Source organism: Bradyrhizobium sp. RD5-C2 (genome assembly GCF_019972155.1).
Classification (GTDB): Bacteria; Pseudomonadota; Alphaproteobacteria; order Rhizobiales; family Xanthobacteraceae; genus Bradyrhizobium.
Window position 1 is genome coordinate 394735 of sequence record NZ_BOVL01000005.1, and the last position, 56145, is coordinate 450879.

Below are 56145 nucleotides of genomic sequence, written 5' to 3' on the forward strand. Positions count from 1 at the left end.
ACGGCATCAAGGTCAACGATCCGAAGACCAACCTGCCCAAGCTGCGCTCCCGCGTCGGCATGGTGTTCCAGCACTTCGAGCTGTTCCCGCATCTGCGCATCATCGACAATCTCCGCCTCGCGCAGGAGAAGGTGCTCGGGCGCAAGCATGACGATGCCACCGCCAAGGGCATGAAGCTCCTGGAGCGCGTCGGGCTGACGGACCACGCCAAGAAGTTTCCCGCCGAATTGTCCGGCGGTCAGCAGCAGCGCGTCGCGATTGCCCGCGCGCTGGCGATGGACCCGATCGCGATGCTGTTCGACGAGCCGACCTCGGCGCTCGACCCGGAGATGATCAGCGAGGTGCTCGATGTCATGGTCGACCTCGCCCGCGAGGGCATGACCATGATGGTGGTGACCCACGAGATGGGCTTTGCCAACAAGGTCGCCGACCGCGTCATCTTCATGGACCGCGGCGAGATCGTCGAGGACGCCAAGAAGGCCGATTTCTTCGGCACGCCGCGCAGCGACCGCGCGCAGAAGTTCCTGTCGAAGATCTTGCAGCATTAGGGCTGAGGCGCCAGCCTCCCCCATCGTCATTCCGGGGCGCCTCGCAGAGGCGAGCCCGGAATCCATAACCACCATCGTGAGTATGGATTCCGGGCTCGCGCCAAGTGGCGCTCCCCGGAATGACGTCCGGTGAGGGTTTTCCCCCGTTAACAATTTGCGTATACGAAGGCCTGAAAACCCGTCCTTCGTCCGCAGGAGAACTCGCGTGGAAAAGATCGCTTACGTCAACGGCTCGTTCGTGCCGCATTCGGAGGCCAAGGTCTCGGTGTTCGACCGCGGATTCCTGTTCGCCGACGGCATCTACGAGGTGGCGGCGGTGCTCGAGGGCAAGCTGATCGACAACGCCTCGCATCTGGCGCGGCTGAAGCGCTCGGTCGGCGAGATCCAGCTTGCGCTCCCCGAGACGCTGGAGCGGATCGAGGAGATCCAGAAGGAACTGGTCAAGCGCAACGACCTCGTCAACGGCATGGTCTATCTCGAGGTCACCCGCGGCGCCGACAAGGGGCGCGACTTCGCCTTCCCGAAGGCCGACGTCAAGCCGACCCTTGTGATGTTCACCTCGGAAAAGGACATCATCAACGCGCCGTCGGCCAAGACCGGCATCAACGTCATCACGGTGCCCGACATCCGCTGGGAGCGGCGCGACATCAAGAGCGTGGCGCTCTTGGCACAGGTGCTGGCCAAGCAGGCTGCCGCCGCGGCCGGCGCCGGCGAAGCCTGGATGATCGAGGACGGCAAGGTCACCGAGGGCGGCTCGTCCTCGTCCTTCATCGTCACCCAGGACGACGTCATCGTGACCCGGCAGAACGGCAACGAGATCCTGCCCGGCTGCACCCGCAAGGCGGTGGTCAAGCTCGCCGAGGAACGTCAGCTGCGCATCGAGGAGCGCGCCTTCACGGTTGAGGAAGCGCTTGCCGCCAAGGAAGCCTTCATCACCAGCGCCTCGGTGTTCGTGCAGGGCGTGGTCGCGATCGACGGCAAGCAGGTCGGCAGCGGCAAGGTCGGCCCGATCACCGACCGCCTGCGCGAAATCTATGTCGAGTTCGCCCGCGCGACGGCGGTTTGAACTATCCCCATTCGCGCTGTCATCGCCCGGCTCGACCGGGCGATCCAGTATTCCAGAGACCGCGGCGCTTGAGCCGAGGGGCAGCGGCGTACTGGATGCCCCGCATGAAGCGGGGCATGACAGTGGAGTGTATGGCGGACAGTATCGCCCTCACGCTGCGACCTTCACCTTCACCGGATGCACCGCGCGGAAGCCGATCGCGATCCGGTTCCAGGCGTTGATCGCGCCGATCAGCGTGGTCAGGTTGACCAGCTCGCTGTCGGTGAACTGCGCGCGCACCGCCTCGTAGTCGGCGTCGGGCGCATGCGTCTCTGCAACCAGCGTCAGCGCTTCGGTCCAGGCCAGCGCCGCGCGCTCGCGCTCGCTGTAGAGCGGCGACTCGCGCCAGGCGTTGAGTAGATAGAGCCGCTGCTCGGTCTCGCCATGCTTGCGGGCGTTCTCGGTGTGCATGTTGATGCAGTAGGCGCAGCCGTTGATCTGCGAGGCGCGGGTCTTGACCAGCTCGATTAGCGACTGCTCGAGGCCGCTCGCCGTGATCTGGCCTTCGACCGCAACCAGCGCTTTGATCGTCTCGGGGGCGGCCTGGTAGAAATTCATGCGGGGTTTCATGGTCGTTCTCCTTGGTTATGGGTTCAGCAAAAAGAGCTAGTGCGCACCGCCGCCGCCCGCGAGCTGGCCCGGCTTCTTCAGGAACAGCGCCGCCACCAGCGCGACGATCAGCGCCACGCCGAGCAGATAGAAGGTGTCGCTGAAGGCGAGGATGTAGGCCTGCTTCTGCACGACATTGCCGATCGCAGCGATTGCGCGGTGGGCGGCGGCGGCCGGATCGGCAACGCCGTGGTTCAGGAAATACTGGGTCAATCCCTCAATCCGCGTTCGGGTTGCCTGTTCCAGCATCGAGACCGACTGCATCAGCACGTTGGAGTGATACTGCTCGCGCTTGGTCAGCAGCGTCTGCAGCGCGGCGATGCCGATGGCGCCGCCGAGGTTGCGCATCATGTTGAACAACGCCGACGCCGATCCGGCATTCTCCGCCTCAATTCCGGCCGTCGCAACCGCCGACAGCGGCGCGAATGCCAGCGCCTGACCGACGGCGCGGACGACGTTCGGCCAAAGCAGCTGATCGGCCGCATAGTCGTTGGTCATGTAGATGTTCATGAAGTTGGAACCGGCGAACAGCGCAAATCCGATGCCGATGACGATGCGCGGGTCGAAGCGCTGCATCAGCCGCGGCACCAGCGGGATCAGCACGAGCTGCGGCAGGCCGGTCCAGGCTAGCACCATGCCGATCTGCTCGGCGTTGTAGCCCTGGATGCGCGACAGATATTGCGGCAAGATGAACACCGAGCCGTACAGCGCGATGCCGAGCAGGAAGTTGGCCAGCATGCCAAAGCCGAAATTGCGGCGGGCGAGCAGGCGCAGATTGAGCAGCGGCTTCTCGACGGTGAACTCGACGATCAGGAAGGCGACCAGCGCCACGGCTGCGATCACCGACAGGCGGACGATGAAGGGCGAGCCGAACCAGTCGTCCTTGTTGCCCTCTTCCAGCACGGTCTGCAGCGCGGCAAGCCCGATCGCCATGGTGATGATGCCGAGCCAGTCGCCCTGGCGGATCAGCGACAGCTTCATCGGGCTCGGATCGAGCGAGACGTACAGCATCGCGATCATCACGGCGCCGGGCACCAGATTGACATAGAAGATGTACTGCCAGCCCCAGTTCTCGGTGAGATAGCCGCCGATGGTCGGGCCGATCGCCGGCGCGAAGGTCGCCGACAGCGCGAACAGCGCCAGCCCGATCGGCTGCTTTGCCTTCGGCAGCAGCGTGATGATCAGCGTGAATGCCATCGGGATCAGCACGCCGCCGGTGAAGCCCTGCACGGCGCGCAGCGCGATCATCTGCGGCAGGTCCTGCGCCAGCGCGCAGGCGCCCGAGAACACCAGGAACAGGAACGCATTGGTGAGCAAATAGATGCGCACCGAGAACACCTGCGCGAGCCAGCCGGACAGCGGGATCACCACGATCTCGGCGATCAAATAGGAGGTCGAGATCCAGCCGCCGTCATCGATGCCGGCGCCAATGCCGCCTTGAATGTCGGCAAGCGAGGCGTTGACGATCTGGATGTTGAGCACCGCCATGAACGCGCCGAGCGTGGCGCCGACCACCGCGATCCAGGTCTTGGTCGGGATCGCGGGTGCGGCGGATGCTGCGGAGGCAGGGAGGTTCGCAGCGTCGGCTGCATTAGCGGTGGGCTGGAGCGCGGTCATCGGGGTGGTCCTTGCTTGCCCGCACAACATGGATTAGGCGGCCGGTTTCGATAATCCGGGAAAGACGGAAAGGATTGTCCGGCGACGGTTGATAATCGACGGCCGTTGCCGTTAAGGGAGCCCTTCCGCCGGTGATCGCGGCACGAAGGAGAGGCGCAGCAAAACGCGATCGACCACCGAGTGGGTGATCGATCGCGCGTAGCAGGACGTTGGTCGTTGAACGCTAGCCTCCGCTCGCCCGCGTCGCCGACGCAAGCCGCCGCTTCTCTTCCCGCTCGGCCAGCACGGTCGCCTTGGTGTTGACGGTCGGGATTGCCGACATGCCCGGCCGCAGCAGGCCGGTGAGGCTGTGATCGTCGAGCACGATCTTCACCGGCACGCGCTGCACGATCTTGGTGAAGTTACCGGTGGCATTGTCGGGCGGCAGCAGCGCGAATTCGAGGCCGCTGGCCGGCGACAGGCTGTCGACATGGCCCTTCAGCGTGGTGCCGTGAAAACTGTCGACGGTGAGTTCGACCGGCTGGCCGTTCCGCACATGGGTCAGCTGCGTCTCCTTGAAATTGGCGACCACATAGACCGCATCGAGCGGCACCACGGCCATCAGCTGGGTGCCGGCCTGCACGTATTGGCCGACGCGGAGCGTGCGGGCGCCGACCGTGCCGTCGACCGGCGCGGTGATCCGCGCGTAGGACAGGTTCAGCTCGGCCTGCTGCTCGACCGCGCGGGCCCCGTCGGCCTGCGCGACAGCCTGGGCGCGCTGCGTGGTCAGCACGTCGACCTTGCGCTGCGCCGCCGACAGCGCCGACTTGGCGTGCTGCAGCTGCGCCGTATTGCTGCGCAGCGCGGCGTCAGTCTGCTGCGCGCGTTGAATGGTGCCGGAACCGGACTTCATCAGCCCGTCGTAGCGGCTCTGCTCTTCCTGGGCGAATTTCAGATTGGCTTCGGCGGCTTCGACATCGGCGGTGCTCTGGTCGATGATCGGCTGTTGCAGCTCGAGCTGGGCATCGAGGTTGCGCACCGAGGCATCGGCGGCGTCGACGTCGGCCTTGGCCTGGCCGAGCGCGGTGCGGTAGTCGCGGTCGTCGATCTCGGCCAGCAGCTGGCCGGCCTTCACCGGCTGGTTGTCGGTCACCAGCACGCGGGCGATGTAGCCCGACACTTTCGGGGCGATGATCGTGGAGTCCGCCTTCACATAGGCGTCGTCGGTGGATTCGAGGTAGCGGCCGGTGGTGAGGTAGTCGTAGCCGAAGTCGCTGGCCACGGCGACGCCGAGCACGGCGGCGAGCCCGAGCGCCACCCGCTTGACCGTCCGCCGCGATGGGCGGAGGCCGATTTTGGCTGATTCTTCAGGGATATAGGTCGTAGTCGACATGATTGTCTCCTGGCCGAACATTCGCGTCCTTCCAGAAAGGGCGCCGGATACGGCCCTTAGATGCAATGTCCTCCCCGCTGTGATAATCCCGATAAAACTGGAAGCATTATCAAGCCAGCGCTGATAATCCGGACCTTGTTACATGGATCGCCTGACCAGTTTGACCGCCTTCGTCCGGGTCGTGGATTCCGGCGGCTTTTCCGCCGCCGGCCGCAAGCTCAACATGTCCACCACCATGGTGAGCAACCACGTCCAGTCGCTGGAGGACCGGCTCGGCGCCCGGCTGCTCAACCGCACCACGCGCAAGGTCAGCCTCACCGAGGTCGGCCAGGCCTATTACGACCGCTGCATCCAGATCCTCGCCGACATCGAGCAGGCCGACGAGGTCGCGGGCGCGCAGCAATCGGTGCCGCGCGGCACGCTGCGCATCTTCACCAACACCCATCTGGTCCAGTTCCTGTCGTCGACGGTGACCGGGTTCCTCGCCGCCTATCCCGAGGTCAAGGTCGACCTGATGATCGGCGAACGCTCGGCCGACCTGCTCGACGAAAATTTCGATCTCGCCGTGCAGATGATCCCGCCGCGCGATTCCGCGCTGATCGTGCGCCGCATCGCCACCTGGCGGCACGTGTTGTGCTGTTCGCATGATTACGTCGAGGCGCACGGCAAGCCGGAGCTGCTCGCCGACCTCGCGACCCGCAACTGCGTTCGCCATATCAACTACCCGTTCGGCGACGAGTGGCATTTCGTCGACCGCAAGGGCGCGCCGGCAGCGGTGAAGGTGACGGGCAATCTCGTCTCCAACAGCGGCGAGACGCTGAAGCTCGCGGCGCTCGCCGGCGTCGGCGTGTTCCTCGCGGCGGGCTTCCTGGTCCGGGATGAACTCGAAGCGGGGAAGCTGGTTCGGCTACTGCCCGAATACCGGCCGGTCGAGCTGACGATGAACGCGATCTACCCGCACCGCCATCACCTCTCGGCGAAGGTGCGCGTCTTCATCGATCTCCTGGTGCATCACGCCACCGAGCAGCAGAAGCTGATCAATCCGTATTCGTGAGGCAGCGCGCAGGGTGGGCACGCTTGCGCGTTGCTAACGCCGCGCTGCCAATTCTATTCCCGTCATCCTGAGGTGCGAGCTCTTGCGAGCCTCGAAGGATGAATCGGCCCGGCTGCTGGCCGTCCATCCTTCGAGGCTCGCTCCGCTCGCACCTCAGGATGACGGGACCGGCAGCGCGTAGCGATTCTGCCACTTGTCATGACCGCCCGGCACTCCACGCATGGCGTTCGCGTGTATGAGAGGAACAGCTCATCTACCCGCCCGGGGCCTGCCATGCCGCTTCGCGTCCTGACTTCCATCCTGTTCGCGATCGCAGCAAATGTGCTGCTGCAGGCTCCGGCGCGCGCAGGCTATCCCGACCACATCGTGAAAATCGTGGTGCCGTTCGCGCCGGGCGGCGGCACGGATGTCGTCGCGCGCACGCTGGCGCAGGAGATGCAGAAGGATCTCGGCGTCACCGTCATTATCGAGAACAAGCCGGGGGCGGGCACCATCATCGGCACGCAAAGCGTCGCGGCCAGCCCGGCCGACGGCTACACGCTGCTGATGGCGACCTTCGCTAACGCCGTCAACCCGAGCCTCTACAGCAAGCTCCCCTACGACGCGCATAAGGACTTCGCGCCTGTGGCGCTGGTGGCACGCTCGTTCAATGTCGTCGTGGTCAATCCTGCTTCGCCGATCAAGTCGATCGCCGATCTGATCGCGGCTGCGAAGGCCGATCCGGAAAAACTGTCCTACGGCACCTATGGCACCGGCACCTCGGCGCATCTGGCCGGCGAATTGTTCAAGCATATGGCTGCTGTCAATCTGACCACCGTGCCCTACAAGGGCGCGGCGCCTGCGATCACGGACCTGATGGGCGGCCAGATCCAGGTGATGTTCACGACGGTGGCAAGCTGTGCGTCGCTGGTCGAGGCCGGTCAGCTGCGCGCGATCGGGGTGACCTCGGCTGAGCGCTCGGCATCGTTCCCGCAATTGCCGACGGTGTCCGAAGCCGGTGTGCCGGGCTATTCAGCGGAATCCTGGTACGGCCTTTACGCACCTGCGAACACGCCGCCCGACATCGTCGATCGCCTCAACAAGTCGGCGGCCAGGGCCGTGCAGGCGGAGGCCTTCAGGAAGCTCAGCGTCAATGAGGGTCTCGTGATGGTGGCATCCCCCCCGGCCGAGCTCGACCGCTACTTCACGGCTGAGGAGGCGCGCTGGCGCAAGGTGATCCAAGACGCGGGCATCAAGGCGGAGTAGGCTGCCTGCCCGGCACGGCGATCACATCTTTTTGCATCGCCATGCCGCAACCGTGATTCTAGACGCAACGAATGGTTCCTGGGGTCGTTGATGACGGGACGCCGGCAACACCGCCGGTTTGGATCAACCCTCGGGCTGGGGAGTGAGCCATGTGGATTCTGTTGCTGCTGCCGTTTATCGGCTTGCTATGGGTGCCGTTCTATAATTTCCTCGAGCCGTCGCTGTTCGGTTTTCCCTTCTTCTACTGGTACCAGCTCGCCTGGGTACCGATCTCCTCGCTGCTGATCTGGCTGGTCTATCGCAGCCGGCGGCCTGACGCCGACGAGCAGCGGTGAGGGGACAGCCATGACCGATCATATCGCCTGGGTGGCGCTCTCCGTCTTCATCTTCTTCTTCGCCCTCGTCACCGTGATGGGCTTCTTCGCGGCGCGCTGGAAATCCGGCCCGGTCAACGAGCATCTCGATGAATGGGGTCTCGGCGGCCGCCAGTTCGGCACCTGGATCACCTGGTTCCTGGTTGGCGGCGATTTCTACACCGCCTACACCGTGATCGCGGTGCCGGCGCTGGTGTATGCGGTCGGCGCCTACGGCTTCTTCGCGCTGCCCTACACCATCATCGTCTATCCCTTCGTATTCGCCGTCATGCCGGTGCTGTGGAAAAAGGCGCATGCCAACGGCTACGTCACCGCTGCGGATGTCGTGCACGGCGCCTATGGCTCGCGCAGCCTCGAGCTCGCGGTGGCGCTGACCGGCCTGGTCGCGACTATGCCCTATATCGCGTTGCAGCTGATCGGCATGGAGGTCGTGATCAAGGCGATGGGCCTGACCGGCGAACTGCCGATCATCGCCGCCTTCGTGATCCTTGCGCTGTATACCTATAGCTCCGGCCTGCGCGCGCCGGCGCTGATTGCGTTCGTCAAGGACATCATGATCTACATCGTGGTGCTGACGGCCGTGGTCGTGGTGCCCTCGAAGCTCGGCGGCTATGGCGCGGTGTTCTCGGCCGCCAACGACGCCTTCACGGCGAAGGGCGGCGCCACCGGACTGACGCTGAAGCCCGGGCAGTATCTGCCCTACGCGACGCTGGCGCTCGGTTCGGCGCTCGCCGCCTTCATGTATCCGCACACGCTGACCGGCATCTTCGCCTCGAAGTCGGCGGATACGATCCGCAAGAATGCGATCCTGCTGCCGGCCTATACGCTGCTGCTCGGCCTGATCGCGCTGCTCGGCTACATGGCCTATGCCGCTGGCATCAAGGTGACGTCGCCGAACGACGTGGTGCCGATGCTGTTCAAGACGCTGTTCCCGGAATGGTTCGCGGGCTTCGCGTTCTCCGCGATCGCGATCGGAGCGCTGGTGCCGGCGGCGGTGATGAGCATCGGCGCGGCCAATCTGTTCACCCGCAATGTCTGGAAGTCCTACGTCAATCCGGACATCTCGCATGCCGGTGAGGCGTCGGTGGCGAAGATCACGTCGCTGGTGGTGAAGGTCGGTGCGCTTGCCTTCATCCTGTTCCTGCCGACGCAATATGCGCTCGACCTGCAACTGCTCGGCGGCCTCTGGATCGTGCAGACGCTGCCGGCGTTGGTGTTCGGCCTGTTCACCCTCTGGTTCCGCGCCGAAGCGCTGTTGCTCGGCTGGGCGGTCGGCATCGGCTGGGGCACGTACACGGCGTGGAGCAACGGGCTGAAGCCGCTCGCCAGCATCTCGCTCGGCGATGCCACCTACACCTTCTATGTCGGTCTCGGCGCGCTCTTGCTCAACATCGTGGTGGCCGTGATTGCGACCGTCGTGGTCGGTCTGATCTCACCCGCCAAGCGCGGCGCGGCGGCCTGAGCCGTCGTTGGTATCTGACGGGGCGGAGGTGAGAAGCGCGGTCAGCCGCGCCACCTCCGCCCTGGTCTTCTCGATCGCGGCGTCCTTGACCGGCCCATAGCCGCGGATCTCCATCGGCGCTTTTGCGATCGCTGTGAGATCGGGCAGCCGCGCGGCATCGAGCTTGCCGAGCATCGTCTCGATCAGCGCCTCGTACCAGCCGATCAGCTCGCGCTCGGCGCGACGCTCCGCGGTGTAGCCGAATACGTCGAACGGCGTGCCGCGCAGTCTCTTGAGCCGCGCCAGCAAGCGGAATGGCGTCTGGATCCACTGGCCGAACGCGCGCTTGCGTGGCCGGCCGCGTGCATCCAGCCCTGCCGGCAGCAACGGCGGCGCGAGATGGTACTGCACCGTGAAGTCACCATCGAATTCGCGCTTGAGGGTCTCGAGGAAGCCGGTCTGCATATGCAGCCGCGCCACCTCGTACTCATCTTTGTAGGCCATCAGCTTGAACAGTGAGCGGGCGACGGCGTCGGTCAACGTCTCGTTTCCGAGCGCGGCTTCGGCGTGACGGACGCGGTCGACCGTGGCGCGATAGCGCGCGGCATAGGCCGAATCCTGATAATCCCGCAGAAAATCGGCGCGCCGCGCGATCATCTGCTCCAGCGTCTCGGGCGTGTCGCGATCGGCGTTCTCGCCCTTCGGCAAAAACTCCGGATCGGCGAACGCAATCCGGCCCCAGGCCAGCGCCTGCTTGTTGCGCTCGGTGGCGACGCCGTTCAATTCGATCGCGCGGGTCAGCGCGTCCAGCGACACCGGCACCAGGCCCTGCTGCCAGGCGAAGCCGAGCATCATGATGTTGGCGTAGACGCTGTCGCCGAGCAGCCGCTCGGCCAATGCATTGGCGTCGATCGCGGTGAGGTTGCCTGCCCCGATCACCCGCTCGATGGCGCGCAGGCGAACCGGCGAGGCGAGGTCGGCGTCGCGGAAGCGCACCACGTCGCCGGTCGGCATCTCCGCGAGGTTGACCGCGGCGCGCATCCCCTTGCGGTAGGTGCCGGACGCCTTGGCCGACGAGCTCACCACGAGATCGCAGCCGATCAGCGCGTCCGCCGCGCCCTGGTCGATCCGCACCTGGTGCAGCGCCTCGGGCAGAGCCGCGAGCCGCAGATAGCTCAGCACCGGGCCGAATTTCTGCGCGAAGCCGGTGAAGTCGAGCACCGAGACGCCGCGGCCCTCGAGATGTGCGGCCATCGCGATCAGCGCGCCGACCGTGATGACGCCGGTGCCGCCGACGCCGGTCACCAGCAAATCGTAGGGCTTGTCCAGCGGCGCGAACTCCGGCGCCGGCAGTGCGGCGGCGCGCGCCAACGGATCGATCGCGCTTGCGCCCTTCGCCCGGCGCTTCCCGCCCTCGATGGTGACGAAGCTCGGGCAGAAGCCGTTGAGGCAGGAAAAATCCTTGTTGCAGGTCGAGAGGTTGATCTTGCGCTTGCGGCCGAACGGCGTCTCCTTCGGCTCGACGCTGAGGCAGTTGGATTCCACCGAGCAGTCGCCGCAGCCTTCGCAGACGAGGTCGTTGACGTAGGCGAAACGCGCGGGATCCTTGATCGTGCCGCGCTTGCGCCGCCGCCGCTTCTCGGTGGCGCAGGTCTGCTGATAGATCAGCACGGTGACGCCGGATATCTCGCGCAGCTCGCGCTGGACGGCGTCCATCTCCTCGCGCGGGTGGATGGTGACGCCCACGGGCAGATCGGCCGGCGAGAACTGCGCGGGCTCATCCGAGACCAGCGCGATCCGCGCGACGCCTTCGGCGCGGACAGAATGCGCGATCGCTTGCACGCTGACTGGGCCGTCGACCGGCTGGCCTCCGGTCATCGCCACGGCATCGTTGAACAGGATCTTGTAGGTGATGTTGGCGTTGGCTGCGATCGCCTGGCGGATCGCCATCGAGCCGGAGTGATAGTAGGTGCCTTCGCCGAGATTCTGGAACACATGGCTGTTGCCGGTGAATTTCGACGAGGCCGCCCAGTTGACGCCTTCGCCGCCCATCTGGATCAGCGACGATGTCTCGCGATCCATCCAGCTCGCCATGAAGTGGCAGCCGATGCCGGCCAGCGCCTTGGATCCTTCGGGCACCTTGGTGGAGGTGTTGTGCGGGCAGCCCGAGCAGAAATATGGCGTCCGCGTCGCGCCGGGGACGGCGATCGTGCGATCCTGCTCCGGCCTGAGCGCGGCGACGCGGCGGGCGAGCTGCAATTCCGGAAACATCGGATCGAGCCGCCGTGCCAGCACATCTGCGAGCATCAGCGGCGACAATTCGCCGGTCCAGGAGATCAGCCGCGCGCCGGTTTCGTCGTGCTTGCCGACCATCCGCTCCGGCTTGGAGCCGGGATAGTCGTAGAAATATTCCTTGAACTGGCTCTCGATGATGCCGCGCTTCTCCTCGACCACGAGAATCTCGCGCTTGCCCTTCACGAACTCCATCGCATCATGCAGCGCCAGCGGCCACACCATGCCGACCTTGTAGATGTCGATGCCGAAGCGGCGGCATGCGGCTTCATCCAGCCCGACCAGCCGCAGCGCTTCCATCAGATCGAGATGCGCCTTGCCTGTCGTAACGATGCCGTAGGTCGCATCCCTGATGTCGTAGATGCGGCGGTCGATCGGATTGGCTTTTGCAAACGCGTAGACCGCGTGCTTCTTCGCCTCCAGCCGCTCCTCGATCTGCGGGCCCGGCAGATCCGGCCAGCGATAATGCAGTCCGCCCGGCGGCGGCACGAAATCCGGCTGTGCGAACACCCGCGGCGGCTGCAGCTCGACCGAAGCGCCGGATTCCACGATCTCCGAGATCGCCTTGAAGCCGACCCACATGCCGGAGAACCGACTGAGCGCGTAGCCATATTCGCCGAATGCGAGATATTCGCCGACATCGGCCGGATGCAGCGTCGGCATGAACCAGCTCATGAAGGCGACGTCGGATTGATGCGGCATCGAGGACGAGACGCAGCCATGGTCGTCGCCGGCCACGACCAGCACGCCGCCATGCGGCGAGGAGCCATAGGCATTGCCGTGCTTGAGCGCATCGCCCGAGCGATCGACGCCGGGGCCCTTGCCGTACCACAAGCCGAACACGCCATCGACTTCGCGATCCCGTTGGGTCTCGACCTGCTGCGAGCCGAGCACGGCGGTCGCGGCGAGGTCCTCGTTCACGGCGGGCAGGAATTCGATGCGGCTCTCCTTCAGCCGCTCGCCGATCTTCCACAGTTCGAGATCGACGCCGCCGAGCGGCGAGCCGCGATAGCCCGAGATGAAGCCCGCGGTGTTGAGGCCGCTCGCACGGTCGCGCCTGATCTGATCGAGCGCAATGCGCACGATCGCCTGCGTGCCGGTGAGGAAGACGCGGCCTCGTTCCCTGCTGTAGCGCTCGGACAGCTGGTAGGCGTCGAGCAGCGGCATCTGGCCCATGACTGACCCCTCCGGGAATCGCAATGTCTGACCAGACAAGGCTACGCCCGAGGGGGTGGTAGGTCTTACCTATCTGTTCGGCTAACGGACCACAATCGGTATATGATTGCTGAAAAGTCCGTAATTTGGTAAAATCTACCACACTGGAGTCGCGTAATGGTCGAAGAGCAGGACGAAAAAATCCTCGCCGAACTGCAAAAGGACGGCCGCGCCACCAACCAGCAGCTTGCGGAAACCGTCGGGATGTCGACCTCGGCGTGCTGGCGGCGGGTCCGCGCGCTGGAGGAGGCCGGCGTCATCTCCGGCTATTCGGCGCTGGTGGCGCGTGAGCGCGCAGGCTTTGCGACCTCGGCGATCCTGCACGTCTCGCTGGAGCGGCACGACACGAAATTCGTCGACGAGTTCGTCGCACGGGTGACGCAGCGCCGCGAGGTGCTGGAATGCTTCGCGACAACAGGCGATGCCGATTATCATCTGCGCGTCGTTGTGCGCGACATGGACGCCTACAACAGATTCCTCGACGAGTTCATGTTCCGCATTCCCGGCATCCGGCACGTGCGCACCAACGTGGTCCTGAAGGAGATCAAGACCGGCGTGGTGCTTCCGTTTTAGTTTGTCGTTCGAGGTACGCGCGTCTCTCTCTCCCACGTCATTCCGGGGCGTGCGAAGCACGAGCCCGGAATCCATTTCTCCGCGCGTTATGCGGCTTGATGGATTCCGGGCTCTCGCTTCGCGAGCCCCGGAATGACGAGGGAGGACGCTACGCTTCCGCCGCTTTGGGCCGCATCAGCAGCATGAACACCATGACATGGCTGACCAGTAGCAGCGGCACGTAGAGCGCCGGGATATAGATGCCGGCGCCGAACAGGCCGGGATCCGCGTTCCTCGTCGCGCCCATGAAGTAGGCGTTGAGGAGATCCAGCGTGCCCCAGATGTTGAAGAACCAGACGATCGGAATCGCCACCGGCCAGCGCCACGACAGTGCCGCCATCGCGAGCAGCGCGAGCGCTGCGGCGATCAGATCGCCCCAGCCGACCGCGCTGGCAAACACCGGGTTCACCTCCGGCGACACGAAGCCTGTGACCATGAAGTTCATGCCGAGAAACCGGAAGGCATGAAAGGCCGCAAGCAGCCGGAGCGCCTCATGGCGCGGCCAGGTGCGGAGCGCCGGCCAGACATAGGTCGCGGCCACCACTGCACTCGCCAGAAATGCTCCCGCGACGCTGAGCAGGAATGGAATGTTGAGACTGACTGGCACGGCCGGCATCCTCTGTTTGTCGATCCGGAGGGAGAGGTCGAACCCGTCGATCGGGTTCGACCTCGGCGGGCTCACGGCTTGGCGAGCAGCAGGCGCAGCGGCAGCAGCGGGCCGACCGCGATGTAGTCGTGGTCCATGATGTCGAGCTTGGACAACGGCAGCCCTTCCATGATCGCCTGGGCCTCGGATGTGTCCTTGGCGTCGAGCAGGAAGACGACGCCGCGCCCGTCGGATCGCGAATACCATTCGCGAACCTTGCCGCTGAGATAGAGCTGCACGGTCTGCCGGATTTCATCCGGCATCACGGCCATCACCTGTTCGCGGGTGACGCCGGCCTTGACGGTCAGGATGACCATCACGCCGGTGGTGATGGGGGAGGGGGGCTGTGCCTGTGTTTGGGCTTGGGCAAGAGAGGGAGCGGTCATGGAGGTTAAGCCTGTCGAAGTGAGGGTGAGGGCCAGGAGGGTGTGACGGATTGTTTTCATCGGTCGCAGGTCTCCGTTCACGACTGCCGTCGTGATGTCGGGTGGAGCAGTACGCGTCGCGCTGCCTGTGCCTCCGATGTAGGGCCGCTTCCCGCGCGCGACTATTCGCGATAATGTTGACGGGCTATGAAGCAGAACTTCACAGTCAGGCAGGGCGCGCTCGACGGCGTCGAGGCATTCCTGGCCGTCGCCCAGCACCGCAGCTTTCGTCGTGCGGCGACCGAGCTCGCGGTGACGCCGTCGGCGATCAGCCAGGCGGTGCGCGCGCTCGAGGCGCGGCTCGGCGCCGTGCTGTTCATCCGCACCACCCGCAGCGTCGGCCTCACCGAGGCCGGCGAACGCTTCCTGGCGCGCGCCAGGCCCGCGTTCGAGGAGCTGGTCGCGGCAAGCGGCGCGGCGCGCGAGCTCGGGCAGAAGCCGGCGGGGCTGTTGCGTCTCACCGTGCCGCGCTCGGTGGTGCCGATCCTGCTGGAGCCGCTGATCGCGTCATTCTGCAAGGCCTATCCCGAGATCGAGGTCGAGCTCGCCGCCAGCGAGGAGCTGGTCGACCTCGCGGCCGGCGGTTTCGATGCCGGCATCAGGATGGGCCAGTTCATCAACCCGGACATGGTCGCGGTGCGTCTGACCAAACCGTTCCCGTTCGCCGTCGTCGGCAGCCCGGACTATCTCGCGCGCCGTGGCCGGCCCAAACGTCCGGAGGATCTGCGCGAACACACGTGCCTCAGGTTGCGGCGATCGAATGGCGGGCTGGCGCCGTGGTCGCTCAACGACAACGGCCGTTCGATCGAGCTTGCCGTCTCCGGCTCCTTCATCGGCCATGATTTCCCGACGCTGGTCGGCGCGGCCATCGAAGGTGTCGGATTGGCGCAAGTGCCCGCACCGCTGATATCAGGCGCCGTGAAGGAGAAAAAACTCGTGCGCGTGCTGGAGCCGTTTGCGACGACGACACCCGGCGTATTTCTCTACTATCCCGGCCACCGCCAGATCATGCCGAAGCTGCGCGCCTTCATCGATCACGTGAAGAGCAGGTCGGCGGCGGCGCGGTGAGCTCGGTCCGGAATGACGGCGAGGCCTACGCGCGCTTCTGCGGCTGCCAGTCCGGCACCGTCTTGACCATGTGCCAGACCAGCAGGTCGAGGGCGCGGGTCATGCCGTCGCGCGACCTGGTATTGGTGAACGCGGACCAGCAGAAGTCTCCATCGGTCCGGACCGTGATCGTTGTCGTTCCGTCGAGCAGGCCGCTGTGCCACCAATTGTTGTTCGCGGTGATGAACAGGCCCTTGGCATAGCGGGGGTTGACGGCGCTGGGCGTGCTCATGACGCGGAGGCTGTCGTCGGTGAGCAGCTGTTCGGTGTCCTTGAAGCCGTCGATATGGACGAACAGCGTCGTCAGATCGCTCGGCGTCGCAATCCAGCCGCCGTGCGAATCCATCCGGGCGACGTTCATCCGGTACGGATCGCCGCCGGTCTGGCTGTAATATTTGACCTCGTTGCTGGCCCGCTCGCGCAGCGTATTGCCGGCAATCTGCATGTCGGTGATGCCGCATCGCTTCAGGACCGCGTCCTTGATGTACTGCTCGTAGCTCCGGCCGCTGAGCTTCTCGATCACGCGCCCGAGGATGCAATAGCCGAAATTCGAATAGGCGTAGGACTGGCCCGGCGGATTGGTGAGCGGCATGTGCTCCAGCGTCCAGTTGATCAGCTCGCGATGCTTCATGTCCTGGTTCATGAACATCGGGTCGCGGGACTGGTTGCCCCAGGTCCCGGTGGTGTGGGTCAACAGGTGCTCGATCGTGATCTGCTCGACAGGCGAGCGGGATGAGCCTACCGGCATCAGGCTCTGCAAGGTTGGCGTCGTCGGGTAGTCCTGACCGAGAATGGAGCTTTCACCGAACACGTAATCGCCGAGCCGCAATTTGCCGGCTTCGACGAGGGTGAAGATTCCGGTCGAGGTCACCGGCTTCGAGATGCTCGCGATGCGGAAGCGGTGCTGCGGGGTCAGTGCTTCGCCGCTCTCCCGATCCGCAATGCCGAACGCCTCCACATAAGCCGGCTTTCCTTTGATCGAAACCGCGATGGAAAGACCGGGGACGTCGTACTCCGTCATGAAGTCGGCGGCGAGGCCCGCCATCTGCTTGCGTTGCTCCGATGTCGGAAGCTCGGCGGGTGGGTCGGCAAGCGCCAGCGATGGCCTGCAGGCGATTCCTGCGGCTGCTAGCAGCGAGCCCTGAAGCAACGTTCGGCGCGAAAGCGGCATGGTTGGCTTGCCTGGTGAGTGCGAGCGGCCCGCACGGTATTGCGGTTCTCTTGTCTCTGTCACGTTACGAAAGTGGCTGTGTGATGATGTCACGATGGCCCGACGGCCAATGTCGCGAGAATGCGGATGTGTGTCTCACGATCCGCTCAACAAACTCGCTGTCGTCCCGGCGCAGGCCGGGACCCATAACCACCGTTGGTCATTGTATCACGATGCTGGAACGACGAGTCCCCACACAACGTCTGCTGCGGAGTATGGGTCCCGGCCTTCGCCGGGACGACACTGAGGATGAGGCGCGCGCAGGCTCAGACCACCAGCCCTCACACCTTCTCCTTCACGAACCTGTTCCGCAATGTCCCGATCCCTGTGATGTCGATCTCCACCACGTCGCCGTCCTTCAGGTCGGGCGAGGCGCCGTCGGTGCCCATCCAGATCACGTCGCCGGGCGACAGCGTGAAGTATTTCGAAAGCTCGACGAGGAAGGGCACGATGCCGAAGATCATTTCGTTGGTGCGAAAGCGGCCGGTCTCCTTGCCGTTGACGCGGATCGCGGTCTCCATGCGGTCGAGATCGACATCGGTCTCGATCCACGGGCCCATCGGCTTGAAGGTATCGGCGTTCTTGGCGCGCCACAGCCCGCGGTCGGCCTTCTGCCAGTTGCGCTCGGAGACGTCGTTGCCGATCGTGTATCCGAACACGCAGTCCATCGCATTGGCTTCGGTGAGGTGCCTGGCTTTCTTGCCGATCACGACGACAAGTTCGCCCTCGTAATGGATCTTCTCGGTTGCGCTCGCCGGGATGATGACATCCTCGTCATGGGCGATCAGCGCGTTCTGCGCGCGGTAGCCGATCTCGGGACGATCGGGAACGTTCGGCACGGTGCCGGCCTTGTCGGCGGCCTCCTTGAGATGCTTCAGATAGTTCAGCCCGACGCAGTAGAAAGTGCGCGGGATCAGCGGCAGCTCGATCTTGACGTCCTTCAGGGCGTGGGTCTTCGCCGTCTTGCTCCATTCGCCAAAGGGATCACCGTTCACGGTGATGACGGTGTCGCCCTCGACGAGGCCCCAGGAAGTCGTACCCGCGGTCGTGCCCGCGGCGGTGAATTTCAGCCAGCGCATGATGATGTCCCTTCTATTCCGCGGCCCGCGCGCGGGTCTTCCAGGCGCCCGCCGCCGGGCGCTTCAGCCCGAGATTTTCCCGCAGCGTGGTGCCGGCGTAGTCCTTGTGGAACAGGCCGCGCTTCTGCAACTCGGGCACCACGTGATCGACGAAGTCGGCGTAGGAGCCCGGCACATAGCTCGCCGCGATGACGAAGCCGTCGCAGCCGCGGCCTTCGAACATTTCCTCCAGCCGGTCGGCGATCTCCTTCGGGCCGCCGACCATCGCGTCCTGCACCTGGCCGCGGCCGGAGAAGGTGATGAAGTCGCGGGTCGAGGGATTGGCCTTGCCCGAGGTGCGCAGCACGCCGTCGCGGATGCCGAGCATGCCTTGCATGCCTTGCAACTCCTCAGTGGTTAGCGGCTCGTCGATCGGTTTGGCGCCGAAATCGAAGTTGAGGCCTTCGGCGAGCAGCGACAGCGCGTCGATCTCGAGCGGCAGCTTCTGGATCACGGCCATCCGGTCCTCGGCCTCGGCCTTGGTCGCGCCGGTGACCGGCGTGATCAGGTTGCAGAGGAACATCTGGTCGGGATCGCGGCCGGCCTTGGCGGCTTCGCCCCGGATCGCGTCATAGCCTTGCTTGGCATTGGCGAGGTTGCGGGCCGCGGTGAAGATCACCTCGCCCCAACGCCCGGCAAAGCGCTGGCCGCGGCCGGATGCGCCGGCCTGGATCACGACGGGATGGCCCTGCGCCGAGCGCGGCACCGTGAACGGGCCTCGCGAGGTAAAGAACGCGCCCTTGTGATCGAGCCGCTTCACCTTGGCCGGATCGGCGAACCGGCCGCTTGTCTTGTCGATCACCAGCGCGCCGTCTTCCCAGGCGTCCCAATGGCCGAGCACCACCTCCATGAACTCGTCGGCGCGGTCGTAGCGCGGATCGTGGTCGAGATGCTGCGCCTTGCCCATGTTGAGCGCTTCGCCGTCATTGACCGACGTCACCACGTTCCAGGCCGCGCGGCCGTTGGTCATCAGATCGAGCGTGGCGAAGCGGCGGGCGACGTCGAACGGCTCGAAATAGGTGGTGGAGGCGGTCGAGGCGAGGCCGAGCCTGGTGGTGACCATGCCCATCGTGGTCAGCACCACGATCGGGTCCATCTTCACGCAGCGGATGCCGTATTCGACGGTGTGGGCGTGATCGTTGCCGTAGCGGTCCGGCATCGCGAGGCGATCGTCGAAGAACGCCATGTGGAACTTGCCGCGCTCCAGGATGCGCGCGATCTCCTGATAGTAGTCCGCCGACATCGAATCGTCGCGCGACTCCGGGTGACGCCAGGAGCTCGGCAGATTGGTGCAGTTCTGCGCCTGCAAAAAGCCGACCAGCGCGATTTGCCGTGTCATGTCGTTCTCCTGTACCTGAATGCGTCAGCGAAGATCGAGGTCGTCGGTGAGCTTGTAACCGGCCGCGAGCGCCTTGAGCTTGTCCCAGGTCGCATCCTCGATCTCGATGCCGTTCTTGCGCCGTTCGACTTCGCGCAGATGTTCGACTTCGCCGGGATAGAACACGCCGCGGCTCCCTTCCGAGAGCGGCGTCGATTTCAGGTAGCGGGCGAAATCGGCGACCTCCTTCTTGAAGTCTTGCAAGGGGCGGAACGCCGCGACATTGAACACTGCCATGAAGCAGCCGTCGTTGTGCCGGCCGGTCGGCTCGACGCCGAAGCCGAGGCCGGTCAGCAGGCCGCACAGCACCTCGACCATCGCGGCAAGGCCCGAGCCCTTGTAGCCTTCGCTGCCGCCGAGCGGCAGCAGCGCGCCGCCCTTGCGATAGTCCGCAGGGTCAGTGGTGTCGCGCCCTTCGGCATCGATGATCCAGCCCTTCGGGATGCTCTCGCCACGCGCCACCGCGAGCTGGATCTTGCCGGCCGCCACCGCCGAGGTCGCCATATCAAGATAGAACGGCGCCTCGAGATCGGACGGCACCGCGATCGAGAGCGGGTTGGTGCCGAGCCGGGCCTCGCGGCCGCCGAACGGCGCGACATGCTTCGGCGAGCGGCCGGAATCGGCGGCCGCGATCCCGATCATGCCTTCGCGCATCGCCATCAGCGGGTAATGCGCCAGACGGCCGACATGGCTCTGCCGGAACACGGTGCAGGCCGCGACATTGGCGGTCTTCGCCTTGTTGATGGTCATCTCCATCGCCTTGGCGTTGACGTGGAAGCCGAATCCCCAATGACCGTCGATCACGGTCGTGGTCGGCGTCTCCTGCACCACGGTCCATTTGGCGCCGGGGACGATATGGCCGGCCTTGATGCGGTCGATATAGGTCGGGATCGCGATCACGCCGTGGGAGTCATGGCCGGCGAGGTTGGCGTTGACGCAGCCGGAGGCAACCGCGTTGGCTTCCTCCTCCGATGCGCCGGCGCCCCGGAGCAGCGCCGCGCCGATGCGTGTGAGACGGTCGGCCTGGACGATCGGCATGGGATTTTCCTCGCGGTCCGCCCGCGTGATGCGCGGGTCTTGCTTGCTGTTGTCAGGCTGATGGTCTCAAAGCGCAGCCCGCCGAGCAAGGGCGGAAAATCCGGTCCGCCATACCGCCAGCAGGGTGCTCCCGGCTGGGATTTCACTGAATGGAACGGTCGCGGTCGCGCTGCGGAATTTGGCCGCGCCGGAGGCGCAACCGGGGCGGCAATCCGCGTCCCGCAACCCTCCGCCTCAGGCTGGCACATCGGCGTCCGTATTATCCCGGAAAACGGCCTCCGGGATTCGTCAGCCGTTTACTTTGTCTCACAACTTGCCGGATACACTAACCATCACTTAGGCCTCTCGCGGGCAATGTTCCCCGGCAGATTGAAGGGGGTGGCCCTGGGGCCTTCAGGGATCGTGCAGTCCAGCATCGGGCGTACATTCGCGGCGTTGAATGCCACCAACGAAGCGATCCTGTACGCGAAATCACCAGAAGAGTTGTACGGAAAGGTCTGCGAAGCCGCGTTCTCGAGCGGGAGCTTCCTGGCCGCGACCGTCTTTTTGCTGGAGCCGGATACCGGTCGGCTGATATTCGCCGCCGGTTGCGGCGACGATGTCGCGCGTCTGCGCAGCATCAGGATTTCCATCCTCGCCAACATTCCGGAAGGGGAGGGCGTCGCCGGGCGGGCGTTCCGCGATCAGAGCGCCAGCGTCAGCAACGACTATCTCAATGATGCCCGTTCGTCGGCCTGGCGCAGCGGTCTCGCGGCAGCCGGCGTCGGCGCGGCGGCGGCGATGCCGCTGGTCTGCAACGGGCGCAGCGTCGGCGTCTTCATGGTGACCCGGCGCGAGGTCGACTCGCTCGGCGAGGAGATCGTGTCGCTGCTGGAGCGCATCGCGGCGAACGTGTCCTTTGCGCTCGACAATTTCGACCATGAGGCGTCGCGCAAGAGCGGCGAGCGGGCGATGCGTCGGCTCAACCGCATGTTCGGCGCCATCAGCGCAACCAACGAGGCGATCCTCCGCGCCAAGACCGAGCACGATCTCTATCAGCGGGTGTGCGACGCCGCGGTGTTCAGCGGAAAATCCTTCGCCACGGTGGTGCTGCTGGCCGAGCCCGACACGCACTGGCTCGAGCCCGTCGCCGGCACCGGCGAGGCGCTCGACCTGATCACGCAGACGCGCTTTTCGACGGATCCGGACAATCTCTACGGCAAGGGGATCTGCGGCGAGGCGTTCCGGACCAAACGGCCGTGCATCGAGCACGACATTCCGATATCGACGGGCGCCTCGCAGGCGCAGGCCGGCGAGAGCGGCCTGATGGCCTGCGTCGCGCTGCCGCTCACCCGGTTCGGCAGGAGCATCGGCGTCCTGATCTTCTTCATCGGCAATTCCTGGGCCCGCGACGAAGAGATCATCGCGCTGCTGGCGGGCATCGCCGAGAACGTCTCGGTTGCGCTCGACACGTTCGGCCGCGCTACCGAGAAGGCCAAGGCCGATGCCGAACGCGAGCGGCTGTCGCGGATGTTCGCGGCGCTGAGCGCGACCAACGAGGCGATCATGCGCGCGCGGTCGCGGCTCGAGATGTTCGAGCTGGTCTGCGCCGCGGCGGCGCATGGCGGCGGGTTCAACTCCACCAGCATCCTGATCGCAAAACCCGGCGACGACTTCCTGGAGATGATGGCGGTGGCGGGGCCGACCGCCGAGAATGCGCGCCGCCTCAACGTCTCGCGCAGCGAGGCGCGTCCCGAAGGGCGCGGGGTTTGCGGCAAGGCGTTCCGCTCCCGGCGCGCCTGCATCAACAACGATTTTCTGGGCGACGTCGCCAACAACCCGTTCCGCGACGTCATCGACCGTGAGGATGCCCGATCGGGCGCGGCATTTCCGTTGATCGTCGACGATGAGCCGGTCGGCGTGATGCTGTTCATCTCCGCCAAGCGCAACACCTTCTCGGCCGAGTTCGCCGAGCTGCTGCAGCGGCTCGCCGACAACGTCGCCTATGCGCTCGGCAGCTTCGATCGTGCCGACGAGAAGGCGCGCACCGAGGAGCAGAAGGAACGGCTGAGGCGGATGTTCGCGGCGCTGAGCGCGACCAACGAGGCGATCATGCGGGCGAAATCCCGCAGCGAGCTGTTCGATCTGGTCTGCGATGCCGCGGCGGTCGGCGGTCAGTTCATCTCGGCCACGATCAGGCTGGTGCGGCCGGGTGAGGTCTTCCTGGAGAACGTGGCTGCTTCCGGCCCCGACCGGGTACGGGCCCGCGAAGTCCAGTTGTCGGCCGATGCGACGCGTCCGGAGGGACAAACGCTGACCGGCGTTGCGGTCCGCACCCGCAGGCCCTGCATCAGCAACGATTATCTCAGCGACTTCGGCCCCGAGTCGCATGTCTATCCGGTCGTGCGCGACAGCGGCAGCAAGTCCGGCGCGGCCCTGCCGCTGCTCAAGAACGGCGAGGCGATCGGCGCGCTGGTGTTCCTCTCCGGCGAGTTCAACACCTTCAGTCCGGAGATGATGGCGCTGCTGCAGCGGCTCACCGAGAACGTGTCGTTTGCGCTGGCTAATTTCGACCGCGCCGACGAGAAGGCGCGGGCCGACGAGCAGAAGGAGCGGCTGTCGCGGATGTTCGCGGCGCTGAGCGCGACCAACGAGGCGATCATGCGGGCGAAGTCCCGCGCCGAGCTCTACCAGCTGGTCTGCGAGGCGGCGGCGACCGGCGGCAAGTTCACCTCGACCACCATCGCGCTGGCGCAGCCGGGCAGCGACTATCTCCGCATTGTCGCGATCGCGGGCCCAGCCGCCGACGGCGCGAGCCAGGTGACGCTCTCGACCAGCGCGGCACACGCCGAGGGGCGCGGCGCCTGCGGCCGGGCGTTCCGGTCCGGCAGGGCCTGCATCATCAACGACTATTTTGCCGATACCGAGACTGCAGCTTTCCATGAGCGCGCGCGTCTCGATGGAACGCAGTCCGGTGCCTCGTTTCCGCTGATCGTCAGCGGATCGGTCGTCGGCGTCATGATCTTCGTCGCGATCGAGAAGGATACGTTCACGCCGGAATTCGCCGAGCTGCTGCAGCGGCTCGCCGACAATCTGGCGTTCGCGCTCGAGAGCTTCGACCGCGCCGACGAGAAGCACAAGGCCGATGAACGGATCGAATATCTTGCCTCGCATGACAGCCTGACCAATCTGCCGAACCGCGAGACCTTCAACGAGATGCTGCGTCACGCGATCTCGGCGGCAGACCGCCATTGCCGGCAGCTCGCCGTGCTGTTCATCGATCTCGACCGCTTCAAGGTGATCAACGATTCGCTCGGCCATGACGCCGGCGACATGCTGCTGGTGGCGATCGCCGAGCGGCTGCGCGGATCGTTGCGTGCGAGCGACGTGGTGGCGCGGCTCGGCGGCGATGAGTTCGTGGTCATCCTGGAGGACACCACCGAACGTCACGACGTCGAGCGCATCGCCGGCGATCTCCTGGTCGCACTCAGCCAGCCGATGCAGCTCAGCGGGCACGAGTGCCACACCACGGCCTCGATCGGGATTGCGACGTATCCCACCGACGGCTCCGACGTGCAGACGCTCACCAAGAATGCCGACATGGCGATGTATCTTGCCAAGGAGGACGGCAAGAACGGCTTCCGCTTCTTCTCCAACGAGGTCAGGGCGCAGTCGATCGAGCGCCTGACGATGGAAAGCGCACTGCGCCGCGCGCTGGAGCGCGACCAGTTCTCGCTCGAGTATCAGCCCAAGGTCGACATGGCGAGCGGTCAGATCAGCGGCGTCGAGGCGCTGCTGCGCTGGACCCATCCCGAGCTCGGCAAGGTGTCGCCAGGGCAGTTCATTCCGCTCGCCGAGGAGATCGGGCTGATCGTGCCGATCGGCCGCTGGGTGCTGAAGGAAGCCTGCGCGCAGAACATGGCGTGGCAGCACCGCGGCCTCAAGGCGGTGACGATGGCGGTCAACCTCTCGCCGCGGCAGTTCGGCGATCCGAACCTGCTCGACGACATCGACGAGGCACTCGAGCAGAGCGGCATGTCGCCGGCGCTGCTGCAGCTCGAGGTCACCGAAAGCATGGTGATGCGCAACGTGACGCGCGCGGTCCGCGTGCTCGACGCGATCCAGAACCGGGGCATTCGGCTGGCGATCGACGATTTCGGCACCGGCTATTCGTCGATGTCGCTGATGAAGCAGTTCCCGATCGACACCATCAAGATCGATCGCTCCTTCGTGCGCGATCTGCCCGATGATTCCGAGGACGTCGCGATCGCCCAGGCGATCATCAGCATGGGCAAGGCGCTCGGCATGACCATCGTCGCCGAGGGCGTCGAGACCTCCGAGCAGCAGGAGTTCCTGCGCGCACATGCCTGCGACGAGATGCAGGGCTTCCTGTTCAGCCGGCCGCTGCCGCCGCGCGATCTCGCCGAATTGTTGAAGACGTCGCCGGTGCTGACGTCGCCGCCGTTGCAGCCGTCGCTGGATGACGAGGCGTTCGGCGAGGCGGGGCCGGATCTAGGGCGGAAACGCGCTGTCGTCTGACGGCTGCACGGGCAGGTCGCGGACGTCGGAATCGGTGGAGGCGATCACGCGCGAGAAATCATAGGGCCAGGACGGTATCGCCTGGCCGGCCAGGGTCTGGCGCAGCGTCGCCGACGCCTCTGCAAAGCTCGCCCCGTCGGGCAGGCGGAACCGGCGGGACAAGGTGGAAGGCAGCGCTTCGGCGGCATCGCGCAGCTCGAATGCCGGTCCCCACCACCACGCCGGCGCCGGCGGCCGTTCCGGTTCGGCAATGGCGCGCCATCGCGCGAACTCGTCGGCGATGCGGGCAAATTGCAGCTTGGCGGCGGGATGCATCGAAGGTCCTTCCTTGGGCTGCGATGATAGCATCGCATGGACCTTACGCAACGCGGCTACTTCTGTTCCACCTCGGTCGCGGTGGCTGGGCCTTCGCCCATGATCAGCAGCACGGCGTCCTCGTCCTTGGCGCCGTCCCAATGCACCTGCTTGCCGAAATGGGTGACGAAGCTTCCCGCCGGCATTGCCACGGTGCCGTGATCGGGATCGAATTTCGGACCCGAGCCGACCCACCAGGTGCCTTTCAGCACGACGATATAGCGATCGTTCGGGTGAAAGTGCGGACGGCTGAAGTGATTGCCTTTGGTCCATTTGGTGTAGACCATGTAGAAGCCGGGCTTCGAGGGATCGCCGACCACGACGGCGTTCTGCGCGCCGCGCGCGTCGACCGCGCTCCAGGGAATCTGGTCCGGCAGCTTGTAGGTGACGGCGGCCGGATTGAGCTCGGCCGCGGAGCTGACGCTCAGCGTGCCGGCAAGCGCCAGCGGCACCATCAGGTATCGCCAGGACCGGTTCGATGCCGTCATCGTATCCTCCGAAGTTCGTTCGGGCGACTGCCGCGCCCGTATGTCGCGTGATGCTAATCGTTCCCGCTTGCCTCGGACAAGACGCGCCCGCGCATGTCTGCTCTCAAGATTGCGGCATCGGGCCGTGACACAACGCAGTTGCAATATGAAAAACGCATTTACGACGCTGCAGACGATGATAGGTTGCGCGCCAACCAAAAGACGGGAGGATAACCTTGAAGAAGCATCTGTCGATACTGGCGGCGGGACTCGTGATCGGTGCGGCCGCGCTGCAATTTTCCACCACCGCATCGGGCGATGACGGCTGGGTCACGCTGCTCGACAGCTCCAAGCAGGGCGACTGGGACGAGGTCGGCAAGGCCAATTGGGCCATGAAGGACGGCGCGCTGGTTGCCGACAAGCTCGACGGCAAGGATCTCTCCTATCTCGTCAGCAAGACCCAGTACAAGGACTTCCAGATCCGCGCGGAGTTCTGGACCGACGAGGACGCCAACAGCGGCGTCTTCATCCGCTGCGAAGGCAACAAGCTGATCGACTCCAAGGTCTGCTACGAGGTCAACATCTTCGACAAGCGTCCTGATCCGACCTACGGCACCGGCGCGATAGTCGACGTCGGCAAGGTCGATCCGATGCCGAAGGCGGCCGGCAAGTGGAACGTCTACGAGATCACGGCGCAGGGGCCGCATTTCGTCGTGACGCTGAACGGCCAGAAGACCGTCGACGCGCAGGATTCCAAGCACGCCAACGGCTACATCGCGCTCCAGTATGGTTCGGGCGTGGTCAAGTTCCGCAAGGTGCAGATCAAGCCGCTCTGACAACCCACGCCGAGGAGAGCCCGGTCGCGCGGCGGCCGGGCTTTTGGCTGCGTGTCGTGGGCTATCCGTGGGAGGCCTTCAGATCGTCGCCTTGCGTGCGCAAATGGTGGCCGATCACGAGGCCGGTCAAGCACAGGAGCAGCCCGAGCGCCGGCGGCGCAAACAGCGCCTCTTCCTGGAAGATGCCGTTCACCAGCACGACCATCGTGCCGAACGCGGCGAGCCCCTGGATGAGGATTCCAGACGAGGCGTAAAGGCGCCAGGCCTTCAGCGCCACCGCAAAGAAGAAGCCGAGCGGCACCACTGCGCCGATGCCCATCTGATAGAGCAGGACGCCGACGGCGCTCTCCACCGCGCCGTCCATCGTGCCGGCCGCTTGCGCGGCGTTCCAGTCGATCGAGAAGTAACCTTCGGAGAGATTGCCGCCGACGCCGAGGCCGCGGCCGATCGGGTTGTGCAGGAATCCATCCCAGCCGCCCATGAAGCCGATCACGTGAAAGTCGCCGATCTGGAGACCGATATGGATCGCCGCGATGGCGTACCCCACGAGCCCGACCAGCGCGACGGCAAGGGTGACGGTGGCGCCGAGCAGCCAGGTTGCCGTCCAGGCCAGGGCCACGAAGATGACCAGGATGAGCGCGCCCTTCACGCTGCAGAAGATCAGCAAGGGGATCGCGACCAGCGCCAGCCAGCGATATCCAACCGCGAACAGGAACAGGATGGAGAAGGCGATCCCGTAGCCGAAGCTGATCGGGCTCATGTTCGGTCCGAAGATGCGCAGGATCGACGACAGTCCGAGATCCTCGAACAACGGGCTGTTGAGAAAGCTGAAGCGGAAGCGGTCGATCAGATCGACCGGGACATTGCCGGTTTGGCGCATCTCGGCTTCCCAGGCCCCGGAGCGGGTCGCCTTCAGCTCGTCGAAGTGCCAGAACGTGTAGCCATTGGTGATCTCGAGCCAGAAATCGCGAAACAGCAGTTCGACATAGCCGCAGACGATCAGCAGCGTAGCGACGGTCACCAGGAACGGCGTGATGCGGATCTCGAAGGTGGCGGCGGTCAGCAGCGAGAGCTGAAACAGAAACAGCGGAAATGCGATGTTGCGCAGATAGACGAGGGCCGCATGCGCGTCCTGCGTGGCGCCGAGCAGGAAATACACCCCTACGACCGCAAGCGTCATCAGCCCCCAATTCATGATGCGGTCGATCTCGGGCGAATGCTTGCGCTCACGCAGCAGGTACAGCGCCAGCGTCACCAGCCACATCACCGCGCAGATCAGGAAATTGTAACCCTTGACGAAATCCATCTCCTGCTCGGTCGTGATGTAGGACGACAGGATCGAGACGAACAGGTTCTGGAAGAAGATGATGAAGATGGCGATCGACGGCGCATAGGCCGGCGCCGCGAGCACGATGGCGCAGCCGATCAGGCCTTCGACGGCGATCGCGAGCCCTGCATTGGCCGCCTGCATGATCGGCGCGAAGGCGATCGATGCCACGGCGATGCCGAGCGCAGGAACGAGGTCGCCGGCCAACAGCGGCCGCGGGGCTATGTCTGCTCGCACAGGCTCTGACCTAAATGACCGGATGGGTGGCGTGCCACACCCGCAATCGCCGATCTAGCCGCGCATTGTGTAAGAACCGGTTAACCAGATGGGTCAGCGGCTCCCGAGCAGCGCCTTCAACACGTCGCGGTCGGCCTTGCCGGTGACGGCGTCGGCCAGGCCAAAGCCCTGCGACAGTTCCCAATGGGTCCAGCCCCAGCACTGCTGCCGGGCGTAGGCCGTGACGCCGGCGAGCCAGCGCAACCGGCTGTCGCGCGGCGCGCCGGCCTTCAGCACCCCGAACTCATTGATGATGATCGGGCGGGAATATTGCCGCTGCCAGGCAGCCGCGGGCTCAAGCCATCGGTCGATGCTGCGGCCCTGGATGGCGCGGTCGACCATCGCAAGCGCCTTGGGCTTGTTCAGCGCAGTCAGCTGTTCCCGCAACTGTTGAACCTTCGGGTCGTCGGCGCGGATCGGATAGGGCAATCCGACGACGTCGTGGAGTGGCTCCTTCCGATCCCAATGGGCCTGATGGGTGAATACCATCGGATCGTAGAAGTGGATGGCATAGACGACGTTCGGATCGTCGAGCGGGGTGAAGCCCGGCAGCGAGTCCGCACGCTGCCAGTTGACCGGTCCCGTGATCAGCGTGGTCTGCGGCAGCAATTGGCGAATGAAGCCGGCCAGTTCCCGGACCTCGCCTTGCCACTGCGCAGCATCGACCTCCGGCTCGTTCAGCAGTTCCGCAAACACCCGATCGGAGGGATAGCGCTGCATGACCTGCGCGAGTGCGGTCCAGGCGCTCTTCATCTCGGCCATCGCCCCGGGCGGATCGTCCTTGTGCAGCGCGTTGAAGTGCTGGCCCGAATGCAGGTCGATCGACACGGCAAACCCGAGTGCGAGCAGGGTCTTCAGCGCGGCATCGACGGTTTGCAGCCGGCTGTCGATCTCCGCCTTGGTGGCGAAGCGCGGCATGACGAAGTCGGCAGGCACCGGCAGCCGGATGTGGGTCAGGCCGGCCTTGCGCAGTTCGAGCAGCAGGCTGCGCGGCGGCGCCGACCGCGGATCGACGATCCAGCCATCGGCGTTGACGCCGCGTGACAAGGCCTTGATGCGGTCCGGGGCCACGCCTTCGATCAGGGCAGGGCAGGCCCGCGCGGCGACGGACAGCAGAATGGAAGCGGTGGCGATGATGGCGGGGATCGATAGCCGGGCCATTGGAGGATCAACTCGCGATCAATGTTGGAGCGGCGACGCCGGACGCGGCGCGGCTGGCGTGCTACTCACGCATACTGCTTGTCGCGTTGCGGACTTGCGACAGTCGGCTGGAGTTCGTTGAGCACGACACCGGCGAGCTTGCGCTCGGCACCACCGAGCGCGGTGATGATGTCTTCCATTGACGCGTTGATGTCGCGATCCACCGGCAGCGCCGCGATCAGCCCGTCGGCCATGTCGAACAGCCGCCGTTCGTCCGCACCCCACGGCATCGGCGGGCCGTCGAGGATCACGAGATCGTAGCCACCGGCGGAGCGCGCCTGCGCGATCGCCTTCTGGATCGCCTCGCTGGCCCTGGCGGGATTACCCTGAATCGCCGGCAGGATGGCAATGCCGTTTGCGGTGTTGATGGCGCGGGACGCCTTGCTGCCGATGGTGAGCCAGTCGAGCCGGCTCGGCTTGCTCTGGATGGGGTGCGCGACCCTGTCGGTCAGCGCGTGGACGGCAGCGTCGGCGTCGATCAGCAGGACGCGGGCGCCGTCGCGTGCGGCGACGAGCGCGATGTTGAGCGCGACAACGCTGCGGTCGGGATCGTCGGCGGTGCCGATCACGGCCAGCACCGGAACGGTTTCCGGGGCGGCGCCGGTCGCCAGTACTGCATGGATCTGCCGCATCGTGTTGGAGAACGGCCCCAGCGCCGAACTGGTCCGCAGCGTCGGCCAGCCGAACCGCGTAACGTCGGCGGGATTGTCGCCGGTCAGGATACCGCCAAGCGTGCGCATGACGTCGGATTCCTGCAGCTCGGCGATCAGCGGCTTCTCGATCACGAGCTTGTCGATCAGAGCGGCAGCCGGCTGGATCGCGGGCGGCGCCGGCACGGGCGGCTTGGCCATCGCGATAACGGGTTGCCGCTCCGGCACGGCATCCTGTTTCGGCTGGAGCCTGGGACGGATCGGATCGGCGCCGGGCGCCAGCTGACCGGCTGCAACGATCCAGGCTGCTGCGGCGAGGGCGCCGAACATGAAGCCGATCATCGCGAGCAGGGTCATCGGCGGCGGGAACGTGCGCTGCTGCGGGATCGTCGCATCGCCGATCACGCGCGCGCTTGAGGTGTTGAGGCTCTCCTGCTCCTCGGTCTCGCGTGAGCGCTTGAGGAAGGACTGATAGACGTCCCGGCTGGCATCGACCTCGCGCTCGAGCTCGCGCAGCCGCACTGACGCCTGGCTCATCTGCACGCTCTGGTGTTTTTGAACGTCGAGCGCCTTGTTGAGCGAGGCTTCATAGTCGCGCGCCCGGGTCAGATCGTTCTTCGCGGATACCGCAAAGCGGTCGATCTCTTCCTTGATGGTCCGGCGCAGGTCCTCGACCTGCTGCTCGACCTGGCGGAGCGCCGGATGGCGTGGCCCGAGCTCGCCCTGCAGCTCGGCCTGCCGCTTCTTCGCATCGGCATATTGCGAGCGCAGATTGGCGATGGTCGGCGACTGCAGCGCTTCGGCGGTCGCGCCCGCGTCCATCGACCCGCGGCGGCTGGCTTCGATCTGGTCATACTTGGCCTGCGCATCGAGTGTGAGCGCCCGCGCGGCGGCCAGCCGCTGGTTGCCGACCGAGAGCTGCTGGTCGGTGAGCAGATTGTCCTGCGAGCCGACGAAGTTGTTCTGCGCCTTGTAGGTCGCGAGCGTCTCTTCGGCGTTGCGCAGGCGCTGCTGTAGCTCCTTCAGCCGGCCGGACAGGTCGCGGGTGGCGCGCCGCGCGGCCTCGGCCTGCGACTGCTTGGACTCGGTGAGATAGGCCTTGGCAATCGCGTTGGCGAGCATCGCCGCCTTGACCGGATCGTGCGACCACACGTCGATATCGACGATGAAGGTGCGATCGGTCTTCTTGACGTTGATATGACGGTTCAGCGTGTCGAGCGTCGTCATCTCGATCTGCTGTTGCTGTTCGGCCGTCGTGCGCGGCTCGATGCCGAACAGGCCGAGCAGCGAGGCGAGCAGGCCGCGGCTCGCGGCGCCACCGCCGAACTCGGGATCCTTCACCAAAGTGGTGTCGCGGATCACCTGCAGCAGCACGTTGTTGGATGTGATCAGGCGCGACTGGCTCTCGACCACCATCGAGAGGCCGGAGACATCCTGGGCGCGCGGGGTCAGCTCGCGCTCGACCAGCTGCAGCTCGCGCGGGTCGACATAGAGCTGGGCGCCGGCGGTATATTTCGGTGTCAGGCTCTTGCCGACCGCGACCGCGATGCAGGCGCAGAGCAGTGCGGCTGAGACCATCGCGACCTTGCGCGCCCACAGCAGCCGGGCCAGCTCGAGCACGTTGAAGCCGGCCGGGATTGCGGCCCGGCCCGGCTCCGGTTTGGCCCGGTTGATCGGCTGGTCATAGCTAAGCATCGACCCCAGCTTCCGTCTGAATGGCCGCACGCATCGGCTGAGGAGCACTCTTTCGGGCCACGCAACGCGCACGAGACGCGGAAAACACGCAACACGAAAAATTAACCATACTCATTCGCCGACTATTCACCAGAAAGGCAAACAAAGGGTTTAAGCGCGGGCGCATCGGAACGCCTCCGCCATCGTCAACACAGGGACATTGCGCCGCGCCGCCGTCTCCAGCGTGTAGGTCATCAGGTCAGGCGTACAGCCATAGAGGCTCGGCGTGTCGGCGACGTCATGGCTGTAGAAAATTAACCAACCGTTCATGTGTGCCGCCTCGGCGAAGGCCATGTCGATCCGGTCGCGGGACATCTGGCGGTCGATCAGCGGCATGGCGCGGAGGAATTGCAGGTCGACCTCGCCGCTGTTCACGCCGGGCACGATGCTGCGGCAGGTGCGGAATTCCGACCTCAACTGGTGCTTCCGCGCGTAGGAGCCGTAGCCGAACGGGTAGGCGAAGGTCTCGACCGGCATGGTCGGATCGAGCGAATGGAAATAGGTCCGGTTGCGCGCGATCTCCGCGGCCAGCGAGGTCTCGTCGAGATCGCAGGCGCGGCGGTGCGAGAACGTGTGGCAGCCGACCTCATGGCCACGGCGATGCAGCGAGATGACGTCGTCGGCGCTGCCGGTGGTCCAGTCCGGTGCGTCCAGTCCAACCAGTCCGCCCGACACGTAGAAGGTGCCGCGGGCGCCGTAGGATTCGAGGATGTCGGCGCCGAACGTCGCTGCGCTCCTCGGCAGATCGTCAAAGGTGAAGGTCACCATCGGCGTGGCATTGTTCAGGCGGAATCGCTCGACCTGCACATGCATCGCCAGCCGGTGGCTGACCTTGACCCTGGCTTCCGACCACAATGCGTTCATGAGCCGAGCTTCCGCAAGATCACGTGGTAGTCGCCGTGCCGTACGTCGGTCTTGCCCGGCAGCAACGCGTTCATCGCTTTCGCCGCCACGTCGATTACCGTGGCCAGCAGCGGCTTGCGCCGGCGCATCTCGGGATAGCGCGGGCTCTCGTACTTCTTCCGGTAGATCACCTGCAGTCCGCGGCCGGCCGCGAACGCCTCGAGGTTGCCGAGGGTCACCAGCGGATGGAAATGGGTCGGGAACGGCGCCTCGCCCGGCAGCCCGGCGTGCTTCTCGCCGCGCACATGGCGGTAGAACCAGACGTGAAACCAGTGCGGGGAGTACTTCGTGACGATGCCCGACAGCGACTTCGGGTTCGGTGCGCCGATCAGCAGCAGGCCGTTCGGCTTCAGCGCCTCGCAGAACCCGCTCAGCACGGCTTCCACGTCGGGGATGTGCTCGATGACGTTGTAGCAGATGATCAGGTCGAAACGCTGCGGCGGGAAGCGATAGGTCTGGATGTCGCCGAGGATGGCTTCCTGCGCATATGCGTTGTTGCGGATCTGATCGGCGTCGATGTCGACGACGGTCACATGCGAACGGCGCAGCACGCCGAGCGGCAGATAGCTGGTCGAGCCGCCGCCGGCCTCGTATATCGCGAGCGGACCGGCCGGCAGCCGGGCTTCGAGGATGCTGTGAACCGTGAGCAGGCTCTGCTTGGCTTCGCCGGGCGGCAGTGCGAGCAGCGATTCCGGATGGATTTCAGCGGGGACGGGCATCGGGAGTTCGGCGAGCGGGGCGGGACGCGTAGCAAGCGCGAGGGATCTGTTCATCGGCTCATCCAACGTTGCTGTTTGCGGATCTGGTGTAGAACATGACAAGGCCCCGCTTCAGCCGGCCGCGCAGGCGCGCGATGTCGAACAGCCAGCAGAGCGCGGCATAGACGACGAGCCCGGCTCCGATCAGCAGGATGCTGGCGGGGAGATCGGTGAGGTCGAGAGCGCGATCGAGCGCGCCGACGGTGAGCGCCATCGCGAGCGCGGCGATCGTGATCAGAGCAAGCCGGCCGAGCGGGATCGGAACCTGGAAGGCGAAGCGGCTCAGGATCAGGGCGCAGACAAAGCCCGTGATGTCGGCGCCGAGCCGCGCCCATGCCGCGCCGATCGTGCCATCAAGGCTGACCAGCAGGTAGGACAGGATCACATTCGCGGCGATGATCGAGGCGGTGTTGATCAGGTAGAAGGAATTGCGTCCCGACAGCAGGAAGCTCGCATGCAGATATTGCTGCGTCAGCACCTGGAACAGCACGGCGATCGCGATGATCGGCATGATCTCGCTTGCAACCGCGCGGAAGTCCGCGCCGAGGACGATGTTGGCGACGTGCGGGGCGATCAGCGCAAAGCCGAGACAGGCCGGCAGCGTGACGCCGGCAAGCAGCTCGAGGCAATCGGCGAGATGGCTCGTGACTGCGGCGTCGCCTTGCCGGGCATGGATCTGCACGGCCATCGGAAAGAACGCCGCGGCCATGCTCATCGCCGGCATCATCAGGGTCTGCCGCACCAGGTCGAGCGCGGCGACATATTTGCCGGCATCGGCGGCGCCGACCAGGTTGGCGATCATGAAACGGTCGGTCACGCTCGAGATCGCGAGCAGCGTCAGCGACAAGGTCAGCGGCAGGCTGGTGCGGGCGAGCGATCGCAGGTCGGCACGGTCGAAACTGATGATGGTGCCGCGCCATGCGCTGCGCGATTGCACGAGCACCGCGACGAGATAGGCCGAGGCGGCCGCGAGCAGCAGCAGCACGCCGGTCGGGCTGGCCAGCGCAACCACGACGCCAAGGCCGAGCAGGGCGGCCGCGCGGACCAGCGTGGCCTTCATGACCGAGAGCGCCTTCAGCCGCGCACGCAGCAGATCCTGCGTCAGCTCGAACAGGCCGATTGCAACAGCGAGGACCACGGCCGCGAGCGCGGCGGCGCCATCGAGGCCGACGAGGCGGGCCAGCAGATAGGCGAGCGGCGCGGTGAGGCAGCAGATCAGGTAACCCGACACGACCAGGCCGCGGACATCGGTGCCGTCGTTGCGGGCATGGCCGCTCAGGATCAGGTTGCGAAACCAGCCGACCAGGAAAACCGATATGACGGAGGCGAAGCCGATACCGAGCAGATAGACGCCATAGTCATGCGGTGCGAACAGCCGCGTGAAAATGAACACGCTGAAGAGTCCGAGCAGCGCCGAGAGCACGTTGGCGGTCAGGTTGATGCTGGCCTGTCCGATCAGCATGATGCGGCGAGCTCCGAGACCATTGTGGCCGCCGACGACGCCAGGATCGCGTCGCTCTCGGCCACGACCTCGCGAATCGTCGCGACCGGCGTTCCCGAGAACGATGCGATCGAGAATGCGACGTCGTCCCGGTTGGCGCGCAGCAGCAGCCGGGTGAGCTCGTCCTTGCTCAGGGTCGGATCGTCCCAGTAGCTGACGCATGGCGTCTTCGGTACGTCTGAGTGTCGCAGCGCGGCGGACTCGTCGTTTTCGACGAAGAAGCCGTACAGCAGATATTCGGAGAACTCGCGGGTCCGGCACAGCGCCTCGATCCAGCTCATCCCGGAGACGGCCTCGATGCGCTCAGCGAGCGCGCGCGTGGTCTGCTTGTCCCAGAAGATGATGTGTCCGATGAAATCCGGTGCCGGGAAGGGCGGCGTCGGCAGGCCGATCAGCTGATGGCTGGTCTCGAGCCAGCGCGAATGGCGCGGCTGGTCGGCGGTGACCGCGTCCACCATCTTCAGCAGCGGGATCGTGTTCGGATACTGGAAGCGCGAAAGGTCGAAATCGCGGAAGAACACGATGTCGGAATCCAGGATGCAGAACCGCTCATAAGGCAACGCGATCGTCGCCGCGATCTTCAGGATCTGCTGCACGTGCCAGCCGTTCACCGGCTTGGCGCGCAGCGACCACCAGAACTGGCGGCGCTTGCGCTGGATCATGCGCGGCAGCGGCCGCAGCCAGTCGGGCAGGAAGGAGGAGGCCGGAATGATGATGCGGCGCTCGCTGGCCAGCGGCGCGAATAGCGGCAGGTCGCAATCCGGGACCAGCAGATAGTGCCTGGAGAACGACGTGACGTGACGATCCACGCTCTCGCAGAGCAGCGTGCAGATTTCCAGATCGCGCCCGTAGGTCGGGGTCAGCAACGCGACAGGGTTCATCTCGTAACTCTCTCCGGCGACACCGTTTCACGGCGGCACATCGTGGCCGCCGGACTTTGTCCTGAACCCCAGTTCAGCAAGATCGGTGCCGGAGAAATTTGATGACCCTATCGACGGCGTTGATGGTTAACGATTGCTAAATGACGGCCCGCCGCGGCCGTTAACGGATTGCAAATCATCGTCCGGCTGCGCGATTTTGACGCTGGACCGGGATGTTGCCCGGATATTGCAGTGCTGGCGTCTCGAATGCCGACGTGGTCGGCGCGGGCGAGTGCACATGCAGATTCGATGGTATTTCCGGTGGGTAAGCGGCACGGCCGAACGGCGGGCTGCACCATCAGTCCATTTCGAGACATCCGCACTGTCGGCGCTGTGTGCTTTTGGCACGCGCGCTTTAAGCCAGCCGGCCGGAGCGCACGATGCCAACTGATCGCGGGATCACGCGGCGCGGTGCCCTCGTAGTCGCGGCGCTTGCCCTGGGCGGACTGTCGACCGCGCGGGCCGCGCCGTCAGCCCGATCGCAGCTCGGGACGGGGTCGGCGCGGTTCGCCGGTGCCTTCGTCAATTGGGGCGAGATCGGCCGCGAGCATGTGTTGCAGACCTGGGAGACATGGCTCAATCGGCCGCGGTCGTCAGTGCTCGGCGTCGACTTCTATGGCCAGAGCGGCTGGGACGACTTTCACAAACTCGATTGGGTGCCGGGACTCTGGAAGAAGCTCAATCCGGCGCGCAACCTGGTGTGGTCGGTGCCGCTCACCATGGCCGGCACGCCGCTCGCCGATGTCGCGGGTGGCCTGCACGATGCCGAGTTCGAGGCGGCCGCGCGCGCGATTGCAGGAGCGCATCCGAAGGCGATCATCCGCCTCGGCTGGGAGATGAACATCTCCAACTCGGGCTGGTTCGCCAAGGGCCACGAGGACGACTACATCAAGGCGTTCCGCCGCGTGGTCGGAATCTTCCGTCGCCATTCCCGCAGTTTCAAGTTCGACTGGTGTCCGGGCTGGGGAGCTCAGGACATGCCGGCCGACACCGCCTATCCCGGCGATGATGTCGTCGACTTCATCGGCCTCGACGTCTACGATTTCAAATCCGAAGGCAGCGCGGCGGAGCGTTGGACCAATTCCTGTCTGAAGGCGCCGTTCGGTCTCGAATGGCAGCGGACGTTTGCAGCGAAGCACGGCAAGCTGATGAGCTATCCGGAGTGGGGCGTCGGGCAGTCCGGCGACAACGCGTTCTTCGTGCAGCAGATGCACGACTGGTTCGCCGCCAATCAAGCTGCGATCGCCTATGCGGCCTATTTCAATGTCGACGGCCTGTGGCCGACACAGATCGACAACGGCCAGTTTCCAAAGTCCGCGAGCCTGTTCCGCAAGCTGTTCGCGGGCTGAGCCCAGCACGATCAAGCAAAAGCCCGATCCGTTCCGTCCTTGGGGACAGACCGGGCTTTGCGGTTTCTCTCTTGCTGCGTCAGGCGGCCTTGGTGTTGGTCAACAGCGTCAGGCCCATCTTCAGCTTGTCCTGTAGCGTGCGCTGCGCAAGGCAGGTGAACAGGCAGAGCTTGTCGCAGGCGACGGTCTCCTTGCGTCGGGCCTGCGCTTCCTCGCTGTACCAGATCTCGCGTGCGGTCTGGGTACGCACGTTGCCGATCGGCTTGAAGAACCAGCACGTTTCCAGGCGACCGTCGGAGCGGATGAAGTAATTCCGCATGCCGACGCGGCAGGGCATCACTTCCTTCGGTGCCTTCTCGCGGCGGAAATGGTTCGGCCAGGCCCGCAGCACGGCCTCGCCGTTGAGGATCGGTGCGCCCTCGCGCTTCATCCGCAACAACTCGTCGCGGACCTTGATGAGATCGTCCAGCTCGTTCTCGCCGATCCACAGCTCGTCCTCGACCTCCTGCGTGCCCTGCTCGACCGGCTGGAAGCTCAGCGCGGTGGCACCGATCTGCTGGATCCAGTCGACCATTTCGGGCAGGCGGCGGAAGTTCAGACGGTGCACGACCGGCTTGATGATGATCGGGAAATCCAGACCTTCGGCACGGCGCTGCTCGGCGATGTTGCGGATGCCCTGCACGATGTCGCTCAGCGAGTTTTCGACGCCGCGCGAGTAGTTGTGAATCTTGGGATCGGTTGAGTCGATCGAGATGTTGATGTTGAACGGGTGCGCCTCGACGGTTTGCGCCACGATCTTCTTGTTGAGGTAGGCGCCGCCATTGGTGGTGACGCCCCAGTGGATGTCGTTGTCGCGGCAGAACCGCAGCAGGTCGAGGAAGCCCTTCTTGATGTAGGGCTCGCCGCCGGCAAACTCGACGTGATAGGCGCCGATGAATTCCTTCAGGCTCGCGAGCGCGCGCTGCCATTCGTCGATCGACATCTCGTCGCGATAGTTCGGACGACGCCAGTAGTCGCAGTAGCGGCACTTGTAATTGCAGCGTTCGACCACCTCGGCGAAGATCGCGGCCGGGCGGGTGACGTCCCGTCCGGTGCGCAAATAGAGCTCTTCCGAGAGGGCGTTGCGGACGTGCTTGGTGCCGAGCGAGACGAGGTCGAGCGCTTTCAAGGTGAACCTCAGGCAGTGTTTTGCGTTGTTGCGACCGGATCGATCGAGGATTTATGGGGTGATCAGCAAATTGAATGCCAACTGGAGCGCGAGGTACGCCGCACGCGCGCGCGACGGCTCTTAACCCTAAGAATCAGCTAACGGCGTGACGCCGATCGCGAGGACTCACTCCCACGCGGCCGCTCATTCCAGCAGAATCGCTTCGTTCGACTTCAAATTAACCTTGCGACGAAGTTGCGGTAACGCGGGTCTCACCTGGAGCGGATTTTGCCATGAGGTCGCCGTAACGTTCGATCCGCGGCCGTATCGCTGCCCGCGCCGGTCACTTTGGGACGGCCATGTCCCATTCCGATCCGTGCCGGGACGGTGCTTCGTGCGGATCGCGATTGCCAGGAGGGCATGGAGATGTCGACTGAGCTTGCTGTAGCGGACCGCGCCTGGGTAACCATCTCGCCCGCGCTCGATTGCTCCATTGAGACCGTCGTCTGCATCCCGAGCTTCCGGAGGCCGAAGCACCTGCGGCTGACGCTGGAGTCCGTGGCGGCTCAGCGCACCGAGCGCAGCTTTGCGATCGTTGTGGTCGAGAACGATGCCGCGCGGTGCGAGAGCGCGCCGGTCGCAGCCGAGTTCCTCAATTCCGGCAAGCTTCGCGGTGTCTGCATCGTCGAGCCGCGGCAGGGCAATTGCCAGGCGATCAACGCGGCATTCGAGACCGCGCTCGAGACGTTTCCGAACGCGCAGAACTTCCTGATGATCGACGACGACGAGGTTGCCTCGCCCGATTGGCTGGAGCGGATGCTGCAGGCGGCCGAGAGTTCCGGCGCCGAGATCGTCGGCGGCCCGGTGTGGCCGAATTTCGACGACAAGCACAAGGGCGGCCTCAAGCGCCATCCAGCGTTTGCGCCGGCCTATCACGCCAGCGGTCCGGTTCCGGTGATCTATGGCTGCGGCAACTGCCTGATCCGGCGCGCGGTGTTCGACAAGCTCGGACAGCCCGCCTTTGACCTGCGTTTCAACTTCCTCGGCGGCGGCGACCACGATTTCTTCGCGCGTGCGCGCCGCGCCGGCTTTCGCTTCTTCTGGGTCACGGACGCCGCCATCAGCGAGACCGTTCCCTCGACCCGGACCAATCTCGGCTGGATCGTGCGGCGCGGATTGCGGATCGGCGCGATCAACTATCACATCGAGCGCAAGGCGGCGCAGACAATGTGGTCACGCGCGGCGGTTAAGGCCAAGATGTTCGGCCTGGTGCCGTTCTCGCTGTATCGTTTCACGCGCATCGTGCTGCGCGAGCAACAGGCGGTGATTGCGATGCATCCGATGGTGGTCGCGGTCGGCAGCGCGCTTGCCGTGCTCGGCATCGAGCCGCAGCCCTATGCGGCCTCCAAGATCGCGTCGTGAGTGAGTTGTCCGTCACCGCGGAAAGCCGGGCGTTGATCGCCGACATTGCGCGCCGGCCGGTGATGGACATCGTCCGCGGCGCATTCTTTGTCGGCATCCTCCTGCTGGTCTGGATATCGCTGCGGCCGTTCGCGGATCTGAGCGGCTTCTATGTCGGCGACGTGGTCACCGGCAAGGATGCGGTGCTTTACGCGCTGTTCGGCGTGCTGATGGTCGCGATGCTGGCGCTGACCTTGCGCGACAATCTGCCGGCGCTGAAGTCGCTGCTGACGCCGGCCTTCCTGCTGTTCGTCGGCTGGATCTGCGTCACCGTCGTGCTGTCGTCTGATCCCGCCACCTCGCTGCGTCGCCTGGCGTTGTCGGTGTTCGTCATCGTGGTGACCGCGACGCTGCTGCTGCTGCCGAAATCGCAGGGCGAATTGATGCGCTGGTTCGGCACCGCCGCGCTGGTCCTGCTCGTGACGTGTTACCTCGGCGTCTTCCTGGCGCCGCATCTGTCGATCCACCAGGCCACCGATCCGCAGGAACCGGCGCTTGCCGGCAACTGGCGCGGCGCGTTCGGCCACAAGAACGTCGCGGCCGCGATGATGGCGATGCTGATCTTCCTTGGCATCTATCTGATGCGGGCCGGCGGCTGGCTGTCGGGCATCGCCGTGACCACCCTCGCCGCGGTGTTCCTGTTCTTCACCGCCGGCAAGAGCGCGATCGTGCTCTGTGCCGCCGTGCTGATGCTGACCGCGCTGATGCCGATGATCCGCTCGCTTTGGGGCCGCGCGCTGCTGCTGCTGACGCCGCTGCTGCTGCTCAATCTGTTCAGCGTCGGCACCGTGATGAGCGATACGCTCGCCGCGATCGCCGACCGGATGCCGATCGATACGTCGTTCACCGGCCGCGCCGACATCTGGGCTTTCGCCCTCGAATCGCTGCATCAGCGGCTATGGACCGGCTACGGCTTCGAGTCGTTCTGGGGCACCAGCGCGATCCAGAACCTGCAGGAAGGCAAGGAGTGGGCGGGCTACGCCTCGCACAGCCACAATGGCTATCTCGATACCGCGCTGGGGACCGGTCTGCCGGGTCTCGTGCTGCTGATCGCGGCGGTGGTCGTCAAGCCGTTGCGCGACTTCCAGGCCGCGGATGGTGGCGGCAATGATGCGCCGCTGACGATGCTGTTCCTGCGCATCTGGCTGTTCGGGCTCTATTTGTCGTCGATGGAGAGCTTCTTTCTCGATCGCGCCGATACGATCTGGGTGACGTTCCTGATCGCGGTATTCGGACTGCATTATCTGGCCCGGTTCCGGATGCGCGGCGAGATCTAGAGCTGTGCGCGGACCGCGTTGGCAACGTCCGTCCACCAGGCGTCGAAATCGAACGGCACGGGCACGGTCGGCCGCTTCAGCGCCGTGACGATCCGGTCGGCATAGGCCGCACTGTCGGCGTCGCGCGGCACCAGCAGGATGGCGCCGCGATCGATCAATTCCTTGAAGCGCGGATGGTGGTCGAATTCGTCCGGCAGCGCCGGGCCGGTGACGATCAACGGCCGACCCGACTGCACACAGGCCAGGATGCTGGAGCGTCGCGCGGTCAGGCCCTCGGCCAGCGAGTAGCAGAACACGTCGATCTCGCCGAGCAGGCCGAACACCTCGTGATCGGACGCGACATAGCCGGAGACGATCACATCGCCCTTCAGCCCCAGCTCGGCGACGCGGGCATAGAACTTCTGCTCGATATTGTCGGTGCCGCGGATGAAGGAGCCGACATAGACGATCAAGGGCTCCAGGCCCCGCTGCTTCAGGATCGCACCGATCTCGAGCAGCCCGTTCGGCTGCTTGCCGGGATAGATCGAGCCGAAATGCCCGACGATGAGCTGGCCTTTGCTGCGTGCCGCGACGAGCCGCTGCAGCAGCATCGAATCCGAAAAGCCGGCCGGCGCGGCGATGTTCGGCGGCAGCGGCGCCAGCACGCATTTCCGCACCATGCCGCGCATGATGCGATCGTCGGCGAGTTCGCGGCGTACCAGCGGCGAGAACATCACGATGGTGTTGGCGAGCCACAAAGCGGGGATATAGGTCAGCCGGCGGATGCCGTTGAGGCCGGCCCATTCGTGCTGAATCAAGACAACCTTGCGGCGCCGCAGCCGGGCAAACAGCAGCGCGAGCAGCGGGCGTGCAATCACGCGCTTCCAGGCCACGATCGGGAAGTTGCAGACCACGCTGTCGGCGCTGCCGACCGCGCGCCAGGTCTCGGCGATGGTGCCGTCGGTCTGGGTCAGGGTTAACGCCGTGCTGGCGCCGGGCTCGATCTTGTCGAGCGTCTCCTGCAGCAGGCGGGTGAATTGCCCGACGCCGCAGTGCATCTGCGGCCCGGCGCCGAGAAACAGCGCGCGATATCGGGGTGGTTCAGTCATTCAGTCCTGTCGGCCACGGCGGCCGGCCCCGGAAACGTCGCGGTTATCCATATCGGCGAGACATTAGCGTTGTGTAACCCCGCGCGCATACGCGACGGCACCGTTCTTGCCAATCCCTGCTCAAGAGCTGCCGGCTCGTCCCGGAACGGGACATCGGATGAAGCGAAACGGCGGAGCAGGAGCGCGACCATGACGACGGGCAAGATCTTCACGAATTGGGATGACGACCATTCCAGGCTCTGGAGCCATCAGCCGATCCGGCTCGAGCACACCATGCACAAGCAGCCGGCGTTTTCGATGGATGATCTCGCCAAGCTGATCGAGCACTATCCGCGCGAGCATTACAGCCTGGTCAAGACCGGCGCCAAGGGATCGAGCCGGGTCTGGCGCGAGGGCGAGATCGGCAGGCTGCGCGGCCATCAGGTGATCGAGGCGATTTCGCGCGGCGGCCTGTGGCTGAACCTGCGCAACGTCACCGCGATCGATCGCCGCTATCGCGACATGATCGAGCGGATGTTCGGCGAGATCGCGGCCAAGGTTCCCGGCTTCGATGCGCCGACCCATCAGGCCGGTATCCTCATCTCGTCGCCTGATGCGCAGGTCTACTACCACGCCGATCTGCCGGGGCAGGGCCTGGTCCAGATCGCGGGCCGCAAGCGGGTCTACATCTATCCCAGCACCCAGCCGTTCATCCGGCCCGAGCATCTCGAGAACATCGCGCTGTTCGACGTCGAGGTCGATATCCCGTACGAGCCCTGGTATGACTGGCATGCGCAGGTGATCGATCTCGAACCGGGCCAGATGCTGAACTGGCCGCTCAATGCGCCGCACCGTGTCGAGAACCTCGATACTGTCAACATCTCGATGACGATCTCCTATGTCAACGACGACATCCGCCGCGCCCAGATCCTGCATCTCGCCAACGGCATGTTGCGTCATCGCTTCGGCTACACGCCGCGCAGCCGCAGCATCCGCGGCCCGACCTTCTTCGCCAAGCAGGTGATGCAGAAGCTGCTGCGCGACGGCAAGTGGGTGAAGCGCGAACGCGCGGTGCGGCGCACGATCGACTTCCGCCTCGACGAGAGCGATCTCGGCAAGATCGTCGACCTGCCCAAGGACCCGCCCAAGAACCCGCCCAAGGCGGCGTTGGAAGCGGCGTAGGCGAGCTTGCCGGTAGCAGGTGCTGGAATGACGGTCTTGACGACAGCGGTTGAGAAATTCGGGGCGGGGGTCGCCGCCTATGCGGTCGGCTATCGCGTCGAATTGGATTCCGATTGGGCACAGGCGGCTGCCCGCTGGGGGACTTTCGAGCCGCTCACGGCGTTCCAGCATCCGCAATGGTATGCGTCATGGTACCGCGCCTTCGCGTCGACCGACGGCGTCGAGCCGCTGATCGCCCTTGTCAGCGATGCCGCGACCGGTGAGCGGGCGGCACTGCTGCCGCTGATCTGTCACCGGCAAGGCAGCCTGCGCATCGTCGAATTCGCCGACCTCAATCTCACCGATTTCAACGCGCCGATCCTCGGCCCCGCCGCGCCGCGCGACGAGGTCGCCGCATGGCAGTTCTGGCGGGATTTGCAGGCCGCGCTGCGCAAGGCGCACGGCGGGGCCGATCTCATCCGGTTTCGCAAGATGCCCGTCAAGCTCGCGACGCGACCCAACCCGCTGGCGCTGCTCGATGGCGTCGGACCATCGGTCGTCAACGGCAATCTCTTGACCATCGGCGACGACCACAATGCCTGGCGCTACGAGTTGGACCGCAAGGTCCGCAAGGAATTGGGGCGGAGCTGGCGCGTGTTCACGCGCGAGCCGTCCGCGGCGTTCAGGGTTGCCACGGATACCGGCGAGGCGCTGGACCTTCTGTCCACGACGGAAATGCAGCAGGGCGCGCGGCTGAACGGCCTCGGCCTCAACTATGTGCTCGGCAATGCGGACTGCGCCGCCTTCTATCGCGATCTCGTGCGCGAAGGCACCAGTCGCGGCTATGCCGTGATGACCGCACTTGCAACCCGCGACGAAGTGGTGGCGACGCTGCTCGGCATCCGCACCGGCTCGCGCTACGTCATGATCCGCATCAGCAATGCGGGCGAGAAATGGTCGGCCTGTTCGCCGGGTCGGCTGATCATCGATCGCACTATCGCAGCGCTGCACAAGGACGGTGTGCGGGAGTTCGATTTCTCGATCGGCAATTACAGCTACAAGCGGCGGTTCGGACCGCAGCGTACGCCGCTGGTCGATCTCGGCGCAGCCTTAAGCTGGCGCGGACAACCCCACGCGCTGCGCGACCGCGCCGTGCTGGCGCTGCGTCACTATCCCGAACTCACCGCGCGGTTGAAGCAGGCGCTCGGCAAGTCGCCCCCCTCGCGCGAAGATGACTGAGCCGTTTGTACGGCGCTCCGGCGTTAGACCCCTCTGACCACGCCCGGCTGGCCCGGTGCGCACTCCAGCGCAGCACGGTCCCAGTTCGCACTGATGGCCGCTGCCTCATAGCTTGATTGCAGGAACTCGAGCAGCGCCCTGTCCGGGTCCGCAGCCATTCGCACGGCGTCGTAGGGCAGGATGAATTCGCCGAGCGCCTCGCTGAAGAATGCAGCATCAGGTCGCACCGGCGTGCTGCGATAGCCCGCGGGTTCCGGGTAAGCATAGGAATAGAATGCGGGATAATCGATCGCGCCGCCGCCCGGCCAGAAGCCGGCGCTGCTGACCTCGTGCGAATAGGCTTCGTGCGCCACCTCGTCCGGCAAATGGGGTACACCGCCGGGGTGCCGCGGTGCCGTCCTGCCCGAGAAGCGCGTCACCGCGAGATCGAAGCTGCCCCAGAAAAAATGCACCGGGCTCGCCTTGCCGAGAAAGCCGGTCCGGAATTGCTTGAATACGCGGTCGCAGTTCACGAGGATCTGGTGAAAGCGGCGCACAGCGTCCGCATCGTAGGCGGCATGTTGCGTGTCCTGCGAAAACCGGATCGGGTCGGGGATTTCGTTCGGCGTCTCGTCGATGACGACGTCGACGCCGAGCTCGCGCAGGTTCGCCATGATCGCCGCGTAGAAGCTCGCGACCGATTGTCCGGCCAGCGCGAATTGCCGCTCGGTGCCGTCGCTGGTCGAGATGCGCAGCAAATGATCGATGAAATCGAAGTCGATCTGGAATGTGCGGTCACCGTCGGGGATCGGCGAGGTCGTCAGCCCGCGCGCCGTGACATAGAGCGTGACGTGCCAGGAGTGATTAAGCCAGGGCGACTTCGCCAGCCGGATCTTGCCGGCGATTTGGGTGAAGAGTTGAAGCGTGGCGCAGCTGTCGCGCCACGCCGCGGTCGGCAGTTCCGGCCAGCGGGTCTTCGGTGCGTTGGTCATGGCAAACCTCAGGGCTGCGCCGACAAGGAGCCTTGCGGCATATCACGAAAATGGTCCCGATGACCTCGGGAACCGTTGCAGTAGCGAGGGCGGCAATCGTCACCGAGTGCCGCCCTGTCGCGTATGTATCCAGCCGGGCGTGGAACCCAGCCGTGCAGTTTAGCCGTGAAGTTTCCGGGCAGCCTCCGCGATCGCGCGTCCCTGGTAGCGTGCGCCGGCGAGCTCGTTCTCGCTGGGCTGGCGGCTGCCGTCGCCGCCGGTGATCGTGGTGGCGCCGTAGGGCGCGCCGCCGGTGACTTCATCGAGCTTCATCTGTCCGGCAAAGCCGTAGTTCAGGCCGATCACCGTCATGCCGAAATGCAGCAGGTTGGTGATGATCGAGAACAGCGTGGTCTCCTGGCCGCCATGCTGGGTCGCGCTCGAGGTGAAGGCGCCGCCGACCTTGCCGTTCAGCGCGCCCCGGGCCCAGAGCCCGCCCGCCTGGTCGAGGAAATTGGCCATCTGCGAGGCCATGCGGCCGAACCGGGTGCCGGTGCCGACGATGATCGCGTCATAATTGGCGAGGTCGTCAATCTTGGCGATCGGCGCGGGCTGGTCGAGCTTGTAGTACGACGCCTTCGCGACTTCGGCCGGCACGAGCTCGGGCACGCGCTTGATGTCGACGGTGGCGCCGGCTTCGCGCGCGCCTTCCGCAACGGCATTCGCCATCGCTTCGATGTGACCGTAGGCGGAGTAATAGAGAACGAGAACCTTGGCCATGATGGCCTCCTTTGGGTTTTGCTGGGGAAGATGATTTCGGGGGGAGGGGCATGCGCGGACGTCCGTCCGCGCATGCAGTGTGAGTGGCGATCAGGCCGCGTCGACCAGCACGAGCTCGGCATCCTCGAGCGCGGTGATCTTCAGCGTGGCTTCATCGCGGATCGCGGCGCCGTCGCGCGCATTGACGCGCACGCCGTTGACCTCGATGCTGCCGGCCGCCGGCACCAGATAGAGGTGACGGGCCTTGTCGGCGGCGTATTCCGCGCTCTCGCCGGCCTTCAGCGTGGTGGCGAGCACCCGCGCATCGGCGCGGATCGGCAGCGCGTCGTCGTCGCCGTCGATGCCGGAGGCGATGGTGACGAGCTTGCCCGAGCGGTCCGCCTTCGGGAATGGCTTCGAGCCCCAGGTTGGGTGACCGCCCTTCGTCGTCGGCTCGATCCAGATCTGGAAGATCTTGGTCTTGGACGGCTCCAGATTGTACTCCGAGTGGCGGATGCCGCTGCCGGCGCTCATCACCTGCACGTCGCCGGCCTCAGTGCGTCCCTTGTTGCCGAGCGAGTCCTGGTGCGTGATCGCGCCTTCGCGAACATAGGTGATGATCTCCATGTTGGCGTGCGGATGCGCCGGGAAGCCGGAGTTCGGCGCGATCTCGTCGTCGTTCCACACGCGCAGCGCTCCGTGGCTGACATTGGCGGGATCGTAGTAGCTCGCGAACGAGAAGTGGTGCTTGGCCTTGAGCCAGCCGTGGTCGGCGCCGCCAAGCTCTGCGAATGGTCTGAGTTCGATCATGTGGTGCTCCGTTTGATAGGTTGGTTTCGATCTCGTTGACCCTTGGATATGCCTCCGGCTGTGGTATAGAAATAGAAACTATTGAAACTCATTGTTTCCAAATTGAGCGATCGGGACAGCTACCATGTCGAAACTGCCGGACTTCGAGGCGCTCGCGATCTTCGCAAAAGTCGTGGAATTACGGTCGTTTGCCGCGGCCGCGACCGAGCTCTCGCTGTCCAAGGCGACCGTCTCGAAGGCGGTCAGTCGGCTGGAAGAGCGACTCGGCGCGCGGCTGTTCAATCGCACCTCGCGGCGGCTGGCGCTGACCGATGCCGGCCAGAAATTATCGGAGCGCGCCACGCGGCTGCTGGCCGATGGCGAGGCGGCCGAGAACGAGGCGCTGGCGCAATCGACCACGCCGCGCGGCCTGGTGCGGCTCGCCGTGCCGATGAGCTTCGGCATCAAGACCGTGGCGCCGCTGCTGCCGGAATTCATGGAGGCCTATCCGGAGGTCGCGATCGATCTGCATCTGAGCGACGCGACCGTCGATCTGATCGGCGAAGGCTTTGATGCCGGCCTGCGCATCGCGCGGCTGCCGGATTCCTCGCTGATCGCGCGGCGGCTGTGCGGCATGCCGCGCTACACGGTGGCTGCGCCGTCCTATCTGAAGCGCCACGGCCGGCCGACCCATCCGATGCATCTCGCCGAGCACAAATGCTTCGGCTACGCCTATCTCTCGACCCAGGGCGTCTGGCACTACACCAACGCGTCGGGGGAGCAGGCGAGCGTGCGTCCCGCCGGCCAGTTGCGCGTCAACAACGGCGAGGCGGTGATGCCCGCGCTGCTCGCCGGCCTGGGCATCGCCGATCTGCCCGACTTCATCGTCGGCGACGCGATCGCACGCGGTGAGGTCGAGGTGATCCTGAAAGGCTGGAAGCAGCCCGAAGGCGCCGTGCATCTCGTCACGCCGCCCGGCGGCCCGCGGCCCGCTCGCGTCGAGGTGCTGGCGGATTTCCTCGCCAGCCATTTCGCCAAGGGCCGCGCCCAGCGGAAATAGAGGGCCGCGCCCAGCGGAAATAGAGGGCCGCGCCCAGCGGAAATAGAGGGCCGCGCTCAACGGAAATAGGAGACACCTCGCACGCAGGCTGAAGGCCGCGTGACCCGTCACATTCGTGTCATCCCTTTTAAATTGTATAAGTTGTGTGAACTAACCCATGATCGTGGTCTGCCGCGATCGTCTATTTCTGTGTCCTGAACCTGTTGCCGCCAAGCGCATTTTCGGAGGAACCAGATGATTGATCTGACCAAGCACGATTTCACGTCATTGTCGGTGAAGGATCTGCTCGATGCCCGCGAGGCCTATCACGTGCATCTGGCCCATCTGCAATCGGTCTACGCTACGGCGATCGGCCGCTATCTGATCCGGGATACCGACCGCAACGCGACCGAACGGCGGCACCATTCCAAGCCGCAGGCGCTCGGACCGCGGACGCTGTTCAATTCGTCGGTCAAGGACTGGTCGTGGCCCTGCATCCTCGTCTTCGTGCGGGACTGGATGAAGCGCTCCGAGCTGAAGAACCATCCGGAGAAGCAGGACCAGCTGGTGCCTCCGTTCCTGTATCTGCCGGATGGGCGCGTCGTGCCCACCTGCGTCGTCAAGGTCGATCCGAATGAGGAAAGCCCCGGCGTCGTCGATCCGCCGGTGTTCAAGAGCGATCTGGTCGGCGGCGGCTTTCCGGTCCAGACCATGATCCAGGGCAAGATCCATCGCGGCTCGATCGGCTGTCTCGTCACCAATGGCGAGACCGTGTTTGCACTCTCCAACCGCCACGTGGTCGGCGCAGCCGGACGCGAGATCTTCGCGGGCTTCAAGAACACGGAGCGTCGTCTCGGCGTCAGCGATGCGCTGCAACTCGGCAAGCGCGCCTTCAGCGACGTCTATCCCGGCTGGCCCGGCGCGCGCGTGGTGGCCAATCTCGATGCCGGATTGATCCGCGTCGACGACGTCAAGGGCTGGACTGCGCAGGTCTACGGCGTCGGCCAGGTCGGCGACGTCGTCGATCTCAATGTCGGCACCTTCCGCCTCGAGATCATCGACCAGCCGCTGATCGCCTTCGGCGCGACCAGCGGATTGATGAAGGGCAAGATCATCGGCCTGTTCTATCGCTACAAGACCGTCGGTGGCATGGAGTATGTCAGCGATTTCGTGATCGGTCCGCGCGACGGCGACACGCCGCTCAACAACTATCCCGGCGATTCCGGCACGGTCTGGTTTCTCGACGATCCGGACGCGAAGAAGAACGCCGGCGGCGCCCGCATCCTCAGTCCCCTGGCACTGGAATGGGGCGGCCAGGAATTGTTCGGATCAGGCGGCAAGATTCCGATGCAGGTCGCGCTCGGCATCTGCATGGCGACGCTGTGCCGCGAGCTCGACGTTGAGCTGATCGGCGACTGGAACGCCGGCCACACCGAGTACTGGGGTGAATGGGGGCACGTCAAGATCGGCGCCTACGCGACCGGCCTGATCGATGCGAAGCTGCCCAAGCTCTCGGCCATGATGGACGCCAATTCCGACAATATCGGCCTCGACGACAAGCTGCTCCAAGACCTCAAGCCATATCAGCGCGGCGCATTCGCGCCCCTGGCGGACGTCGCCGATGTGGTCTGGCGCTTCACCCGGCACACCGACGAGAGCAACCATTTCGCCGACATGGACAAGCCGGGCAAGGACGGCAAGACGCTGCTGGATCTGTGCGCCGAGTCCACGCGCAACGTCGATCCAAAAGTCTGGAACGACTACTACGAAGGGATCGGCGAGGACCGCCGCGGCGCGTTGCCGTTCCGGGTCTGGCAGATCTTCGACGAGATGGTCGAATATGCCGCCGCCAACAAGAAGCTGGAATTCGTCTGCGCCGCCGGCATCGTCGCGCATTATATCGGCGATGCCTGCCAGCCGCTGCACATCTCGCAATTCCACCATGGCCTCGATCTGAACGACAAGGCGCACGCCAAGGTGCACAGCGTGTACGAGACCACGATGATCGGCCGCCACGGCAAGGATCTCATCAAGATGATCCCCGACGCCCGCACCAGCGACGTCGCGGAGATCGTTGCGGGCGGCACGCCGACCGGCCGCGACGCTGCGGTCGCCGTGGTCGCGCTGATGCAGCGAACCGTGAAGCGGCTGCCGCCGATGACGATCGTCAATCTGTTCAACTCCCATATGGGAAGCGGCCAGGTCGACGTGCTGTGGTCGAAGCTGAAGGATGCCACGGCGGCCTGCATGCAGGACGGTGCCAAGACCCTGGCCCGGGTCTGGGAGGCGGCCTGGCGCGCCGGCGCCGGTGAGGATCGCGGGCAGGGCAGCAAGTTCGATCAGGGCAGTTTGAGCAAGCTCTACAACGATCCGAGCTTCCTGCCGGCATATCAGCTCCAGCAGCTCACGCTCGATGCGGACGATCACATCGTTCCGATCGGGGGAAGCGGTGCACGTCGCCGGAGTGCGTCGACGGCACGGCGCGCGCGCCCGCAAGCAGCGAAGAAGGCGGCGAAGAAAGCGGCCAAGAGTTCGGCCAGGAAGGCGGTCAAGAAGGCCGTGGCGCGCAAGCGTCCGGCTGCGGCCGCCCCGGTCCGCCGCGCAGCCGCCAGCAAGAAGACCGCAACCAAGCGCGGCGCGGCGAAGAAGCGCTCGTTTGGAAGGACGCGCAAGGCGGCGCGTCGGCGCTAAGGCGCGATGAGACTAGGTCGACCGCGACGGCGCTGCGGAAGGCGCCGGAGATGATCAGGGCCTTGGACACCGCGGGCGTCCGGTCGCTTATCCGGACGCACCGGAGTTTTCAAAATTTGTTGCAGACGACAGCGCGCGCTTGATCGGCGCCGTGAAGAAGATCGGCGAAGTCGAATAAGGAACTCGGTTTCATTCGCCTTCACATTTAGTTGTCTGTGCGAACGATCCTTGGCCGCATTCATTTGCCATTTTTGAAGCAAGTCGTCGCGCGGAACCCGCGTGCGCAGATGAAATCGAACTCATTGAATAAAGGCACGGGCATGCAGACGGAGCGGATTGTCCTGAGCTTAGCGATCGCGATCGGCGGCCTTGGCGCTGCCGCGCCTGCGTTGTCGCAGGAGTATCGCGGCACCTGGGAACAGCAGATGGCGTGCACGCCCGACGTGATGCGGCTGTGCAGCGATCAAATTCCCGACACCAACCGGATCGTCGCCTGCCTGCGGCAGAATACGGCACTGCTTGGCAGTTCCTGCCGTGCGGTGTTCGAGTCGAATGCGCAACAACAGGCGCAAACCCAGGGACGCGTACCTCAGCCGCAGATGCAACAGCGGCCGCACGCGCCGCCGCAGATGCGGCCGACGCCGGTTGCGCCGCCGCGGCCCGATGATGATGAGGATTAGAGCGTTTTCAGGCGAAGTGGATGCCGGCTCGCCTGAAGAAAACGCGTCAGAACAAGAATCCTACGGACTGACTTCTACCTGAGACCTGACTTCGCAGACGTCGACCCATTCGGCTGCGGTCAGTTCGGCCATCCTGTCGGGCGTGATGCGCACCGCGCTATGGGTCGAGCCCGCGGCCGGCACCACGATATCGAATGCCTTCAACGACACATCGCAATACACCGGCAGCGGTGTCTTCAGCCCGAACGGGCAGACGCCGCCGACCTCGTGACCGGTGATGTCGGCAACCTCGTCGAGGCCGAGCATCTTCGGCTTGCCGCCGAACGCCGTCTTCACCTTCTTGTTGTCCATCCGCGACGTCCCGGCAGCGACGATCAGCACCACGCGATCGCCGACCCGCAGGCTCAGCGTCTTGGCGATCCGCGCCGGCTCGACGCCATAGGCCTCCGCCGCCAGCGCGACGGTCGCAGAGCTCACAGCGGATTCGATCACGGAGATTTCGGGCGCCTTCTCGGCGAAGAAGGCGCGGACGGACTCGAGACTCATGACGTTCAGGACCTTGCAGACACCAGGGCAGGAAGTTCGGAGAGGCCGTGGATCCGGTGATCGGGCACCACGCCGAGCTCGTCCATCTGGGTACGCAGGGCCTTGAACATCGTCAATGGGGCGACCGTCTCGCTCTCGACGCAGGCCAGCGCCATCGCTTCCGGCGTCACCCGTTCGATCCAGGCGACATTCAGTCCAAACGCCTTGGCGCCGCAGGCGTCCCACGGATTGGAGGAGATGAACAGGACCTCCGCGGGCGGCACGTTCAGCGCCTCCTCGATCAGCGTGTAGGCCTCGGGCGCCGGCTTGAACACCTTGTGGGCGTCGACGCTGACGGTCGCATCGAGCAGGCGGTCGAGGCCGGAATTGCGCACCAGCGCGTTCAGCATGTCAGGGCTGCCGTTGGAAAGGATCGCGAGCTTCTTGTCCTTCATCGCCTCGAGCGCAGCGACGGCATCCGGATACAGCGCAAGATGCTGATACTTGTCGATGATGCGCGCAAAGGTCGCTTCGTCATATTGCAGGCCGAGGCAACGCAGCGTGTAGGCGAGGGAATCGCGGGTCGCTGTGGCGAAATCCTGATAGCGCCGCATCAGCGTGCGCAGCCAGGAATATTCGAGCTGCTTGATGCGCCAGACCTGGGTGATGATGTCGCCATAGCCGGGGAACGCATCCTCGGTGATTTCAGCCACCGACTGGACGTCGTAGAGCGTGCCATAGGCGTCGAAGACGATCGCTTTGATGCTCATTGAGTTTTCTCTTGCCCGCCAATGGTCGCATACAGGAATTTCCTGAGAGCGTCGATGGACTGATCGCGGACCTGCTCGTTGAATTCGAGGTGATGACCGAGCAGCCGCCCCGGTATGCGATATTGCGGCTCGTCAAAATCGTGATGGGCGCCGGGATAGACGATCAGCTCGATCGGATAGCCAAGGCCCTGCTGCCGGGAGATGCCGTCATCGTCGCGGCCTTCCGCCAGGTTCCGGCACTCTTTCGCGGGCGTCCAGTCGTCGAGTTCGCCGACCATGATCAGGGTCGGCACGGTCATGTTGCCCTTGATGCCGAGGCAGCGCGGATAGAAGGCGACGGCGGCGCGGAATTTTTCCGTTGCGTTGACCTCGATCGCGCCGCGCTCGACCGAGAGCAATGCGAGCCATCCGCCTTGCGAAAAGCCGATCACGGCAATGCGTGTTGGATCGACCAGGGATTGCCGGCTCAGGAAGCTCAGCGCGCGGTAGGCGTCGTGAACTGTTGTGGCCGGGGCATCGCCAGTGCAGGTGTTGCTGATGCCGCGCGGACCGAACCGGTCCACGGTGAGCGTGACATAGCCCCAGGCCGCGAGCCGTTTGCCCCAACGCTCATCGAGTTCCCGCCACTGCCCGCTGCAGCCGTGCAGCAACACCACGGCGGGCAGGAGGCCCGGTCGCTCCGGCCGGCGCAACAGGCCCTGCAACGGTTGCGCGTTGTTGAGCGGGCTTTCGAACTCGACCAGCACGGAAGGTGCTTCGGCCGCTGCCGCAACCCTGCCGCCCGCGCTCCCGACCAGGAGCACGGCGAGGAGGATGGCAAGTCCGGCCCGGTTGTTCATCGGCCGCCCCGCAAGCGTGCGGCCGATGATACTCCCTTAAACCATGATGCGCTTCCACGGAATCGCATCATGATCTCATCTCCTTATTTGAGCATGATCTCCGCGCAAACGCGTTCCGCGTTTGTCGCGAGGGAAAACCGCTTCGCGTTTTTCCGGATCATGCTCTAAATCCCCAAAATCTTGCGCGCGTTGGCCTTCAGGACCTTGGGGCGGATCTCCTCGCGGATGTCGAGTTTTGCGAAGTCGGCGAGCCAGCGGTCCGGCGTGATGACAGGCCAGTCCGAGCCGAACAGCATCTTGTCCTGCAGGATCGAGTTGATATAGCGCACCAGGATCGGCGGGAAATATTTCGGCGACCAGCCCGACAGGTCGATATAGACGTTCGGCTTGTGGGTCGCGACCGACAGCGCCTCTTCCTGCCAGGGGAAGGAGGGATGGGCGAGGATGATCTTGAGGTCGGGAAAATCGGCCGCGACGTCGTCCATGTACATCGGGTTGGAGTATTTCAGCCGCATCCCCATGCCGCCCGGCATGCCCGAGCCGACGCCGGTCTGGCCGGTGTGGAACAGCGCGATCGCGCCGCCCTCGTTGATCGCCTCATAGAGCGGATAGGCCATGCGGTCGTTGGCGTAGAAGCCCTGCATGGTCGGATGGAATTTGAAGCCGCGGACCCCGTACTCCTCGATCAGCTTGCGCGCCTCGCGGACGCCGAGCTTGCCCTTGTGCGGGTCGATCGAGACGAACGGGATCAACACGTCGAGATGGTCAGAGGCGATCTCCAGCATCTCCTCATTCTTGTAGCGGCGGAAACCGGTCTCGCGTTCGGCGTCGACCGGGAAGATCACCGCGGCGATGTTCTTGGCGCGGTAATAGGCCGCGGTCTCCGGCACGGTCGGCGGATGCTTGTGCGGCGACTTGAAATAGTCGGCCATCTGCGCCTGGAAATCGTCGTAGCCATCGTCGCCATGCATGCCGCACGGCTCCTCGGCATGGGTGTGGATGTCGATCGCTGTGACCTTTTCGATGTCGGGCAGTTTGAGCTTGGGCATTCGGCTTCCCCGGCGGCGTGTTTGTTGGTGATGGAAAATAATTATAGGATATAACAATTTTCGCAAGCCGTCTGAGTTGATCGAAGGTGGTGGCGTGAGAGCCCGGTTCGGCCGCGAAGTCGTCCTTGGGTGGGCGCCCGCCCGGCGCGCGAGCACGATTCGCCGGTCATCAAGCCCACCGTCAGGGCGCGGCAGCTCGACCGGGCCTTGGCGCGGATATCGTGGCGGTCGGCGTTTCCGATGTGATCTCAATGGCGTGGCGGGGTGCTCGACACCGGTTCCATGCTGCGATATGGCCGAAAATCGGCCCATCTCGGTTGACATTTAACGGTCCGATGGCTTAGAACCCGGCCGTCCCGCGCGGTAGGCCGCTTGTCGGGATAATCCCATTTCGCCAACTATTGGCTTTTGCCGACGATTGGCATTGATCAGGTACGGCCTCCAACACGGGCCTTTCGAAGTAACAGGATTGTCCCATGAAGGTCCGTAACTCGCTGAAGTCGCTGCGCGGCCGCCATCGCAACAACCGTCTGGTCCGCCGCAAGGGCCGCGTCTACGTGATCAACAAGGTCCAGCGCCGCTTCAAGGCGCGCCAGGGTTGATCCAGCGCGGATCGGCTGATTGCGCCGATCCCAACACATCGCTTTCACAGGTCTTTGACGCCGTGCTGCTTTGCAGCGCGGCTTTGTGCGTCTAGACTTCCGGTCATGGGATTCAACTTCCTTGGGCCTACCCACCGCCGGCTGGCGATCGTGATCGCAGCACTTCTGGCCATGCCTGTCGCGGCCGCCGCGCAGGACGATCCGCGGGTGATTCCGCCGCCGAAGGCCCAGAAGAAACTGCCGGAAGCCCCGACCAAGCTGCCGCAGGTTCCGGCCGACCGTACCCGCGGGCTGGATTTCCTGTTCGGCGCGCTGAAGGCCGCGCCCGATGAGGACAGCGCCCGCCACGTCGAGGCGCGGATCTGGGCGCTGTGGCTGCAAACCCCGAGCGACACCGCGGCACTGCTGATGGTGCGCGCCAAGGCTGCGCTGGATGCCCAGAATATCGATGTGGCGCTGAAGCTTCTGGACGCGGTGATCAAGCTGCGGCCCGACTATGTCGAGGCTTGGAACCGGCGCGCGACGATCTACTATCTCAAGAACGACTATGTCCGTTCGCTGGGAGACCTGCAGCAGGTCTTGACCCGCGAGCCCCGGCATTTCGGCGCGCTGGCCGGTGTCGGCATGATCATGCAGGACATGGGCGACGACAAGCGCGCGCTGGACGCCTTCCGCAAGGCGCTGGCGGTCGATCCCTACCTCGAGAAGGTGCCGCAGATCGTCAAGCAGCTGACCGAGAAGGTCGAAGGCCGCGACATCTGATTGCCTTCAATTGATTGCGTGCGATTGATCGCGATCGCGGGCCGATGGCCGCGAATGGGCACATTGCTCGCGGGCTTGATGCTTGCTCGCGATATGGCCCGGCGCAGGAGGGCAGGCTAGTGCAGGAACTTGCCGCGTG

At 65.0% G+C, this 56145-nt stretch carries 49 protein-coding genes and 1 pseudogene (2 of these 50 cut by a window edge); 21 read left to right on the top strand and 29 right to left on the bottom strand.

Annotated elements, in window-relative coordinates; translation table 11 throughout:
- On the top strand, positions 1–548 hold the 3' portion of the coding sequence (locus BraRD5C2_RS04130; protein WP_223967036.1) for an amino acid ABC transporter ATP-binding protein. Its footprint begins 184 nt before the window's first position; the window shows 548 of its 732 coding nt (coding positions 185–732); its start codon lies beyond the left edge, outside the window; the stop codon is at positions 546–548.
- Positions 549–753: 205 nt separating this feature from the next.
- Positions 754–1614 (top strand): D-amino-acid transaminase, encoded by an 861-nt coding sequence (locus BraRD5C2_RS04135; protein ID WP_223967037.1) that lies wholly within the window; start codon positions 754–756, stop codon positions 1612–1614.
- A gap of 150 nt (positions 1615–1764) precedes the next feature.
- Here the strand turns inward: BraRD5C2_RS04135 and BraRD5C2_RS04140 are convergent, their stop codons facing one another.
- The 3 genes from BraRD5C2_RS04140 to BraRD5C2_RS04150 all read right to left on the bottom strand — a co-directional run bounded on the left by BraRD5C2_RS04140 (position 1765) and on the right by BraRD5C2_RS04150 (position 5251).
- Positions 1765–2223: a carboxymuconolactone decarboxylase family protein gene (locus BraRD5C2_RS04140; protein ID WP_223967038.1), complete on the bottom strand. Its 459-nt coding sequence runs from the start codon at positions 2221–2223 to the stop codon at positions 1765–1767.
- 36 nt (positions 2224–2259) lie between these two features.
- On the bottom strand, positions 2260–3879 hold the full coding sequence (locus tag BraRD5C2_RS04145; RefSeq protein ID WP_223967039.1) for an MDR family MFS transporter: 1620 nt from the start codon (positions 3877–3879) through the stop codon (positions 2260–2262).
- A 223-nt stretch (positions 3880–4102) separates the two neighbouring features.
- Positions 4103–5251 (bottom strand): HlyD family secretion protein, encoded by a 1149-nt coding sequence (locus BraRD5C2_RS04150; protein ID WP_223967040.1) that lies wholly within the window; start codon positions 5249–5251, stop codon positions 4103–4105.
- A gap of 142 nt (positions 5252–5393) precedes the next feature.
- On the opposite strand from BraRD5C2_RS04150, the gene BraRD5C2_RS04155 reads away from it, so the two are divergent.
- The 4 genes from BraRD5C2_RS04155 (at position 5394) to mctP (ending at position 9386) form a co-directional block, all read left to right on the top strand.
- The gene (locus BraRD5C2_RS04155; RefSeq protein ID WP_223967041.1) at positions 5394–6305 is read left to right on the top strand and encodes a LysR family transcriptional regulator; all 912 of its coding nucleotides are present in this window, start codon (positions 5394–5396) and stop codon (positions 6303–6305) included.
- Between the two features lie 273 nt (positions 6306–6578).
- Positions 6579–7550, top strand: a complete 972-nt coding sequence (locus BraRD5C2_RS04160) for a tripartite tricarboxylate transporter substrate binding protein (protein WP_223967042.1) — start codon at positions 6579–6581, stop codon at positions 7548–7550.
- A gap of 149 nt (positions 7551–7699) precedes the next feature.
- Positions 7700–7885 (top strand): DUF3311 domain-containing protein, encoded by a 186-nt coding sequence (locus BraRD5C2_RS04165; protein WP_223967043.1) that lies wholly within the window; start codon positions 7700–7702, stop codon positions 7883–7885.
- Between the two features lie 10 nt (positions 7886–7895).
- Complete coding sequence (gene mctP / locus BraRD5C2_RS04170; RefSeq protein WP_223967044.1) at positions 7896–9386, top strand: monocarboxylate uptake permease MctP; 1491 nt, start codon at positions 7896–7898, stop codon at positions 9384–9386.
- Here mctP and BraRD5C2_RS04175 read toward each other — a convergent pair.
- Positions 9357–12833, bottom strand: a complete 3477-nt coding sequence (locus BraRD5C2_RS04175; RefSeq protein WP_223967045.1) for an indolepyruvate ferredoxin oxidoreductase family protein — start codon at positions 12831–12833, stop codon at positions 9357–9359. The genes mctP and BraRD5C2_RS04175 overlap by 30 nt on opposite strands.
- 156 nt (positions 12834–12989) lie before the next feature.
- On the opposite strand from BraRD5C2_RS04175, the gene BraRD5C2_RS04180 reads away from it, so the two are divergent.
- Positions 12990–13445 carry an Lrp/AsnC family transcriptional regulator gene (locus tag BraRD5C2_RS04180; RefSeq protein WP_223967046.1) on the top strand — a complete coding sequence of 152 codons (456 nt, stop codon included), beginning with the start codon at positions 12990–12992 and terminating at the stop codon, positions 13443–13445.
- A 148-nt stretch (positions 13446–13593) separates the two neighbouring features.
- On the opposite strand, the gene BraRD5C2_RS04185 is transcribed toward BraRD5C2_RS04180, so the two are convergent.
- Together BraRD5C2_RS04185 and BraRD5C2_RS04190 are read right to left on the bottom strand one after the other, a co-directional pair.
- A complete protein-coding gene (locus tag BraRD5C2_RS04185) occupies positions 13594–14100 on the bottom strand; it encodes a hypothetical protein (RefSeq protein WP_223967047.1) in 507 nt (168 codons plus the stop codon).
- 62 nt (positions 14101–14162) lie between these two features.
- Positions 14163–14516, bottom strand: coding sequence for a hypothetical protein (locus BraRD5C2_RS04190; protein WP_223967049.1), 354 nt, complete (start codon positions 14514–14516; stop codon positions 14163–14165).
- Positions 14517–14702: 186 nt separating this feature from the next.
- Here BraRD5C2_RS04190 and BraRD5C2_RS04195 point away from each other — a divergent pair, with 186 nt between their 5' ends.
- The gene (locus tag BraRD5C2_RS04195; RefSeq protein ID WP_223967051.1) at positions 14703–15623 is read left to right on the top strand and encodes a LysR family transcriptional regulator; all 921 of its coding nucleotides are present in this window, start codon (positions 14703–14705) and stop codon (positions 15621–15623) included.
- Between the two features lie 25 nt (positions 15624–15648).
- Here the strand turns inward: BraRD5C2_RS04195 and BraRD5C2_RS04200 are convergent, their stop codons facing one another.
- The 4 genes from BraRD5C2_RS04200 to BraRD5C2_RS04215 all read right to left on the bottom strand — a co-directional run bounded on the left by BraRD5C2_RS04200 (position 15649) and on the right by BraRD5C2_RS04215 (position 20406).
- On the bottom strand, positions 15649–16833 hold the full coding sequence (locus BraRD5C2_RS04200) for a serine hydrolase domain-containing protein (protein ID WP_223967053.1): 1185 nt from the start codon (positions 16831–16833) through the stop codon (positions 15649–15651).
- 320 nt (positions 16834–17153) lie between these two features.
- Entirely contained in the window at positions 17154–17951 is a 798-nt protein-coding gene (locus BraRD5C2_RS04205; RefSeq protein WP_223967054.1) for a fumarylacetoacetate hydrolase family protein, read from the bottom strand.
- 13 nt (positions 17952–17964) lie between these two features.
- The gene (locus BraRD5C2_RS04210; protein WP_223967056.1) at positions 17965–19329 is read right to left on the bottom strand and encodes an LLM class flavin-dependent oxidoreductase; all 1365 of its coding nucleotides are present in this window, start codon (positions 19327–19329) and stop codon (positions 17965–17967) included.
- A gap of 24 nt (positions 19330–19353) precedes the next feature.
- Entirely contained in the window at positions 19354–20406 is a 1053-nt protein-coding gene (locus BraRD5C2_RS04215; RefSeq protein WP_223967058.1) for an Ldh family oxidoreductase, read from the bottom strand.
- A 402-nt stretch (positions 20407–20808) separates the two neighbouring features.
- Here BraRD5C2_RS04215 and BraRD5C2_RS04220 point away from each other — a divergent pair, with 402 nt between their 5' ends.
- Positions 20809–24924, top strand: a complete 4116-nt coding sequence (locus BraRD5C2_RS04220) for a bifunctional diguanylate cyclase/phosphodiesterase (protein ID WP_223967060.1) — start codon at positions 20809–20811, stop codon at positions 24922–24924.
- On the opposite strand, the gene BraRD5C2_RS04225 is transcribed toward BraRD5C2_RS04220, so the two are convergent.
- Together BraRD5C2_RS04225 and BraRD5C2_RS04230 are read right to left on the bottom strand one after the other, a co-directional pair.
- Positions 24898–25239: a hypothetical protein gene (locus BraRD5C2_RS04225; protein ID WP_223967062.1), complete on the bottom strand. Its 342-nt coding sequence runs from the start codon at positions 25237–25239 to the stop codon at positions 24898–24900. The two genes, BraRD5C2_RS04220 and BraRD5C2_RS04225, sit on opposite strands and share 27 nt — an antisense overlap.
- A 56-nt stretch (positions 25240–25295) precedes the next feature.
- A complete protein-coding gene (locus BraRD5C2_RS04230) occupies positions 25296–25766 on the bottom strand; it encodes a cupin domain-containing protein (protein ID WP_223967064.1) in 471 nt (156 codons plus the stop codon).
- A 215-nt stretch (positions 25767–25981) separates the two neighbouring features.
- Here BraRD5C2_RS04230 and BraRD5C2_RS04235 point away from each other — a divergent pair, with 215 nt between their 5' ends.
- Positions 25982–26581 (top strand): 3-keto-disaccharide hydrolase, encoded by a 600-nt coding sequence (locus tag BraRD5C2_RS04235; RefSeq protein WP_223967065.1) that lies wholly within the window; start codon positions 25982–25984, stop codon positions 26579–26581.
- 61 nt (positions 26582–26642) lie between these two features.
- On the opposite strand, the gene BraRD5C2_RS04240 is transcribed toward BraRD5C2_RS04235, so the two are convergent.
- From BraRD5C2_RS04240 to BraRD5C2_RS04270, 7 genes are all read right to left on the bottom strand, one after another.
- Positions 26643–28145, bottom strand: a complete 1503-nt coding sequence (locus BraRD5C2_RS04240; RefSeq protein WP_223967066.1) for a hypothetical protein — start codon at positions 28143–28145, stop codon at positions 26643–26645.
- Positions 28146–28238: 93 nt separating this feature from the next.
- Positions 28239–29345 (bottom strand): glycoside hydrolase family 5 protein, encoded by a 1107-nt coding sequence (locus BraRD5C2_RS04245; protein ID WP_223967067.1) that lies wholly within the window; start codon positions 29343–29345, stop codon positions 28239–28241.
- 65 nt (positions 29346–29410) lie between these two features.
- Positions 29411–31729 (bottom strand): exopolysaccharide transport family protein, encoded by a 2319-nt coding sequence (locus BraRD5C2_RS04250; protein ID WP_223967068.1) that lies wholly within the window; start codon positions 31727–31729, stop codon positions 29411–29413.
- 150 nt (positions 31730–31879) lie between these two features.
- The gene (locus BraRD5C2_RS04255) at positions 31880–32632 is read right to left on the bottom strand and encodes a polysaccharide deacetylase family protein (RefSeq protein WP_223967069.1); all 753 of its coding nucleotides are present in this window, start codon (positions 32630–32632) and stop codon (positions 31880–31882) included.
- The gene (locus BraRD5C2_RS04260) at positions 32629–33444 is read right to left on the bottom strand and encodes a class I SAM-dependent methyltransferase (protein ID WP_223967070.1); all 816 of its coding nucleotides are present in this window, start codon (positions 33442–33444) and stop codon (positions 32629–32631) included. The genes BraRD5C2_RS04255 and BraRD5C2_RS04260 overlap by 4 nt, the downstream gene beginning before the upstream one ends.
- A 4-nt stretch (positions 33445–33448) precedes the next feature.
- Positions 33449–34891: a lipopolysaccharide biosynthesis protein gene (locus BraRD5C2_RS04265; protein ID WP_223967071.1), complete on the bottom strand. Its 1443-nt coding sequence runs from the start codon at positions 34889–34891 to the stop codon at positions 33449–33451.
- Complete coding sequence (locus BraRD5C2_RS04270; protein WP_223967073.1) at positions 34885–35811, bottom strand: DUF6492 family protein; 927 nt, start codon at positions 35809–35811, stop codon at positions 34885–34887. The genes BraRD5C2_RS04265 and BraRD5C2_RS04270 overlap by 7 nt, the downstream gene beginning before the upstream one ends.
- A 419-nt stretch (positions 35812–36230) precedes the next feature.
- Here BraRD5C2_RS04270 and BraRD5C2_RS04275 point away from each other — a divergent pair, with 419 nt between their 5' ends.
- Positions 36231–37199: a glycoside hydrolase family 26 protein gene (locus tag BraRD5C2_RS04275; protein WP_223967075.1), complete on the top strand. Its 969-nt coding sequence runs from the start codon at positions 36231–36233 to the stop codon at positions 37197–37199.
- Between the two features lie 79 nt (positions 37200–37278).
- Here BraRD5C2_RS04275 and BraRD5C2_RS04280 read toward each other — a convergent pair whose 3' ends face one another.
- Positions 37279–38367 (bottom strand): radical SAM protein, encoded by a 1089-nt coding sequence (locus BraRD5C2_RS04280; RefSeq protein WP_223967077.1) that lies wholly within the window; start codon positions 38365–38367, stop codon positions 37279–37281.
- A gap of 405 nt (positions 38368–38772) precedes the next feature.
- On the opposite strand from BraRD5C2_RS04280, the gene BraRD5C2_RS04285 reads away from it, so the two are divergent.
- A complete protein-coding gene (locus BraRD5C2_RS04285; RefSeq protein WP_223967079.1) occupies positions 38773–39768 on the top strand; it encodes a glycosyltransferase family 2 protein in 996 nt (331 codons plus the stop codon).
- Positions 39765–41084 carry an O-antigen ligase family protein gene (locus BraRD5C2_RS04290; protein ID WP_223967082.1) on the top strand — a complete coding sequence of 440 codons (1320 nt, stop codon included), beginning with the start codon at positions 39765–39767 and terminating at the stop codon, positions 41082–41084. The genes BraRD5C2_RS04285 and BraRD5C2_RS04290 overlap by 4 nt, the downstream gene beginning before the upstream one ends.
- On the opposite strand, the gene BraRD5C2_RS04295 is transcribed toward BraRD5C2_RS04290, so the two are convergent.
- Positions 41081–42172 carry a glycosyltransferase family protein gene (locus tag BraRD5C2_RS04295; protein ID WP_223967084.1) on the bottom strand — a complete coding sequence of 364 codons (1092 nt, stop codon included), beginning with the start codon at positions 42170–42172 and terminating at the stop codon, positions 41081–41083. The two genes, BraRD5C2_RS04290 and BraRD5C2_RS04295, sit on opposite strands and share 4 nt — an antisense overlap.
- Positions 42173–42361: 189 nt before the next feature.
- Here BraRD5C2_RS04295 and BraRD5C2_RS04300 point away from each other — a divergent pair, with 189 nt between their 5' ends.
- Both BraRD5C2_RS04300 and BraRD5C2_RS04305 read left to right on the top strand, forming a co-directional pair.
- Positions 42362–43333: a cupin-like domain-containing protein gene (locus tag BraRD5C2_RS04300; RefSeq protein ID WP_223967086.1), complete on the top strand. Its 972-nt coding sequence runs from the start codon at positions 42362–42364 to the stop codon at positions 43331–43333.
- 27 nt (positions 43334–43360) lie between these two features.
- Positions 43361–44551, top strand: coding sequence for a GNAT family N-acetyltransferase (locus tag BraRD5C2_RS04305; RefSeq protein WP_374707955.1), 1191 nt, complete (start codon positions 43361–43363; stop codon positions 44549–44551).
- 23 nt (positions 44552–44574) lie between these two features.
- Here BraRD5C2_RS04305 and BraRD5C2_RS04310 read toward each other — a convergent pair whose 3' ends face one another.
- The 3 genes from BraRD5C2_RS04310 to BraRD5C2_RS04320 all read right to left on the bottom strand — a co-directional run bounded on the left by BraRD5C2_RS04310 (position 44575) and on the right by BraRD5C2_RS04320 (position 47070).
- Positions 44575–45522, bottom strand: coding sequence for a DUF5996 family protein (locus BraRD5C2_RS04310; RefSeq protein WP_223967090.1), 948 nt, complete (start codon positions 45520–45522; stop codon positions 44575–44577).
- A 159-nt stretch (positions 45523–45681) separates the two neighbouring features.
- Entirely contained in the window at positions 45682–46281 is a 600-nt protein-coding gene (gene wrbA / locus BraRD5C2_RS04315; protein WP_173638608.1) for an NAD(P)H:quinone oxidoreductase, read from the bottom strand.
- Between the two features lie 90 nt (positions 46282–46371).
- On the bottom strand, positions 46372–47070 hold the full coding sequence (locus BraRD5C2_RS04320; protein ID WP_223967093.1) for a pirin family protein: 699 nt from the start codon (positions 47068–47070) through the stop codon (positions 46372–46374).
- A gap of 124 nt (positions 47071–47194) precedes the next feature.
- On the opposite strand from BraRD5C2_RS04320, the gene BraRD5C2_RS04325 reads away from it, so the two are divergent.
- From BraRD5C2_RS04325 to BraRD5C2_RS04340, 4 genes and pseudogenes are all read left to right on the top strand, one after another.
- On the top strand, positions 47195–48109 hold the full coding sequence (locus BraRD5C2_RS04325) for a LysR family transcriptional regulator (RefSeq protein ID WP_223967095.1): 915 nt from the start codon (positions 47195–47197) through the stop codon (positions 48107–48109).
- A gap of 234 nt (positions 48110–48343) precedes the next feature.
- The gene (locus tag BraRD5C2_RS04330) at positions 48344–50779 is read left to right on the top strand and encodes a Nal1-like putative serine protease (protein ID WP_223967097.1); all 2436 of its coding nucleotides are present in this window, start codon (positions 48344–48346) and stop codon (positions 50777–50779) included.
- A gap of 74 nt (positions 50780–50853) precedes the next feature.
- Positions 50854–50957 (top strand): annotated as a pseudogene (locus BraRD5C2_RS04335) (tripartite tricarboxylate transporter substrate binding protein); the annotation flags it as partial.
- Positions 50958–51099: 142 nt separating this feature from the next.
- A complete protein-coding gene (locus tag BraRD5C2_RS04340; RefSeq protein ID WP_223967211.1) occupies positions 51100–51459 on the top strand; it encodes a hypothetical protein in 360 nt (119 codons plus the stop codon).
- 60 nt (positions 51460–51519) lie between these two features.
- On the opposite strand, the gene BraRD5C2_RS04345 is transcribed toward BraRD5C2_RS04340, so the two are convergent.
- From BraRD5C2_RS04345 to BraRD5C2_RS04360, 4 genes are all read right to left on the bottom strand, one after another.
- Positions 51520–52005, bottom strand: coding sequence for a YbaK/EbsC family protein (locus BraRD5C2_RS04345; protein WP_223967098.1), 486 nt, complete (start codon positions 52003–52005; stop codon positions 51520–51522).
- Positions 52006–52010: 5 nt separating this feature from the next.
- Positions 52011–52754, bottom strand: coding sequence for a haloacid dehalogenase type II (locus BraRD5C2_RS04350; protein ID WP_223967099.1), 744 nt, complete (start codon positions 52752–52754; stop codon positions 52011–52013).
- Entirely contained in the window at positions 52751–53593 is an 843-nt protein-coding gene (locus BraRD5C2_RS04355; RefSeq protein ID WP_223967100.1) for a dienelactone hydrolase family protein, read from the bottom strand. The genes BraRD5C2_RS04350 and BraRD5C2_RS04355 overlap by 4 nt, the downstream gene beginning before the upstream one ends.
- Before the next feature lie 164 nt (positions 53594–53757).
- Positions 53758–54642, bottom strand: a complete 885-nt coding sequence (locus tag BraRD5C2_RS04360) for an amidohydrolase family protein (protein WP_029079264.1) — start codon at positions 54640–54642, stop codon at positions 53758–53760.
- A 476-nt stretch (positions 54643–55118) separates the two neighbouring features.
- Between BraRD5C2_RS04360 and ykgO the strand changes: the two genes are divergently transcribed.
- Together ykgO and BraRD5C2_RS04370 are read left to right on the top strand one after the other, a co-directional pair.
- Positions 55119–55244, top strand: coding sequence for a type B 50S ribosomal protein L36 (gene ykgO, locus BraRD5C2_RS04365; protein WP_002718645.1), 126 nt, complete (start codon positions 55119–55121; stop codon positions 55242–55244).
- Positions 55245–55349: 105 nt separating this feature from the next.
- Entirely contained in the window at positions 55350–56006 is a 657-nt protein-coding gene (locus BraRD5C2_RS04370) for a tetratricopeptide repeat protein (RefSeq protein WP_223967101.1), read from the top strand.
- Positions 56007–56122: 116 nt separating this feature from the next.
- Here the strand turns inward: BraRD5C2_RS04370 and BraRD5C2_RS04375 are convergent, their stop codons facing one another.
- Positions 56123–56145, bottom strand: partial view of a hypothetical protein gene (locus tag BraRD5C2_RS04375; RefSeq protein WP_165126306.1) — the final stretch only. It continues 154 nt past the right edge of the window; 23 of the gene's 177 nt are visible here — the last part of the coding sequence; its start codon lies beyond the right edge, outside the window — the gene reads right to left on this strand; the stop codon is at positions 56123–56125.

Bases quoted from the DNA above. Each gene is read 5' to 3' on its own strand.
- BraRD5C2_RS04300 (WP_223967086.1), top strand. From the start codon at position 42,362: ATGACGACGGGCAAGATCTTCACGAATTGGGATGACGACCATTCCAGG.
- BraRD5C2_RS04370 (WP_223967101.1), top strand. From the start codon at position 55,350: ATGGGATTCAACTTCCTTGGGCCTACCCACCGCCGGCTGGCGATCGTG.
- BraRD5C2_RS04275 (WP_223967075.1), top strand. From the start codon at position 36,231: ATGCCAACTGATCGCGGGATCACGCGGCGCGGTGCCCTCGTAGTCGCG.
- BraRD5C2_RS04230 (WP_223967064.1), bottom strand. From the start codon at position 25,766: ATGACGGCATCGAACCGGTCCTGGCGATACCTGATGGTGCCGCTGGCG.
- BraRD5C2_RS04345 (WP_223967098.1), bottom strand. From the start codon at position 52,005: ATGAGTCTCGAGTCCGTCCGCGCCTTCTTCGCCGAGAAGGCGCCCGAA.
- mctP (WP_223967044.1), top strand. From the start codon at position 7,896: ATGACCGATCATATCGCCTGGGTGGCGCTCTCCGTCTTCATCTTCTTC.
- BraRD5C2_RS04155 (WP_223967041.1), top strand. From the start codon at position 5,394: ATGGATCGCCTGACCAGTTTGACCGCCTTCGTCCGGGTCGTGGATTCC.
- wrbA (WP_173638608.1), bottom strand. From the start codon at position 46,281: ATGGCCAAGGTTCTCGTTCTCTATTACTCCGCCTACGGTCACATCGAA.
- BraRD5C2_RS04255 (WP_223967069.1), bottom strand. From the start codon at position 32,632: ATGAACGCATTGTGGTCGGAAGCCAGGGTCAAGGTCAGCCACCGGCTG.
- BraRD5C2_RS04210 (WP_223967056.1), bottom strand. From the start codon at position 19,329: ATGACACGGCAAATCGCGCTGGTCGGCTTTTTGCAGGCGCAGAACTGC.
- BraRD5C2_RS04190 (WP_223967049.1), bottom strand. From the start codon at position 14,516: ATGACCGCTCCCTCTCTTGCCCAAGCCCAAACACAGGCACAGCCCCCC.
- ykgO (WP_002718645.1), top strand. From the start codon at position 55,119: ATGAAGGTCCGTAACTCGCTGAAGTCGCTGCGCGGCCGCCATCGCAAC.
- BraRD5C2_RS04305 (WP_374707955.1), top strand. From the start codon at position 43,361: ATGACGGTCTTGACGACAGCGGTTGAGAAATTCGGGGCGGGGGTCGCC.
- BraRD5C2_RS04175 (WP_223967045.1), bottom strand. From the start codon at position 12,833: ATGGGCCAGATGCCGCTGCTCGACGCCTACCAGCTGTCCGAGCGCTAC.
- BraRD5C2_RS04245 (WP_223967067.1), bottom strand. From the start codon at position 29,345: ATGGCCCGGCTATCGATCCCCGCCATCATCGCCACCGCTTCCATTCTG.
- BraRD5C2_RS04180 (WP_223967046.1), top strand. From the start codon at position 12,990: ATGGTCGAAGAGCAGGACGAAAAAATCCTCGCCGAACTGCAAAAGGAC.
- BraRD5C2_RS04340 (WP_223967211.1), top strand. From the start codon at position 51,100: ATGCAGACGGAGCGGATTGTCCTGAGCTTAGCGATCGCGATCGGCGGC.
- BraRD5C2_RS04205 (WP_223967054.1), bottom strand. From the start codon at position 17,951: ATGCGCTGGCTGAAATTCACCGCCGCGGGCACGACCGCGGGTACGACT.
- BraRD5C2_RS04285 (WP_223967079.1), top strand. From the start codon at position 38,773: ATGTCGACTGAGCTTGCTGTAGCGGACCGCGCCTGGGTAACCATCTCG.
- BraRD5C2_RS04195 (WP_223967051.1), top strand. From the start codon at position 14,703: ATGAAGCAGAACTTCACAGTCAGGCAGGGCGCGCTCGACGGCGTCGAG.
- BraRD5C2_RS04215 (WP_223967058.1), bottom strand. From the start codon at position 20,406: ATGCCGATCGTCCAGGCCGACCGTCTCACACGCATCGGCGCGGCGCTG.
- BraRD5C2_RS04200 (WP_223967053.1), bottom strand. From the start codon at position 16,833: ATGCCGCTTTCGCGCCGAACGTTGCTTCAGGGCTCGCTGCTAGCAGCC.
- BraRD5C2_RS04320 (WP_223967093.1), bottom strand. From the start codon at position 47,070: ATGATCGAACTCAGACCATTCGCAGAGCTTGGCGGCGCCGACCACGGC.
- BraRD5C2_RS04165 (WP_223967043.1), top strand. From the start codon at position 7,700: ATGTGGATTCTGTTGCTGCTGCCGTTTATCGGCTTGCTATGGGTGCCG.
- BraRD5C2_RS04355 (WP_223967100.1), bottom strand. From the start codon at position 53,593: ATGAACAACCGGGCCGGACTTGCCATCCTCCTCGCCGTGCTCCTGGTC.
- BraRD5C2_RS04150 (WP_223967040.1), bottom strand. From the start codon at position 5,251: ATGTCGACTACGACCTATATCCCTGAAGAATCAGCCAAAATCGGCCTC.
- BraRD5C2_RS04265 (WP_223967071.1), bottom strand. From the start codon at position 34,891: ATGCTGATCGGACAGGCCAGCATCAACCTGACCGCCAACGTGCTCTCG.
- BraRD5C2_RS04330 (WP_223967097.1), top strand. From the start codon at position 48,344: ATGATTGATCTGACCAAGCACGATTTCACGTCATTGTCGGTGAAGGAT.
- BraRD5C2_RS04260 (WP_223967070.1), bottom strand. From the start codon at position 33,444: ATGAACAGATCCCTCGCGCTTGCTACGCGTCCCGCCCCGCTCGCCGAA.
- BraRD5C2_RS04140 (WP_223967038.1), bottom strand. From the start codon at position 2,223: ATGAAACCCCGCATGAATTTCTACCAGGCCGCCCCCGAGACGATCAAA.
- BraRD5C2_RS04185 (WP_223967047.1), bottom strand. From the start codon at position 14,100: ATGCCGGCCGTGCCAGTCAGTCTCAACATTCCATTCCTGCTCAGCGTC.
- BraRD5C2_RS04225 (WP_223967062.1), bottom strand. From the start codon at position 25,239: ATGCATCCCGCCGCCAAGCTGCAATTTGCCCGCATCGCCGACGAGTTC.
- BraRD5C2_RS04350 (WP_223967099.1), bottom strand. From the start codon at position 52,754: ATGAGCATCAAAGCGATCGTCTTCGACGCCTATGGCACGCTCTACGAC.
- BraRD5C2_RS04160 (WP_223967042.1), top strand. From the start codon at position 6,579: ATGCCGCTTCGCGTCCTGACTTCCATCCTGTTCGCGATCGCAGCAAAT.
- BraRD5C2_RS04310 (WP_223967090.1), bottom strand. From the start codon at position 45,522: ATGACCAACGCACCGAAGACCCGCTGGCCGGAACTGCCGACCGCGGCG.
- BraRD5C2_RS04250 (WP_223967068.1), bottom strand. From the start codon at position 31,729: ATGCTTAGCTATGACCAGCCGATCAACCGGGCCAAACCGGAGCCGGGC.
- BraRD5C2_RS04360 (WP_029079264.1), bottom strand. From the start codon at position 54,642: ATGCCCAAGCTCAAACTGCCCGACATCGAAAAGGTCACAGCGATCGAC.
- BraRD5C2_RS04325 (WP_223967095.1), top strand. From the start codon at position 47,195: ATGTCGAAACTGCCGGACTTCGAGGCGCTCGCGATCTTCGCAAAAGTC.
- BraRD5C2_RS04295 (WP_223967084.1), bottom strand. From the start codon at position 42,172: ATGACTGAACCACCCCGATATCGCGCGCTGTTTCTCGGCGCCGGGCCG.
- BraRD5C2_RS04270 (WP_223967073.1), bottom strand. From the start codon at position 35,811: ATGAACCCTGTCGCGTTGCTGACCCCGACCTACGGGCGCGATCTGGAA.
- BraRD5C2_RS04145 (WP_223967039.1), bottom strand. From the start codon at position 3,879: ATGACCGCGCTCCAGCCCACCGCTAATGCAGCCGACGCTGCGAACCTC.